This is a genomic window from Actinomadura sp. J1-007, assembly GCF_009793335.1.
GTDB classification, from domain to species: domain Bacteria; phylum Actinomycetota; class Actinomycetes; order Streptosporangiales; family Streptosporangiaceae; genus Spirillospora; species Spirillospora yumaensis.
This window is the reverse complement of sequence record NZ_WING01000002.1, coordinates 1362609-1418745: the sequence shown is the minus strand read 5'-3', so window position 1 is coordinate 1418745 and position 56137 is coordinate 1362609. Positions and strand designations below refer to the sequence as shown.

Sequence of the window (56137 nt, the reverse complement as noted above, 5' to 3'; positions counted from 1 at the left end):
CGAGGACGCCGGTCTCGACGCGGGCCGTCCGGTCGTGGAACGGCGTGAACGCCAGGTCCACCAGGCCCGAGGCGGGCGCGCGGACCGTCCACGGCGCGAGCGGCTCGGCCAGGTCGTAGGTCCACTCCAGCTCCTCGCCGACCTTGGTGAGGCGGCCGTCCACGCACAGCGCGTTCTCGGTGGAGCCCGTGCCGTCCGTCCACTTGCCGCCGAGCTGGAGCCCGACCGTGCGGCCGCCGGTGCGGCCGGACGCGGCGCCCCAGTTCCACGTGACGTCGCGCGGCCACCGGCCGCGACCGTGGTCGAGGACGGCCCACGCGTCGTCGCCGAAGCCGTACTCCTCGCCGCCGACCCGGACGGCGCCGGACGCGGGGCGCGCGGTGTGCTTGGAGGTGTACTGGAACCGCTGACCGCTCCACGGGACGACCACGCCGAGCGTCTCGTGCCCCTCGGGCATCGCGGCCAGCAGGTCCACCTCGACCGGGAGGCCGTCGGGCGACACGCACCGCGCCCGCAGGCGGGTGCCGCCGGTGGCGTCGTCCTTGAGGATCTCGATGCGGACCTTGCCGCCGGTCGGGCGTTCGGGGCCGACGCGCACGTCGTGGCCGCCCGCTCCGGCGATCCGTTCGGGCAGGGCGACGCCCCTGGCGAACGGCGCGACGGCGGCGCGCTCGAACTCGCGCCCGCCCTCGCCGTACTCCAGGAAGTAGACCGAGTCGAGCGCGAGGAAGTCCAGGTCGCTCACCGTCAGCGCGACCAGGTGCCGGGGCGTGGCGACGCACCAGTACTCCCAGCGCTTCGTCCGGCCCCAGCCGCGCAGGTTGGCGCGGTGCAGCGGGGTGCGCGTCCAGCCGACCGCCTCGGGGTCGAGCGAGCCGTCCGGCAGGCACAGGTCGACCGGCTCGGTGATCTCACGCTCCGGCACGGCCCGCCCACCCCCGCTCGTCCAGGCCGCCCGGGATCGGGGCGGACGGGTCGTACGGGGCGCGGGTGAGGACGAACGTGTTGAGGTCCAGGTGGCTCACCGTCCCGTCCGGCCGCCGGACGATCTTCAGCGTCTCGCCGGTGTGGTAGCCGTCCAGGCCCGTCCACGTGCCGTCCGGGCCGGGACGGAACCGTCCGGCCGAGGCGTCCAGCGCCGCCGGGACGAGCGACAGCCACCCGTCGCGCAGCAGCCGCAGCGTGTACGGGGCGGGGCCCCAGTACCAGGCGCCGGTCAGCTCGACCAGCGCCGGATCGGCGTCGGCGAGCGGCGTCCACTCCGGGAGGCGGGGCTCGCGTTCGGCGACCAGGTGCACGAGGTCGGCGGCGACGGCCGCCACCGGGACCGCGGACGTCGCGTTGGCGAGGACGACCGCGCCGGCGCCCTCGTCCGGATCGGTCCAGACCGTCGCGCGGAACCCGGGCATCGACCCGGTGTGCCCGGCGAGCCGCATCCCGCGGTCGCGGCGGAGCTGGAGGCCGAGGCCGTACCCGCTGGTCCAGGCCCCGGCGTCCTCGACGGTCTGGGGCGCGCGCATCTCGGCGAGCGTGTCCGGGGCGAGCACGCCGCCGGTGTCACCGCCGACGAACGCGACCCAGCGGGCGAGGTCGGCGGCCGTGGACCAGAGCTGCCCGGCCGGAGCCATCGCGCGCGCGTCGTGCTCGGGCTCCTCCAGCAGGACGTCGGCCCACGGGTGGACGGCGTAGCCGGTGGCGTGCGGGGCAGCGGGGCGGTGGGTCGTCCGCGCCATCTCCAGCGGCAGCAGGATCTCCTCGCGCAGCGCCTCGTTCCACGGCTTGCCGCGCAGCCCGGCGACGACCTGGCCGAGCAGCCCGAACCCGAGGTTGGTGTAGTGGAACTCCCGGCCGGCCGGGAACCGCGCCTCGTCCGGGCCGAGGCCCGCCGCCAGCTCGGGCCAGTCCTTGCCCGGGGTGCGCTCCCACCACTCCCCCGGCGGCTCGGCCGCGAGGCCGCCCGCGTGCGACAGCAGCCGCCCGATCGTGCGGTCGCCCACCGGCGTCCCGGGCACGTGCTCGTCCAGGGGGTCGTCCAGGCCGAGGAGGCCCTCGTCGCGCAGGCGCATCACGAGCACGCCCACGAACGACTTGGTGATCGACCCGATCCGGTACTGCGTGCCGGGCGTCGGGGGCAGGCCGTCCACCCGGCCGCGCGAACCCGTCCACACCGTGCGCCCGTCGCGCACCACCGCCGCGGCGACCGACGGCGCCCGGCCGTTCGCCTGCGCCTCCGCGAGGCGGCGGAGCAGGGCCCGCTCCGTTCCCGGAAGCAGGGCCTCCGGCGCGCTCTCCGGCGTGGACGGCCCGGGTCCCGGCTCCAACGTCATCGATTCCCCTCTCCGCTCTTACCGATCATGGCACGGCGCGGGACGGGCGCGGGTCCCGCGCCCGTCCCGCCGCGGCGGCGTCAGCGCCAGTACGGGGCGCGCAGCTCGCGCTTGCTGAGCTTGCCCATCGCCGTCCTCGGCAGCTCGGCGACGAAGTCGACCGACTTCGGGCACTTGTAGTGGGTGAGGCGGTCCCGGCAGAACGCGATCAGCGCCTCGCCCGTCAGGTCCGGGTCGCGGGACACGACGATCGCCTTGAGCTGCTCGCCCATCTCCTCGTCCGGGACGCCCACGCAGGCGGCGTCGGCCACGGCGGGGTGCTGGAACAGGACCTTCTCCGCCTCGGCCGGGTAGATGTTGACGCCGCCGGAGACGACCATGTCCGAGAAGCGGTCGGTCACGAACACGTAGCCGTCGGCGTCCACGTAGCCGATCTCGCCGAGGGTGAAGACGCCGGGTTCGAGGTGCGCGGCGGCGGTCTTGCCCGGGTCGTCCTCGTAGAGCACGCCGCGGCCGGTCGGGTCGCGGAAGTACAGGCGGCCCTCGGTGCCGGGCGGGACGGGCCGGCCCTCGTCGTCCACGACGTACGCCTCGAACGGCGGGATCGGCCTGCCGACCGACCCGGGCCGCTCCAGCCACTCCTGCGACCCGATCACGCAGACGCTTCCGGCCTCGCTCGCGCCGTACACCTCGACGAGCACCGGGCCCCACCACTCGATCATCGCGCGCTTCACCCCGACCGGGCAGGACGAGCCGGTGTGCGCGACGACCGCCAGGCTGGAGGTGTCGTACTTCTCCCGGACGGCGGCGGGCAGTTCGAGCAGCCGCACGAAGTGGGTCGGGACCATGACGGACGCGGCGGGTCTCCAGCGGTCGATCGCCCGCAGGACGGCCTCGGGGTCGAAGCGGCCGAGCAGGCCCATCGCGTTCCCGGCGGCGAACGCGCGGACGCCCACCAGCGGGCCCGTGTGGTAGAGCGGGCCGACGGCGAGGTGCGGGCCGAGGGAGGTCAGCGGCTGCTCGCGGAGGGCGGCGATGTGCTCGGCGACGGTCGCTCCGCCCGCGTACATGTTGGGCGGCAGCGGCGTCCCCTTGGGCACGCCGGTCGTCCCGGACGTGTAGAGCAGGTTGGGCTGCGGCGGCAGGTCGGACGGCGGCTCGGCCGGGGACGCCGCCGCCAGCACGTCCTCCCACGACTCAGTGCCCGGCGCGCCGTCCGCGCGCCAGGCGATGACGCGGGGGACCCCTGCCGTCCGCGCGGCCTCGACGGCGCGCTCGGCGTTCTCCGGCCCGGTGAGGACGGCGACGGACCGCGAGTTCTCCAGGATGTAGGCGGTCTCGGGCGCGGTGAGGTGGTAGTTGACCGGGACGACCGACATCCCCGCGAGCAGGCCCGCGACGTGCGCGAGGGCCGCCTCGACGGAGTTGTGCGCGTACACCGCGATCCGCCGCCCGGGGCCGATCTCCAGGAGGGCGTTGACGGCGCGGTTGAGCAGGTCGTCGGCCTCGGCCCAGGTGATCTCGGCGCGCTCGTCGCGGAGGGCGATCTCGCCCGGACGCGACGCGGCGTTGGACGCGGTGGAGACTGCCATGGACGGTCCTCCCAGGGGCGTTCGGCCAGGTCCGACCACTCAAGCACACCCGGCGCCGAAACAGAACGGGATTCGATCCGCGCGCGGCTAGAGTGTGCCCATGGACGCGCTCGCCGATCTTCTCGACGGGCCTCGGGCGCGGGGGCGTTCATGCTCCGGGCGACGCTCGCGCCGCCCTGGGCCGTGCGCATCCGGGACGAGGCGCCGCTCACGCTGCTGGTGATGGTCCGCGACCCGGCCTGGGTGCTGGCGGGCGGCGCCGACCCGGTGCGGGTCGGGCCCGGCGACATCGCCGTGCTGCGCGGCCCCGACCACTACACCGTCGGCGACGACCCCGCGACCCCGCCGCAGATCGTGATCCACCCCGGCCAGCGCTGCACGACGCCCGACGGGGTGAGCCTGTCCGAGGCGATGGACCTCGGCGTCCGCGCCTGGGGCAACGACCCGGACGGCTCGACCGAGATGCTCATCGGCACCTACCAGCAGGGCGGCGCGGTCACCCGGCGGCTCCTCGCCGCCCTCCCCGCGCTGCTCGTCGTGCCCGGCGACGCCCTCGGCACGCCGCTGCCCGAGCTGCTCGGCGCCGAGATCGCCCGGGACGAGCCGGGCCAGGAGGTCGTCCTCGACCGCCTGCTCGACCTGCTGCTCATCGCCGTCCTGCGCGCCTGGTTCGCGCGGCCGGACGCCGAGCGGCCCGGCTGGTACCGGGCGCACGGCGACCCGGTGGTGGGCCCGGCGCTCAAGCTGATCCACACCGACCTCGCCCACCCCTGGACGGTCGCGAAGCTGGCCGCCGAGGCGGGCGTGTCCCGCGCGACGCTCGCCCAGCGGTTCGGGCGGCTGGTCGGCGAGCCGCCGATGGCGTACCTGACCGGCGCGCGGCTCGCGCGCGCCGCCGACCTGCTCCGGGAAACCGACGCCACGCTCGACGCCGTCGCCCGCCGCGTCGGCTACGGCAACGCGTTCGCGCTGAGCGCCGCGTTCAAGCGCGAGCGCGGCCTCAGCCCGCAGGCGTACCGCTCCGGCGCTCCCGCCGACTGACCGCGAGGCGGACCGGTCGGCGGGAGGCGCGAGGCGGGCCGGTACGGGGCGGGCCGGTACGGGGCGGGCCGGTACGGGGCGGGCCGGTACGGCGTCAGCGGCCGATGCGGGCCGCGAGGCTCGCGGTGCCTCCCGTCCTCGCCTCGAACGCCACGGCCAGCACGCCCTTCGCGCCCGGAACGCTGATCGTGCGGAGGCCCGGCCCCCGAAGGCGACCTTCCGCGTGCCGAGGACCCGGCCGTCCCAGACGTGCGCGTACGCCGTGCCGGGCCCGGTGGCGAGCAGCCGGAACGTCGTCGCCGACCCGGACGCGGACGGGCGGCCCGCGAGCCGCGCGGTGGCCCACGGCGGAGCGGCCGGCCCGCCCGCGAGCGGGATCCCCGTCGCCGCGGCCTGGACGATCGACAGCGGCGAGTCCACCGACGCCGCCGCGTCCGTCGGCATCACCGGCGGCGGCGCGGTGGGCGGCGTCCCGGGCGGCGGGACGTGGCCGGGCAGCGTCGCGAGGCCCCACCGGTACGGGTCGCCCTGCACGCCGCCCCACGTCGACCAGCCGATGCGCGTCTGGCCGGTCTTGTCGCGCGTGTCGGAGTCGTACACGAACAGGTCCAGGCCCATCCGCGCGGGGTCGACGGCGGCGGGCAGCACCGTGAACGGGATCTCCGCCTCGACGGTGTAGCCGGTGTACGGCTCGGTCACGGCCGAGGCGACCTTCATTCCCGGCGCGGTCCCGGGGCCGGGCCCCTGGTGGTGGTCGGCGTCGCGCTCGAAGCACGGGCGGCCGTCCGCCATCGCGGGGAAGATCCCGGCCTTGAACGTCGTGGAGGTGTTCTCCGAGCCGCCGCGCGGGTCGATCGCGATCTCGACGGAGTCGGTGCGCCAGTGCCGCTTGCAGTCGGCGGCGGGCAGCACCGTCCCGCGCGCGTCGTCGCGGACGCGCACGAGGACGTGCAGGGCGCGGTCCGTCCAGGTCGCCTTGCCGGTGGCGGAGCAGTCGGCGGCCGAGCCGCACGCCGCGCCCTCCCAGACGCGCGACAGGTCGAGGGCCCTGCCGGGGTACTCGCCGGGGTCCTCCACGCCGTCCGTCTCCGGCGCTTCGGCGGCCTTCGGCAGCTCGGCGACGGGGACGAGCTCCAGCGCGGCCTTCCGCCGGTCGGGCGGGCCCGTGCCGTTCGCCGTGGTGATCGTGTAGTCGTGGTCGCCTCCGGCGCCGCCCTCGTTCGATGTCGGGATCGAGGCGTCGGTGTTGGTCACCGTGAACGCGACCGACCCGGTCCCTCCGGCCTTCAGCTCGTACGGCTTGGACGGCGCGTCGGCGGCGAAGCCGTCCGGCAGGTCGAGCGCGACCGTCCCCTTCTGCGGCGCGCCGGTCGTCTCGGCCAGGTCGATCCTGACGCGGCGCGACTGCCCGGAGCCCAGGGTGAGGACGCGTTTCACCCGGTCCTCCAGGGCCGGGACGCCGGTCCTGGACGCCCACGCGTCGAAGTCCGCCACGCGCTCCAGCGGCTCCTGGACGCCCGTGACCGCCGCCCTCACCTCCACGGGCGACGCGGCCTGCGCGGCCCCGCGCGCGGTGCGGAGCGTCCCCTCCAGCCGGACGCGCCCGAACGGCGCGCCGCGCGGCGGCTCGACGGTGAACGCGGCCGTCCGTGCCCCGTTCCGCACCGTGCCGAGGTCGCCGGAGCCGCCGACCTTCCAGCCGTCCGGCGCGTGCAGCGTGACGCGGGCGTTCGGCAGGGTCCCCGGCGAGCGGACGCGCGCGGTCACCTCGAACGCCCGCCCCGCCGTCACCCCGAACGACCGGGGAGCGAGCGAGAACTCCGTCCCGGACGGGAGCCCGCCGGACGGCGCGACCGCGCCCTCCAGCATCGCGCCCGCGCCCCGGCCGCCGAGCGTGAACGGGACGCGGGAGTGCACCTGCGTGAAGTAGTCGCAGCCGATCCCGCCCGGGTCGGACGGCGCGTCCGGGAACCCGGCCCACCCCTGGCTCGCGTACACCCGCTGCGCCTCGCGCTCGACCTGCGCCCACGTTCTCCCGCCGTTGCGGGCCGACGCCCGGCCGCCCCACACGCCGTACACGACGGCGCTCGGGTCGGCGGGCGTGAACGACGACGCGCACGCGGGACCGTCCGGTCCCGACGCGCCGCCGGTGGCGAACAGCCGTCCGGGCGCCCACGGCCGCACGCCCGGCAGGACGCGCGGGTCGGCGGCGGCGAAGTACGCCTCGGTCGCCAGCCGCGCCGCCTCCTGGTGGTTGCCGTGCTGGCCGGGCAGCGGCGCGGGCTCCATCGTGACGATCACCTTCGGCCTGGTCTCGCGGACGAGCCGCACGACCTTCTCCAGCGTGCTCGCGTGGTCCCACGTCCGGGCGGTCAGCGGCGCGCTGACGGTGTAGAAGAAGTCGACCTCGTCGAGGTAGTGGACGTCCGCCACGCCCGCCTTCGCGACCGCGCGGCGCTCCTCGTCCTCGCGCAGCAGCCCGAGCGGCGGGCCCTCCTCGTCGCCCGCCGCGTTCCCGCCGCCCTCGCCGCGCGTCACGGTGAGGACGCCGATCTTCGCGCCCGCGTCCTCGTTCCACTGCCCGAGGGTGGACAGCGAGCCCGCCTCGTCGTCGGGGTGCGCGCCGACGAACAGCACGTCGAGCCGTCCGGCGGGGGCGTGCGCGGGCGGTCCGGCGGCGCGCGCGGGCGGCGCGGGCGGCGCGGCGAGGAGGCCCGCGAGGACGGCGGCCGCGACGGGCAGGGCGAGGAGGCGCGGCCTACCTCGTGCGTGTCGCTTCATGGGCAGGGCTCCTGTCACTCCTTGATGGCCCCCGACAGCATTCCGGCGATGAAGTGGCGTTGCAGGAACAGGTACACCACCACGACCGGCGCGGCGACGATCAACGCGCCCGCCATCAGCAGCGTGTAGTCGGTCTGGTGCCCGCCCTGGAAGAACGACAGGCCGAGCGGCGCGGTGCGCACCCCGTCGTCGGCGTTGAGGATCACCAGCGGGATGAGGAACTCGTTCCACGTCCACATCGTCGTCAGCACGATCATGGTGAGGATCGCGGGACGGCCCATCGGCACGAGCACCCGCCACAGCGTCGTCCAGCTCGACGCGCCGTCCATCCGCGCCGCCTCCAGCAGCGAGCGCGGCACGCTGCGGAAGTAGGCCCGCATCCAGAACGCGCCGAACGCGACCGACTGCGCGGTCTGCGGGAGGACCACCCCGGCGTAGGTGTTGTCCAGGCCCGCCGACCGCAGGTCGAAGTACAGGGGGATGACGACCGCCTCGGTCGGGATCGACAGGCCCGCGAGCAACAGCAGGAACAGCGCGCCCGCCCCGCGGAACGCCAGCGTCCCGAGCGCGTAGCCCGCCATGATCGACAGCAGCGTCCCGGCGGTCACCGTGGCGGCCGTGACGATGAGGCTGTTGCGCATGTACGTGGCGAAGTGCCCGTCGGTCCAGGCGTCCGCGAACGCGGACACGTCGAGGTCCGGGAGGCTGAGCGCCCGCGCGACCACGCCCACCATCGGGAACAGGGCGATCACCGCGAACACGACCAGGATCGCGTGGTTGGCGAGGCGTTCGCGCGCGGAGATCACGGGCGGGCCTCCCCGCGCCCCTCGGCGAGCCGGCCGACGCCCGCGGTCACCGCGAACACCAGCACCGCGAGCGTGACGCCGATCGCGCACGCCAGCCCGACCTCGCCGGTGTTGAACGCCCGGTTGTAGACCTCGTAGGCGGGGACCTTCGTCGCCTCGCCCGGCCCGCCCTTCGTCGTCACGTACACCAGGTCGAAGTTCCTCAGCGCGGCGACCGCCGTCAGCGTCAGCGCGACGGCCAGCTCGCGCCGCAGGCCGGGCAGCGTGACCGCGAGGAACTCCCGGAACGGCCCCGCGCCGTCGATCCGCGCCGCCTCGTACAGCTCGCGCGGGATCTTCTGCACGCCGGCGAGGAACAGGGTCATCGCGAGCCCGGTCTCCACCCACGTCCCGACGAGGCCCACCGCCGGGAGCGCGAACGAGAAGTCGCCGAGCCAGCCCCGCGACCAGTCCGGGAGGCCGAGCCGGTGCAGGGCCCGCAGCACGCCGTTGACCGGGCCGTCCGCCGAGTACACCCACTGCCAGGCGACCGCCACGGCGACCATCGCGACGACCTGCGGCAGGAACAGCACCGTCCGGAACAGCGCGAGGCCCCGCACCCGCGTCCGCGAGACCACCGCGACCAGGACGAACGCGATCAGGCACGGGATCACCGCGTAGAACACGACCAGGACGAGCGCGTGCCCGAACGAGGCGCGCAGGGACGGGTCCGACAGCGTCTTGGCGTAGTTCGACAGGCCCGCCCACGTGCCCTCGCTGAGGCCGTCCCAGTCGTACAGCGAGAACCAGAAGCCCCGGACCAGCGGCCACAGCAGGAACACCGCGTACACGGCGAGGGCGGGCGCCACATACAGCCAGCCGACGTTGCGGGGCGCGCCCGGCGGCCGTCCGCCGCCGCCCCGCGCCGACCGGTCCCGGGGCGGCCGGCCCCGCGTCGGGAGCGCCCTCACTTCTTCTTCAGGAATTCTTCGTAGTCGCGCTGCGCCGCCGCGGCGGCCTTGGGCGCGGTGGTCTTCCCCGCGATGAGCGCCTGGAGCGGCCCGCCGAACGTGTCGGCCAGGCCGGGCGTCGCGTAGTCCAGGTAGGGGGTGATGCCGTCGGCGGCGCTCAGCGCCTCCCACGCCGCCGCGATGTCCTTGGGCAGCGCGCCCTCGGGACGGGCGGACGCCTTCAGCGCGGGCAGGTTGCCGGTGGCGACCGCGACGTTCATCGCGTCGGGCGAGGTCAGGTAGTCGATGTAGGCCGCCGCGACGTCCGGGTGCCTGGACTTGGACGTGATCGAGAACGGCAGCGACTCGCCGCCCATCGTCACCGGCGGCGCGCCCTCCCGCACGGGCGGCGGCACCATGAACCCGGCCCGGTCGCCCATCTTCGCCTTCAGGTCCGCGGCCCACCAGTTGCCGCCGATCATGAAGACGCCCCGCCCCTTCGCGAAGTCGACGGGGGTGTCGTCCCACTTCACGGCGTTGGCGTCGGCGTTCAGGTAGCCGCGCCGGGCCCAGTCGGCGAGCCGCTGCGCGGCCTGGACGTTCGGGGCGTCGGTCCAGGAGCCGCCGCGGCCGAACACCAGCGACCGCACCGCGTCCTTCCCGGCGAGCCGGTCCTGGATCACGCCGTAGACCTGGATCGCGGGCAGCTTCTCCTGGTTGCCGAACGCGATCGGCAGCTCGCCCCTGCTCTTGGCGGTGCCGAGCGCGTTCTCGAACTCCGCCCACGTCCTCGGCGGCCGGAGGCCGAGTCTCGCGAGCTTGTCGCGGTTGTAGTAGAGGCCGATGATCTCCCCGTTCAGCGACATCCCGTACAGGTCGCCGCCGCCGATCGTCCTCCCGCCGCCGCCGACGCTGTTGAGGGCGAGCAGCCCCTTCGGGTAGCGGGCGCTCCATCGGTACGCCCGGTCGTAGCCGTCCAGCTTGAGGAGCATGCCCGCCTTCACGAACTGCCCCATCGCCGCGTACCCCTGGTTGGCCTGGACGACGTCGGGCGGGTCGCTCCCCGACAGCGCGAGCCGCAGCGTCTTCTGGAGGTCGGTGAACGACCGCGAGACCCGTTCGATCCGCACGTTCGGGTACTTGGCCTGGAACCCGGCGTTGAGCTTCTCGATCTGCTCGCGCTGCCCGCCCTGGACCTCCTGGTCCCAGACGGTCAGCGTCACCTTCCCGGCCTTCGCCACGTCCGTGGAGACCGCGCCGGCCTTCCCGCCCGCGGGCTCGTCGTCCGAGCCCGGCGCGCAGCCGGCGGCCAACGCGACCGCGACCGCGGCGCCGAGGACTCTCCCGAACGGTCCCAGCATCGTCACGGCTCCTTCCGCAGGGGGCTCGCTCGCGGCGACCGCGCGACCGCACAAGCGCTCAGGTGCACGCGTTTCCATCCCCGCGCCCGGTCACACCTCCCCCACCGTCCCGTGATCAGATCTTGTCCGAAGCCGCGCGCGGCCTGGCCCCGCACGGGGACCGGGCCGCTCCGGAGCGGACGGGCGCTACCTGCGCGAGGGGACGTAGAGGCGGACGTCGTCCACCTCCGCCCTGCCCTCGTAGAAGTTGGTGTGCGGGTCGCCGATCATGAAGTGGTCGGGGTAGGCCGACCCGGCGGGCCAGGTGTCCTTGTCGGTGACGGTGCCGCCCGGCCCCGCCACGTCCAGTCGCCGTTGAAGCGGCCGTCGTACTCGCCGGGCCTCTGGTTGTAGTGCCAGATCGGCTCGCCGTCCTGTACGAACCCGCGGGTGTAGCGGTACGTCGCCTTGCCCACGTGCGCGAACTCGCCCGACATCTCCATCGTGTACGCGCCGTCCCGCCGCTCGATCGCGAAGCGGTAGGGCTCCTTCGGGAGCAGCTCGGGCCTCAGGTCCACCTGGGAGACGATCGCGCCGCCCTTCGCGAAGCCGCACTCGCTCGGCATCAGGTACTCGGTGCCGGGCATCGCCGGGTACCGGCGGTCGTCGGTCATGAAGATCGCGTTGACGCCGTTGCCCGTGCCCGCCTGGTACGGCTCGTACCTCCCGGTCGCCGGGTCGCAGTACCTCAGGCCCGTGCCCGCGTACTTGTAGCGGTTGTAGCCGTCCATCGCGACCTTGCGGTGGCCGTGGATGAAGATGTTGTTGTGCGGCGCGGGCCGCCCGTAATCCATGATCGACATGTAGTAGAAGCCGTTGGAGTCGGTGCGGACGTCCGCCCAGGAGCATTCGGGCCGGGAGAAGTCGCCGCCCGAGGCCCAGGGGAAGTTGGTCTTGCAGCCCTCGGGCGAGTAGCCGTTGACCCTCCCGTCCGGGTAGTCCCAGGAGCCGTCGCGCTGCCCGCCGAAGTCCAGGCCGCGCAGGGTCATCTCCACGCGGTACTCGGACGGCAGCGCCCGCGTGGACCGGATCACGACGCCGCCGTGGTGGGACGGCTCGTCCATCCGGGCGACGCCCTTGCCGGAGGTCAGCGTGGGCGCTCCGTCCGGGCGGCCGTCGCCGTCGGCGTCGCGCGCGGCCAGCTCGGCGGTCAGCCACCCCTTGGCCCGAAGGCGAACGACTTGCGGTAGGTCTTCACCGAGGCGAGCTGCCGCCGGAACGCCGGGCCGCCGACCGCGTCGAAGTAGGCCCCGTCGTTGTCGTACATGTCCACGTCGTAGGGGCTGCCGGGACCGTCCCCGTCGGGCCTCCACGCCACCCGGCCGTCGTCGAGCCGCCGGTCGAACGACTCGGCCGCGGCGAGCCGCCAGCCGTCCCTCGCGGGGCCCGCCGCCCCCGGCCCGCCGCCCGGTCCGCCGCCAGGTCCGGCGGCGCTCGCGGGCGCCGTGGTCAGGACCAGTGGCAGCGCCAGCGCCGCCACGCCTCCTGCGATCTTCCTCATCCCGTCCCCCCTCCTGGCCGCGCCCGCGTCGCACGGCCCTCAGCCGACCTGCGGAAACGGTAGATCCGCCGGATTCGGGGCCGCCATGGCAAAGTTCGACAAAGTGGTATTGACCAGTTGCCAGAATGGGACATACTGTGATCCGACGCACGAACGGTGCATAGGGGAGGTGACAGGCGTGCAATCCAGCGGCGAGGCCGGATCGTCCAGCACGAAACGGCAGGCCGTGCGCCGGGAGCTCCTGTCCATGCTCGACGGCCTGGGCGTGGGGGACGCCCTGCCGTCCGAGCGCAGGCTGGCCGAGGAGCTCGGCGTGTCCCGCCCGACGCTGCGAGCGGCGATCGACGGGCTCGTCGCCGACGGGCTGCTCGACCGGCGGCACGGGAGCGGCACCTACGTGGCCGAACCCCGGATCGCGGTGTCGCTGACCATGACCTCGTTCACCGAGGACATGCGGCGCCGCGGGATGCGCGCCGGCGGCCGGGTCCTGTCGTTCCGCACCGAGCCCGCGGGGGCGCGGATCGGCAGGCGGCTGTCCCTCTCCCCCGCCGAAGAGGTATTGACCATTCGGCGGCTCCGGCTGGCGGACGGCGCCACGATGGCGATCGAGACGCTGTACCTGCCGAAGGCGCTGCTCCCCGAGCTGCGCCGGACGGACCTGGAGGGCCGTTCGTTCTACGACCTGCTGCGCGCCGGCGGGATCGTGATCGCCTCGGGCACCGAGACGATCGAGCCGACGGTGACGACCGCCGAGGAGGCCGCCGAGCTCGGCGTCCCGGTGCACATGCCGGCGTTCCTGTTCGAACGGGTGTCCCGCGACGAGCGGGGAAAGCCCCTGGAGTACGTCAGGTCCCTCTACCGGGGGACCGGTACCGCCTGGAGCTGGACCTGCGGCCGCCGCACTGACGCGCCGTTCCACCCCTGCGACCGCTCTCCGGGCGAAGCCCTGGGGCCTGGGGGACCCCCCAGAGCAACTCTGTAACGAGGTGACCGAACCATGGACATCATCAAGGACGTCCTCACCTTCCTGGCCGACAACGTGTTCGGCCAGGTGCCCATCCTGATCGGGCTGATCACGCTCGCCGGGCTGATCCTCCAGCGCAAGCGCTTCGAGGACACCCTGGCGGGCGCGCTGCGCGCCACCATCGGCGTGGTGATCCTGTTCATCGGCGTCGAGGTGTTCAGCGGCGGGCTGACCAGCTTCCAGACCGTGCTGGCCAGCGCGATGGGCACCGAGCCGCCGAAAGCCGACCACACGCTGACCGACTTCCTTACCCGGCAGGGCGGCACGATCGCCCTGGTCATCGCGGTGGCGTTCATCGTGCACGTGCTGATCGTCCGGCTCTTCCCGGCGGCCCGCTACCTGTACCTGACCGGGCACCTGATGTTCTGGATCAGCACCGTCACGGTGGCGTCGCTGGTGACGATCAACCCGCACGCCGACCAGCTCACGCTGGTGCTGTGCGGCGCGGGCTTCGTCGCGGCCTACTGGACGCTCCAGCCGCTGTGGATGCGCCCGCTGATGCGCAGGGTGATGCCGGACGACCGCTTCGGCTTCGCGCACACCAGCTCGCTCACCGCCCTGATCACCGGGTACGCGGCCCGGCCGCTCGGCAGCCGCGACAAGCACGACACCGAGAAGCTGAAGCTGCCGCGCCAGCTCTCGTTCTTCAAGGACGTCAACGTCAGCACCGCGCTGATCATCACCGTGATCATGCTGGCCGCCGTCGCGTTCGCCGACAACGGCGTGGTGACCAAGGCCGCCGCCGAGATGGACGCCAAGCTGTCGCCGTGGGTGTGGGCGATCCTGGTCGGGCTGCGGTTCGCGGGCGGCATCGCGATCCTGCTGTACGGCGTCCGGATGTTCCTCGGCGAGATCGTCCCGGCGTTCAAGGGCTTCAGCGACCGGGTGATCCCGGGCACCCGCCCCGCGCTGGACGCGCCGACGATCTTCCCGACCGCCCCGACCGCCGTCATGGTCGGCTTCGTGGCCTCGACGGGCGTGTTCCTGGTCTGCCTCGCGGTGTTCGCCGGCGCGGGCTGGTTCACGCTGGCCCCGCCCATGATCATGCTGTTCTTCGTGGGCGGCGCGGCCGGGGTGTTCGGCAACGCGGTGGCGGGCTGGCGCGGCGCCCTGCTGGGCGGCGTGATCAGCGGCCTGGTCCTCGCGGTCGGGCAGGCCGTCACCTGGGGCCTGTACGAGAAGACCGCGCCGGAGCTGTCCACCCTCGCCGACCCCGACTGGTACGCGATCGCCTGGCTGCTGAAGGCGGTCGAGCCGGTCGTCGGCGGCAACGCGATCTGGGCGGTCCCCGTCGTGGCGCTCGCCGCGACCGCCGCCACCCTGCTGCTCCTCGGACGCCGCGACAAGACCAAGGCGGCGCGCGAGGGCGACACGGCCGAGGGCGAGCCCGCCGCGGCCCGCTGAGCACCGATCGGAACGTTCCGAGATCCGGCGTTCCGCCCATGACAAGGAGAACGACATGGCACTGGACAGGCCCCTGGAGATCCTCGCCGTCTGCGGCGTGGGCATGGGCACCAGCCTGATGCTGAAGATGACCGCCGAGGACGCCCTGCGCGGGCTCGGCGTGGAGGCCCGGGTGGAGAACACCGACGTGTCCACCGCCCGCGGCATGTCGCCCGACGTGGTGATCGGCCAGGGCATGCACACCAGCGAGATCGGCGACCTCGCGCCCATCGTGATCACGATCAGCGACTTCCTCGACAAGGACGGCCTCCAGGCCCAGCTCCGCGAGCGGCTGGCCGAGAAGGGCTGGCTGTCGTGACCGTGGTGACCGCGGCCGACGGCGTGACCGCGGACGGCTGGCGCGAGGCCGTCGTCCGCGCCGCCGAGGGCCTGGTGGAGGCGGGCGCGGCCGGACCCGGCTACCCCGAGGCGTGCGTGCGCGTCGTCGAGGAGAACGGGCCGTACATCGTGCTCGCCAAGGGCCTCGCCCTCGTGCACGCGCGCCCCGAGGAGGGCGGGCTCGCGGTCGGGGTCGGCGCGACGCGGCTGGCGGCGCCGGTCGAGTTCGGCCACCCCGACAACGACCCGGTCGACCTGCTGCTGGCGTTCTGCACGCCCGACCCCGACGCGCACGTCGGGACCCTGTCCGCCCTGGCCCGCGCGCTGTCGGCCGGCCTCGCCGACCGGCTGCGCGCCGCGTCCGGCCCGGACGGGCTGGAGCACGCGCTGAAGGAGGCCCTGCCCGATGCCTGACGCCACCCGGGAGCAGCTCCCCGGCCGGGTGCGGACCCTGCTCGGCGACCTCGACACCACGTCCGGCGGCGCGATCGGCGAGGCCGCCGCGGTGCTGCTGGACGCGATCGAGGCCGGCGGGATCGTGCACGTCGCCGGGGCGGGGCACTCCCTGGCCATGGTGTGCGAGACGTTCTACCGGGCCGGGGCCTCGCCCCGGTCCGGCCGATCTGGGACCCCCGCGTCCTGCCGCTGGACGACGCGCTGCGCAGCACCCGCGCCGAGCGGGAGGCCGGGGTGGGCCGCGCGGTCGCCGAGGCCGCCGCGCCCGCGCCGCCCGACGTGGCGGTGGTCTTCTCCACCAGCGGCCGCAACCCGTACCCGGTGGAGATCGCGGAGGAGTGCGCGGCCCGGGGCGTCCCGGTGATCGCGGTGACGTCGGCGCGGGCCTCGCGGGGCGCCGCCGCGCGCACCGAGACCAGCCTCGCCGACCACGCCTCGATCGTCCTGGACACCTGCGTGCCGCCCGGCGACGTCGTGCACCCGGCGGGCGAGCCCCGCACGGCGGCGGTCTCCACGATCCTCGCCGCGTACGCGTGGGCGCGCGTGCTGGCCGACCTGGACGACCTCGCCGCCGCGCGCGGCGTAGAGCTGCCCCGCTGGACGAGCGCCAACGTGCCCGGCGGCGACGCGGTCAACCGGGAGCTGCTGGCCCGCTACCGGCACCGCGTGCCGGAGCTGTCCGCCGGCTCCTGACCCGCCGCGCGGTGCCGGTGCGCCGCATGAGGCGCGCTCGGGCGGGCATGGCGTCGGTATGAGCGAGAACGAGAACGAGTCCCTGGCCCCGGAGCCGTCCGGGCCCCAGGGCCAGAGGATCGACACCGGCGCGGCGGAGGCCGGCTCGTCCGCGGCCGGCAACCCGGCCGAGCGCGAGCCCGGCCTCGGCGGGGCGCTCCCGCCCGGCGACGTCGAACGCGCCGCCGAGCGCCGCGTCGCGTCGGACCGCCGGGCGGAACGCGACGACGACCGCGACCGCGACTCCTCCGCCCGCACCCGCGCGTCGGAGGACGCCGGCGACGCGGACGACCGCGAGGAAGGCCGCGAGCGGCGGGACGGGCGGGACCGCGACGGAGGCCGGATCCGCGGCGAGGATCTGACCACCGGGTTCCCGTCGGCGCCGGTGCCGCAGCGGAAGGCGTCGGGCCAGCACGGCCAGGCCGAGGGCCCCCAGGTGGAGCCCGGCGGGGAGTGAGTCCGGCCATACGCTGACAGGGGCGCGGATATGGCATGATGCGGGCACATTCGCCGCCACGTCTGGGAGTGAGATGACCACCGACCCCGTCAAGGACGACCTTCACACCGTGTTCTCGCGGGCCGACCTCGGCGGTGACGACAGGCTCGACCTGATGGAGTTCACGATGGCCCTGGAGAGCCTCGGGCTGTCGTGGACGCGGGCCGAGACGCAGGACCGGTTCGAGCGCGCCGACCTCAACCGGGACGGGTTCATCTCCTACGCCGAGTTCCGCACGCTGCTGGACGCGCGGGACTGACGCGCCAGGCGGGCCGGTGCGGCCCGGTGCGGCGCGCGCGGGGCCCTTGCCGGGCGCGGTGAACGGGGTTATCGTCCGGGCACCCTCGTGACCCGGAAGGCACGGTGAGCCTCCCATGGCCCTGCTGTCCGCGCGCTGGCTCTCGGCCCTCGTACCGGGCCTCGTCTCGGCCCTCGCCTCGTTCGCCCTGGTCGGAACGGCGCCCGCCGGCGCGGACGTGCGGGCCCCGGCGGCCGAGGTCGCGGTGGAGGTGCTGCCGCAGCACACGCTGTTCCGGCCGAAGGACCTCGGCGGCGTCCGCCATCCCGTCATCGTGTGGGGGAACGGCACGTTCGCGATCCCCCTCGTCTACGCCGGGCTGCTCCACCACTGGGCGAGCCAGGGGTTCATCGTCGCGGCGGCCAACACGCCGATGTCGGGCTCGGCCAAGGAGATGCGCGCGGGCATCGACCTGCTCGCCGCGCGGGACGCCGATCCGAAGAGCCCGTACCACGGGCGGGTCGACCTGCGGCACATCGCCGCGACGGGCCACTCGCAGGGCGGCGCCGGCGCGGTCAACGCGGCGGCCGACCCGCGCGTGACGACGGTCGTGCCGATCGAGCCGGCGGACGCCGATGTGCGGGTCCTGCGGACGCCCGCGCTGTTCCTCGCGGGGCAGGGCGACCACATCGTCCCGCCCGCCGACGTCCGCGCGATGTACGAGGCCGCCGGGCACGTCCCCGCCGTCTACGGCGAGCTGCGCGGCGCCGGGCACCTCACCCCGCTCGGCGACGGCGGCGCCTTCCGCGACGTGGCGACCGCGTGGATGCGGGCGCTGCTGATGGACGACGCGCAGGCCCGCGCGCGGTTCTTCGGCCCGGACTGCGGCTACTGCTCCGACCCCGCGTTCTCGGCCTTCCTGCGCAACCCGCGCACATGACCCCGGACGCGGCCCCGGGCGGACCGTGCCGCGCGGGGCCGGACGCGGTCAGACGGCGCGGCCCCGCAGCTCGCGGTAGCGGCGGACGAGCGCGGCGGTGGACGGGTCGGGCAGCTCCGCCGGGGGCTCCGCGGAGGTGAGGGCGGGCGTCAGGTCGTTCGCCATCACCTTGCCCAGCTCGACGCCCCACTGGTCGAAGGAGTCGATGCCCCAGATGGTGCCCTCGACGAACACGATGTGCTCGTAGAGGGCGACGAGCTGGCCGAGCACCGCCGGGGTGAGCTTGCGCGCGAGGATCGTGCTGGTGGGCCGGTTGCCCGGCATCAGCTTGTGCGGGACGACCGCCGCGGGCGTCCCCTCGGCGGCGATCTCCTCGGCGGTCTTGCCGAACGCCAGCGCGGAGGTCTGCGCGAACAGGTTGGCCGCGAGCAGGTCGTGCATCCCGGGCCCGTCCGCCGCCGCGTCCTCGAACGGCTCGGCGAAGCCGATGAAGTCGCTCGGCACCAGGCGCGTGCCCTGGTGCAGGAGCTGGTAGAAGGCGTGCTGGCCGTTGGTGCCCGGCTCGCCCCAGAAGATCTCGCCGGTCTGCGCGACGACCGGCGCGCCGTCGGCCCGCACCGACTTGCCGTTCGACTCCATCGTGAGCTGCTGGAGGTAGGCGGGGAACCGCGCGAGGCGCTGGCTGTACGGCAGGACGGCCCGGGTCTGCGCGCCGAAGAAGTCGGTGTACCAGACGCCGAGCAGGCCCATCAGCACCGGCATGTTCGCCGCGAACGGCGCGGTGCGGAAGTGCTCGTCGATCTCGCGGAACCCGGCGAGCATCTCCCGGAACCGCTCCCCGCCGATCGCGATCATCAGGGAGAGCCCGATCGCGCCGTCGAAGGAGTAGCGCCCGCCGACCCAGTCCCAGAAGCCGAACATGTTGGCGGTGTCGATGCCGAAGTCCGCGACCCGCCCGGCGTTGGTGGACACCGCGACGAAGTGCCGCGACACCGCGGCCTCGTCGCCGAGCCGCTCGACCAGCCACCGGCGCGCGACCTTGGCGTTGGTCAGCGTCTCCAGCGTCCCGAACGTCTTGGAGCTGATGACGAACAGCGTCCGCGCGGGGTCGAGCCCGGCGAGCGTGCCGGTGATGTCGGCCGGGTCCACGTTGGAGACGAACCGGCACGAGATCCCGGCGTCGGCGTAGTCGCGCAGCGCCTCGTACGCCATGGCGGGCCCGAGGTCCGAGCCGCCGATGCCGATGTTGACGACGGTCCTGATCGGCTCGCCGGTGAAGCCCTTCCACTCGCCCTCGCGGACCCGTTCGGCGAACACGGCCATCCGGTCGAGGACGGCGTGCACGTCGGCGGCGACGTCCTGCCCGTCCACGGTCAGCGCCTCGCCCGGCGGCAGCCGCAGGGCGGTGTGCAGGACGGCGCGGTCCTCGCTGGCGTTGATGTGCTCGCCGGAGAACATCGCGTCGATCCGCTCGCGCAGCCCGGCCCGCTCGGCCAGCGCGACGAGCAGCTCCAGGGTCTCCCCCGTGACGCGGTGCTTGGAGTAGTCGAGGTGGAGCCCCCCGGCGGTCACGGTCATGCGGTCGGCCCGCCCGGGGTCCTCCGCGAACAGGTCCCGCAGGTGCCGCCCCGCCATCGCCGTCTGGTGACCGGCCAGCGCCGCCCACTCGGGCGCCTCGGTGATATCAGCCATTGCCCCTCATACCCCTCATCTCCTCGCCCGCCGCCGCTCGCCGTGCCGCGCGAGCGCCGGCGGCTCCCCCGTCCGCGTTGTCCGTCCGCGTCGTCGTCCGACGACAGGCGATCATAGGCGCGCCGCGGCTTCCTCCACCAAAGCTCCCCGCAGAACGGGAGTGTTCCCGTTCCGGGCCGGGACATCCGGACGGCCCGGGAGCGATCGCGCCGCACGGCCGCGCGCCGGCCCGGACGCCGTGCGGATCCGCGGCCCGCGACGCGGAGTCCCCCTTAGCGCGCCGCGACGGAAATGTTCACCCCATTCGGCAGTGCGGTTGGGATACCGGAACGGAAGGCGCTTCTACCTTTTCCGCCCTTGAAGCTCTCCGAGGACATCGGCGACCATTCTCGTGCGACCCCCGATGAATGGCGGAGGTCCGCACCGGACCACCCCTTCCGTGCGCCTGGCCAGGCACGACCGCACGGTGGTCCGGGCGGTCCCGCGCCGGGAATTCGTGACCGCGAGGCCGGTCCGGACCGGCCGGCGGCATTCCGAACGACTTTCCGCACAAATCCGACAATTCACCGGGAAAGGCGCAGAGCCGCGGCCGCCGGCGTCCACTCGATCCCTTCCGAACGGCGAGGAGAGACATGTCCGAGCAGCAGACCCGCGAGCAGGTCATCACCACCGGCTACCAGCGAGACGTCGCCGCGTGGTGGGACAACCGGAGGAGGGACCGCGTCAACCTCGCCCTCGGCGAGGTCGACGGCCTGTACCACCACCACTACGGGCTCGGCTCGTACGACCCCGCCGTCCTGGAGGGCTCGGGCGCCGCCCGGGACGAGCGGATCATCGCGGAGATGCACCGGCTGGAGACCGCGCAGGCCGACCTCGTCCTCGACGAGCTCGGCGCGGTCGGGGCGGACGACCGGCTGCTCGACGCGGGGTCCGGGCGCGGCGGCACGAGCATCATGGCGGCCGAGCGGTTCGGCTGCGAGGTCGACGGGGTGTCGATCTCGGAGTACCAGGTCGGCTTCGCCAACGAGCGGGCCGCCGAGCGGGGCCGCTCCGACCGGGTCCGGTTCCACTTCCGCAACATGCTCGACACCGGCTTCCCGTCCGCCGCGTTCCAGGGCGTCTGGACGAACGAGACGACGATGTACGTCGACCTGTTCGACCTGTACCGGGAGTTCGCGCGGCTGCTGCGGCCCGGCGGGCGCTACGTGTGCGTCACCGGCTGCTACAACGATGTCACCGGCCGGTCGGAGTCGGTCCGCCGCATCAACGAGCACTACCTGTGCGACATCCACCCGCGCGGCCGCTACTTCGAGGCGCTCGCCGGCAACGGGCTCGTCCCGTCCAAGGTCATCGACCTCACGCCGATGACCATCCCGTACTGGGAGCTGCGCGAGCAGTCCCCCGTCGCGACGGGCATCGAGGGGCCGTTCCTCACCGCCTACCGCGAGGGCAGCTTCCACTACCTGCTGATCGTCGCCGACCGCCCCTAGCCGGAGCGCGCCGCCCCGCGCCGCCCCGCCGTGGCCGTCAGGCGCGGCCGGGGCGGCGCGGGGGCGGGGCGGTGGAGGCGCGGACCACCAGCTCCGGCTCCGGCTCGCTGACGACCTCGTGCGGGGGGCGGTCGCCGCCGAGCTGGCGGAGCAGGGCGGCGACCGAGCGCCGGCCCAGCTCGCGCAGCGGCATGCGGACGACCGTGAGCGGCGGGGTCAGGTGCGGGGCGAAGAACACGTCGTGCACGGCGACGATCGACAGGTCGTCCGGCACGCGCAGGCCCTGCGCGCGGGCGCCGCTCATCGCCCCCACGGCCGCGAGCACGTTGCTGACGACCGCGCCCGTCGCCGAGCCCGGCTCCAGGCCCCGCATCGCCCGCTCGCCGTCGCCGGTGGTGTGGCCGCCGCGCACCTGCGGGCCCTCGGGGAGGCCCGCCTCGGCGAGGGCCCGGCGCCAGCCCCGGGTGCGGGCCGCCGAGCGGGCCTTCGGCGTGCCGAGGTGCAGGTGCGCGATCGCGGTGTGCCCGAGCTCGGCCAGGTGCCGGGTCGCCAGGTAGGTGGCGGCCTCGTCGTCGAGGCCGACGCTGCCGACCTCGCCGCGGGTGCGGTCGTTGACCAGCAGCAGCGGCAGCCGGGTCGAGGCGATCTGGGCGACCGCGGCGTCCGAGCCGCCGGGGCCGCGCTGGAGCATCAGCCCGTCGATCCGGTTGCCGCGCACGAGCCGTTCGAACGTCCGCCCGGTGCGCGCGAGCTCGTCGGCGTCGGCGAGCAGCAGCGCGTACCCGGCCGCGCTCGCCTCGGCCTGCGCCCCGGCGAGGATCTCGCTGTAGACGGGGTTGCTGGTGTCGTGCACGGCCATGCCGAGGATGCCGACCTCGGAGCGGCGCAGCGCGCGGGCGACCTCGTTGGGCGTGTAGCGCAGCTCGGCCGCGACGGCGAGGACGCGCTGGCGGGTCTCCTCGCGGATCCGCAGCTTCTCGTCGCCGCGCAGCAGGCGGGAGACCACCGCCGGGCTGACGCCCGCCTCGCGGGCGACGTCGCTCAGCTTCGCGCGGCCGCGGGCGGGCCGCGCGGGGCCGACGGGTTGACAGGGGTCGGGCATGGCTGCGAGCGTACGGCATCGGTAAATCGTTTTACCGATCTGCGATCCACCTGCCTGCGAGGAGGGCCGATGATGGACTCCGCCGTACCGGACGCGCCCCGTCCGGACGAGCCGCGCCGCACCGCGCCGCGCACGGGACCGGCGGTGGCGAGGTGACCGAGCTGCGGGGAATGGCCTGGGAGCACGCGCGCGGCATCGGCTGCCTGCGCGCGGTGTCGGCCGCGTACACCGAGCGGTTCCCCGGCGTGACGATCACCTGGGACTCGCGGTCGCTCGCGGAGTTCGAGGACGTCCCGGTCGCCGAGCTGGCCGCCCGCTACGACCTGGTCGCGATGGACCACCCGTACGTCGGGCAGGCGCACGCGACGTCCGCGCTGATCCCGCTGGACCGGCTGCTGCCCGCGTCCGTGCTGGCCGCGCAGGGCGCGTCGTCCGCCGGGCCGAGCCACGCCAGCTACACGTGGGCGGGGGCCAGTGGGCGCTGGCGATGGACGCGGCGGCGCAGGTGTCGGCGTACCGGCCCGACCTGCTGGACGAGCTCGGCTGGAACGCCCCGCCGCGTTCGTGGGACGCCGTGGCCGCGCTGATGGAGGAGATGGCGGCCGGAGGGCGGCGGGCGCTCTTCCCGGCGAACCCGACGCACCTGATGTGCTCGCTGCTCACCCTGTGCGCGCAGGAGGCCGGGCCGGACGGCTGGCTCGGGCCGGACGGCCTGGACCGCGACGTGGCCGTTCCGGCGCTCGAACGGCTGCTGCGCCTGCTCGACCTCGCCGACCCGTCCTCGCTGGACGCCGACCCGATCGGCGTCCTGGAGCGGATGGGCGCGCCGGGCGGGGACGCGGGCGGCGGCGCGGGCGCCGCGGTGGCGTACGCGCCGATCGTGTTCGGCTACGTGAACTACGCGCGGGCGGAGCCGGGGCGGCGGGCCGTGCGGTTCGCCGGGATCCCGTCCCCGGACGGCGAGCCCGCCGGGTCGCTGCTGGGCGGGGTCGGCCTCGCGGTGTCGGCGCGGAGCCGGGCGCCGGAGGAGGCGGCGCGGTTCGCCGCGCACGTCGTCGGCGCGGAGGTCCAGCGGGGCGAGTACGTGCGGGCGGGCGGCCAGCCGGGCAACCGCGCCGCGTGGACGGACCCGGACGTGGACGCGGTCAACGGCGGGTTCTTCTCCGCGACGCTGCCGACGGTGGACCGGGCGTACGTCCGGCCGCGCGACCCGGCGTACCCGCTCGTGCACCGGCGGGCCGGGGAGGAGCTGCACCGGCTCGTCCGGAACGGCGCGGGCGCGGCCGAGCTGGCGGCGCGGGCGAGCGAGGTGTGCGCGGCGACGTACGCGGAGCGCGGCCGATGACCGCGCTCGCCGGACTGGTCGCGCGGGCGCACCGGGCGTTCGCGCCGCACCCGGCCGTGCTGGACGGCGCCGGGGGACGGCCGGTGCGCTTCTCGGAGCTGGGCGCGCGGGCCCGTTCGGCGGCGGGCGCGCTCGCGCGGCTCGGGCTGCGGCCGGGCGACCGGGTGCTGATCGCGCTCGACAACCGCGCCGAGACGCTGCCGCTCGAACACGGCGTCTGGCTCGGCGGGTTCGTCCGCGTCGCGGTCGGGTCGCGGCTGCATCCGCGCGAGATCGCCGAGATCGCCGCGGACTGCGCGGCGTCGGTGGTCGTGTGCGAACGGACCGCCGCGGGCGCGCTCCCCGGCGGCGTCCGCGCCGTCACGCCGGGGCCGGAGCTGGACGCCCTGTTCAACGGGCCGGACGAGTACGAACCGCCCGGGGTGTCCCCGGACGATCTGGCCGCGCTGATGTACACCTCGGGCAGCACGGGGCGGCCGAAGGGCGCGAAGGTGACCGGCGGCGCGTGGGTCGCGATGCTCGACGCGATGTGGGCCGCGCTGCCGCCGATCGGGCCCGGCGACGTCGTCCTGCACGCGGCCCCGATGAGCCACTTCGGCGGCTCGGTCGGGTCGGCGTACACCCTGGCGGGGGCCGCCGCGCTGCCGCTGGCCCGGTTCGACGCCGCCGAGGTGCTGGCCGCCGCCGAGCGGCACGCGGTGACGGCGATGCCGATGGTCCCGACGATGCTGGAACGGCTCACCGCCGCCGCCGTCCGCCGTCCGGAGTCGCTGCGCGCCATCGTGTACGGCGCCGCGCCGATCTCCGTCCCGGCGCAGCTCCGGGCGCGCGAGGCGTTCGGCGACGTGCTCCACCAGTTCTACGGCCTCAGCGAGGCGCTCGCCCCGCTCACGGTGCTGTCCCCGGAGGACCACGCGACCGGCGACCCCGCGGTGCTCTCGTCGGCCGGCCGCCCGGTCCCGTCCGTCCAGATCACGGTCACCGGGACGGACGGCGCGCCGCTGCCCGCCGGGGAGGTCGGCGAGATCACGGTCCGCGGGCCGCAGGTCATGCCGGGCTACTGGGCGGACGGGCCCGCGACGGCCGCGGCGCTGACCGGGGACGGCGCGTTCCGCACCGGCGACCTCGGGAGCCTCGACCGCGACGGCCGCCTGCGCCTCGCCGGGCGGCGCTCGGAGGTGGTCGTCACCGGCGGCTACAACGTCCATCCGGCCGAGGTCGAGCAGGCCATCGCGGCGCTGGAGGGCGTCGCGGAGGTCGCGGTGCTGGGCGTCCCGGACGCGGCGTGGGGCGAGACCGTCGCGGCCGTCGTGGTGCGGAGGCCGGGCGCGCCGGGCGGGCCGGTGACGGAGGACGACATCGTCCGGGCCTGCGCGGCGCGGCTCGCCGGCTACAAGAAGCCCCGCCGGATCGTGTTCGCGGACGAGCTGCCGCGCAACAGCACGGGCAAGGTCGCGAAGCGCGCGCTGCGCGACCTGTTCTGAACGGCGCGCGGGGGAACCCGCGCGCCGTGACGCACATGCCGAGACACACATGCCGAACGAGAAGGAGACGACCGTGCCGATGGCACTGGAGGGTGTGCGCATCCTCGACTTCACGCAGATGATGCTGGGCCCGTACGGCACCCAGCTCCTCGCCGACCTGGGCGCCGACGTGATCAAGGTGGAGCGGCTGGACGGCGAGTGGGAGCGGGGGCTGAACCTCCAGGGCGGCCTGGTCGGCGGCGAGCGGGGCGGCGGCGGCGACTCGGCCGCGTTCCTCGCGATGAACCGCAACAAGCGGTCGGTGGCGGTGGACCTGCGCTCGCCGGACGTCCGCGACGCACTGCTCGAACTCGCGCGGACGTGCGACGTGGTGGTGGAGAACTTCCGGCCGGGCGTGCTCGCCAAGCGCGGCCTCGGCTACGACGACTTCCGCGCCGTACGGCCCGACATCGTCTACTGCTCGGGGTCGGGCTGGGGCCAGGACACCCGGTACGCCAGGGAGAACCGGCCCGGCCAGGACCTGCTGATCCAGGCGATGTCGGGGCTGGCGGCGAACGGCGGCCGGGCCGGCGACCCGCCGACCCCGGCCGGGACCGCGGTCGTGGACGCCGCGACGGCGCTGACCCTCGCCAACGGCATCCTCGCCGCGCTCGTCGCGCGCGAGCGGCACGGCGTCGGGCAGCGCGTCGAGGTGGACCTGTTCTCCACCGCGATCTCGCTCCAGTGCCAGGAGATCTCCTCCATGGTCAACCAGGGCAGGGAGTTCTCGCGGTCGGAGGAGGGCGTCGGGCAGGCGTGGCTGGACGCGCCGTTCGGGATCTACCGCACGGCCGACGGCTGGCTGGCGGTCGCGATGGCGCCGCTGGACCTCGTCGGCCCGCTGTTCGGCGCGCCCGAGGTCGCGGAGCTGGACGCCTGGACGGACCGGGACGAGGTCAAGCGGCTGCTGGAGGCCCGTTCCGCGGCCGAGCCGACGCGGCACTGGCTGGACACGCTGCTGCCCGCCGGGGTGTGGTGCGCGCGGGTCCGCGACACCAAGGAGGCCGTGGACGAACTGCGCGCGGACGGCTCGGACCTGATCGTCAAGGCACGGCACTCGGTGGCCGGGGAGATCGAGCTGATCGGCTGCCCGATCCGGATGTCGGAGACGCCGTGGCGGATGCGGTACGCGCCGCCCGCCGTCGGCGAGCACACCGGCGAGGTGCTCGGCGAGCTGCTGCCCGCCGAGCGGATCGAGCGGCTGCGCGCGGACGGGGTGATCAGGTGACCGGCGGGACCCGCGTGCACGAGAACCTGGTCGAGACCAGGCACGACGGCGGCGTGGCCGTCCTGCGGATCGACCGCGAGAGCGCGCTCGGGGCGCTGTCGCGCGGCATGGTGGAGGCGCTCGGGGCGTACCTGGCGCGGCTGCGGGCCGACGACGGCGTGCGCGTGCTCGTCCTCACCGGGACGGGGCGCGGCTTCATCGCGGGCGCCGACGTCAACGAGTACTCGGGCGTCACCCGGACCGCGTTCGACGACTACCAGCGGCTGTCGCGGGGCGTGTTCGACGCGCTGGCGGCGCTGCCGCAGCCGACCGTCGCGGCGGTGAACGGGTACGCGCTCGGCGGCGGGTTCGAGGTCGCGCTCTGCTGCGACCTCGTCGTCGCCTCGACGGCGGCGCGGTTCGGGCTGCCGGAGATCTCGCTCGGCCTGGTGCCGGGCGGGGGCGGCACCGTCCGGCTGGCCCGCGCCGTCGGGGCGCGGGTGACGAAGGAGCTGATCCTGACCGGGCGGCGGATCAGGCCGGACGAGGCACGCGCCCTCGGCCTGCTCGCGGCCGTCACCGAGCCGGACGACCTGCTCCCCCGCGCGCTCGACCTCGCCGGGACGATCGCCCGGCAGGCGCCGCTCGCCGCGCGGGAGGGCAAGCGGCTCGTCGACGACGGCCTGGAGACGGGGCTGGCCGCCGCGCTGACCCGCGAGCAGCAGGCGCTGTCGTGGCTGTCCACGACCGAGGACGCGCGGGAGGGCGTCGCGGCGTTCCTGGAGAAGCGGGAGCCGGTGTTCCGCGGCCGCTGACGCCGCGCCGCGACCGTCCCCCGCGCGGGGAGGCGGACGGCGTGGGAACGGCGGGACCCGCCGGGCGGGGCCGTAGGGTTCGGTGGTCGGCGCGAGAGGACGGGAGCCTGAGGTGGACGAACGGCGGTTCTGGGTGGGCACGTACACCCGCGAGATGGGCGGGTCCGGGCGGGGCGTCTACCTGGTGGAGCGCGGCGCCGACGGGACGCTCGGGCGCCCCGTGCTCGCGGCGGAGGCCACCACCCCCTCCTACCTGGCCGCGCCGCCCGGCGGGAACGTGCTGTACGCGGTGGACGAGCACGGCGACGAGGTCGTGGCGTTCCGGGTCGGCGAGGGCGGCGCGCTGCGCCGGATCGGCGGTCGCCCGGTGCCCGGCTGGCCGTGCCACCTCGCCCTCCGCCCGGGGGGCGGGCGGCTGCTCGCCGCGTGCTACCGGGACGGCGCGCTCGCGGACCTGCGGCTCGGCCCGGACGGCTCGTTCGACGGCGAGCCCGAGGTGCACCAGGGCGAGGGGTCCGGGCCCGACCCGAACGGCAGGAGGGCCCGCACGTCCACGCGGCGGCGTTCGCCCCGGACGGCACGGTCCTCGCCACGGACCTCGGCGCGGACGTGCTGCGGGCGTTCCGGGACCCGGGCGGGGACGGCGCGCTGGAGCTCGTCGCCGAGGTCCCGCTCCCGCCGGGGTGCGGGCCGCGGCACCTGGTCGTCCACCCGGCGGGGCAGGTGCACGTGCTGACCGAGCTGGCCGGCACGGTGATCACGCTGCGGCCGGGCGCCGGCGGCCACGCCGACCTGTCGATCGTCGGGAGGCCCCGGCCACGGCCGGATCCGCGCAGAGCGGGTCGATGGGCGCGGCGATCAAGCTGGGCGCGGACGGCCGGCACCTCTACACCTCCACGCGCGGCGCGGACGTCGTCACGACGCACCTGGTGCTGGACGGCGGGGCGGGGACGCGGCCGGTCGCGGACGTGGCGTCGGGCGGGGAGTGGCCGCGCGACCTGCACGTGGACGGCGCGTGGATGCACGTGGCCAACCAGAACTCCGGGGTCGTCGCCACGTTCCGGCTGGGCGGGGACGGCGTGCCCGTGCCCGCCGGGACGCCCGCCGAGATCCCGTCGCCCGTCTGCGTCATCCCCGCGTAGCGGCTTCCGGCCGGTCGCCCGGCCCGGCTTATCGGCCGGGTCGCGGGCTGGTTTCCGGTCTCTCCCGATGGGCACGACCCGGAGGAGCGGGCGGACACCGAGGGAGTAAACGGACATGCCAATCGCGACGACGAATCCCGCGACCGGGAAGGTGGAGCGGACCTTCGACGCGCTGTCCGAGGAGGAGATCGACCGGCGCCTCGAACTGGCGGCCACCGCGTTCGGCTCGTACCGCCTGACCGGCCTCGACGAGCGCGCCGGCTGGATGCGGGCGGCGGCCGACCTGCTGGACGGCGACGCCGACCGGATCGCGGCCGTGATGACCACCGAGATGGGCAAGACGATCACCGCCGCGCGGGCCGAGGCGCACAAGTGCGCCAAGGCGCTGCGCTACTACGCCGAGCACGCCGCGGGGTTCCTCGCCGACCGGCCCGCGGACGCGGAGGCGGTCGGCGCGCGCCGGGCGTACGTCCGCTACCAGCCGCTCGGGCCGGTGCTCGCCGTCATGCCGTGGAACTTCCCGCTCTGGCAGGTGGTCAGGTTCGCGGCGCCCGGCCTGATGGCGGGCAACGTCGGGCTCCTCAAGCACGCCTCGAACGTGCCGCAGACCGCCCTGTACCTCCAGGAGCTGTTCGAGCGCGCGGGGTTCCCCGAGGGCGCGTTCCAGACGCTGCTGATCCGTTCGGGCGAGGTCGAGCGGGTGCTGCGCGACCCGCGCGTGCGCGCGGCGACGCTGACCGGCAGCGAGCCCGCGGGGCGCTCGGTCGCGGCGATCGCGGGCGACGAGGTCAAGCCGACCGTGCTGGAGCTCGGCGGCAGCGACCCGTTCGTGGTGATGCCGTCCGCCGACGTCGAGGCCGCCGCCGAGGCCGCCGCGACGTCCCGCTGCCTCAACAACGGGCAGAGCTGCATCTCCGCGAAGCGGTTCATCGTGGACGAGGCCGTGGCCGACGCGTTCGAGGAGCGGTTCGTCGCCTGCATGGCGGGCCGCCGCGTCGGCGACCCGATGGACGAGGCGACCGACGTCGGGCCGCTGGCGAGCGAGCAGGGCCGCGCGGACGTCGAGGAGTTCGTGGCGGACGCGCTCGGGCGCGGCGCGCGGCTGCTGTGCGGCGGCGAGCGCCCGCCCGGCGACGGCTGGTACTACCCGCCGACGGTCGTCGCGGACGTGACGCCGGAGATGAAGATGTTCAACCAGGAGGTGTTCGGGCCGGTCGCGTCGCTGTTCCGGGTGCGCGGCGTCTCGGCGGCGGTCGAGCTCGCCAACGCGACCGGGTTCGGGCTCGGCTCGAACGCCTGGACCGAGGACCCCGGCGAGCGCGAGCGCTTCGCCCGCGAGCTGGACGCGGGCCAGGTCTTCATCAACGGCATGACGACGTCGTTCCCGGAGCTGCCGTTCGGCGGCGTCAAGCGGTCCGGCTACGGCCGGGAGCTGTCGGAGCAGGGCATCCACGCCTTCTGCAACGCCAAGACCGTCTGGGAGTCCTGAGAGGCCCTCGCGGGCGCCGCGGCCGGGCTCGGGCCCCGGGCCGAGCACTCGTCTCACCAAGGCAGCGGCCGGGGCACGGCTGGGGGCGGCGGGCGGTGGGGCTAGCCGTCGCCGGGCGGGTGGGCGGGGAGCCGGGTGAGGAGGTAGAGCCGGAGGCGGCCGCAGCGGGCGGCTGCCCACGGCCCGACCCGCGCGGCCTCGCCGGTCTCGCACGCGCGCACGTCCTCCAGGGCGAGGTCGCGGAGCAGGACTCCGGTGACGTGCCGCGCCGAACGGGACACGATGACGCGGCCCTGGGCGTTCAGCAGGACGGCGCCGGGCGGCAGCAGCGGCAGGACCGCCTTCTCGATGCGGCGCACGTAGAGGTCGGCGCCGGCGACGCCGAGGAACGCGGGCGGGCCGGCGGACGCGTCGAGCGCGGGCGCCGACATCGTGAGGATGTACTGGTCGGTGCCGTGGAAGTCGACGTACGGCCCGTGCACGTACGGCCCGCCCGTCTCGGCCGGGACCCGGAACCACGGGTGCCGCGTGTAGTCGTAGAAGCCGGTGCTGGACGGGTCGAGGTCGAGGACGAGCGGGCGCGGCTCGCGGCTGTCGGCGACGTGCCACCAGTCCAGACTGAGCGGCGCGTCGGCGAGCAGGCCGGGCGCGCCGACGAAGCCGGAGCCGGTCACCAGGTCGGCGTGCGCGGCGAGGACGCCGAGCGCGCCGTCGCGCAGCGGGGCGAGGTCGGCGTGCGAAGGGGCGGCGCCGCGCAGCGACGGCGCCCGGACGACCCGTACGGCACGGGCGCTGAACGCCTCCAGCGAGCGCAGCACAGCGTCGAAGACGCGGCCGACCTCGGTGCCCGCGGACGCGGCCTGGGCGATCTGTCCGTTCACTGTCTCACCGTCGTCCATCTCGGGCCGTCGCGGCGGGGCCGTCGCCGGAGCCCGCCCGCGGGGGGCGCGGGCCGCGGGCCCGGCCGCGTTCTCATGGCCGGACGAGCCCGAGGTGCAGCTCGATGAGCCGCTCGAAGGACTCGCCCACGTGCAGCCGGGCGAGCCGCGCGGCCTCGCCGCCGTCCTGCTCCGCGATCGCCCGGACCAGGTCCCCGTGCTGCTTCAGCAGCCGCCTCCGGATCTCCGAGTCGGCGCCGGGAAGCCACAGTAGCGGGCCGATCTCCGTCTGCAAGCGGATCTCCTCGCGGGTGAGCCGGGCCGACTGCGCGGCGGCGGCGACCTCGACGTGGAACCAGCCGTCCGCGCGGTGCTGGGCCTCGCGGTCGGGGCGGCGCAGGCCCGGGTGAACGCCCGGCCGGCCTCCTCCAGCCGGCCGAGGTCCTCGGGGGCCGCGCGCTCGGCGGCGAGCAGGGCGGCGCCGGCGGCGAGCGAGGAGTAGTGGTCGCCGAGGTCGCGCAGGTCCTCCACCGACAGCTCGCGCAGCCGCCGCCGCAGGTGCCCGGTGATCTCGCCGGGCGTGGGGGCCCGCACGAAGCTGCCGCCGCCGCGGCCGCGGCGGGTGACGATCAGGCCCTGCCGGCGCAGCTCGCCGAGCGCCTCGCGGACGGTGACGGTCGCGACGCCGAGCTGCCCGGCGAGGTCGGGCTCGCTCGGGAGCTGCTCGCCGTCGCCGAGCAGGCCGAGGGAGATGGCGTCGGCGAGCCGCCGGACGATCGTCTCGGCCCGGCCGAGGCTGTCCAGGGGCGCGAACACCGCCAGCCTGGTGACCGCCGAGGCGTCCCGCGCCGGCATCCGGTCTCCCTTCCCGCGCTTTCCGGAAGATCTTGGGGCAGGACCCTTGCGATGAAAAATCTGGGACCATATCTTTTCGCCCAGGGTACCCGGACCACCGCAGTTCACCCCCTCGACCCCCTGAACCTCCGATCTCGGCTCACACCCCCCGTTCGTCCCCTCCCGCCCCTCCCGACCGACGTCCCTCCGGCAAAGGGAGCCCTTCGTGTCCCCTGCACACGAACCCACGGCGCACGGCGGCCCCGCGTCCGCGGCGGACGCCGGCACGGACACGGACACCGCGCGGCTCGCCGCCCTCGGGTACGAGTCCCACTACAAGCGGGACATGAGCCCGTGGGCCAACTTCTCGCTCGGCTTCACCTACCTGTCGCCGGTCGTGGGCGTCTACGCCCTGTTCGGCTTCTCGCTCGCCACCGGCGGGCCGCCGATGATCTGGAGCCTGGTCGTCGCCGGGCTCGGGCAGCTCCTGGTCGCCCTGGTCTTCGGCGAGATCGTCTCCCAGTTCCCGGTCAGCGGCGGCATCTACCCCTGGGCGCGGCGCCTGTGGGGCCGCCGCTGGGCCTGGCTGAGCGGCTGGGTCTACCTGGTCGCGCTGCTGGTCACCATCGCCAGCGTCACCTACGGCGCCGGGCCGTACGCCGCGTCGCTGCTCGGCGTCGAGCCCACCGTGAACAACACGATCGCGTGCGCGCTGGCCATCCTGCTCATAGCGACGCTGATCAACCTGTCCGGCACCAGGAACCTCGCGCGGGCCGCCATCATCGGCTTCGCCGCCGAGCTGCTCGGCGCGCTCGCGGTCGGGATCTGGCTGCTCGCGACCGAGCGGCACCACGGCGTCGGCGCGCTCTTCGACGACTTCGGGACGGGCGGGGGCGGCTCGTACGCGGGCGCGTTCCTGGCCGCGAGCCTCATCGGCATCTTCCAGTACTACGGCTTCGAGGCGTGCGGCGACGTCGCCGAGGAGGTCCGCGACCCGGGCCGCCGCATCCCGAGGGCGATGCGCATGACGATCTACGTGGGCGGCGCCGCGGCGATGTTCGTGACGTTCGCGCTGGTCTCCTCGGTCGCCGACATCGGCGCGGTGGTCTCCGGGGCGGACGCCGACCCGGTCACGACCGTGCTGACCGCCGCGTTCGGCTCCGTCGCGGTCAAGGTGATCCTCGGGATCGTGCTGGTCTCGTTCGTGTCGTGCGCGATGAGCCTCCAGGCCGCCGCGAGCCGCCTCGCCTACTCCTACGCCCGCGACGACATGATCGCGGGCAGCCGGGCGCTCGCGCGGTTCTCCGCGGCGCGCGCGGTCCCGCCGTACGCGCTGCTGCTCGCCGCGGTGGTCCCGGCGCTGGTGGTGGTCGGCTCGAAGGTCTCCGCGGACGCCCTCACCAAGATCATCTCGTTCGCCTCGCTGGGCATCTACCTCGGCTTCCAGATGGTCGTGCTCGCCGCGCTGCGCGCCCGCGCGAAGGGCTGGCGCCCGGCGGGGCCGTTCAGCCTCGGCCGCTGGGGCCTGCCGGTGAACGCGGCGGCGCTCGCCTACGGGGTCGGCGCGATGGTCAACATGTCGTGGCCGCGCACACCGGAGGCCCCCTGGTACGACGACTGCATCGTCCCGCTGTCCGGGGCGGTCGTGGTCGGGGCGGGGCTGCTCTACATGGCCCTGACCCGGCACCACGGCCGCGGCGGCGCCCGGCGGGCGACGCGATCCCCGGCGCCGCGGCGGACCCCGCTCCCCCGGCTCCCCCCGTGAAGGAGGAGGTATGACCCCGAGCCCGGCCACGCCCACGGCGGGCGTCCCCTATTTCGACATCTCCGACCCCGCGTTCTCCGTGCGGTCCGAGGAGGTGCGGCGCGCCCGGGAGGAGGGCTGGTACGCCAGGACCAACTACGGCCTCGCGGTGCTGCGCTACGACGAGGTCGGCAGGCTGCTCAAGCATCCGAAGCTGGCGCAGGGCAGCGCCCGCTGGCCCGCGCACCACGGCATCACCGGCGGGCCGTTCGCGGCGTGGTGGGCGAACTGGGTGCTCAACAAGGAGGGCGACGACCACCACCGGCTGCGCCGCCTGCTGAACCCGGCGTTCTCCCGCCGCATGATCGCGCCGCTGGTGCCGCGCTTCCAGGCGCTCGCGGGCGAACTGGTGGACGGGTTCCGCGAGCCGGACCGCTGCGAGTTCGTGGCCGAGTTCGCCGAGCCGTACGCCGCGCGCGTCATCGCGATCATGCTGGGGCTGCCCGAGGAGCACTGGCGGGAGATCGCGCGGGACTCGGCGACGATCGGCCTGGCGATGGGCGTCACGATCCGCGCGGACCTGCCGAGGATCGAGGCGGCGCTGGACCGGCTGTACGGCTACGTGGACGAGGCCGTCCGCGACCGGCGCCGCGAGCCCCGCGACGACTTCGTCACCCGGCTCGCCCAGGCGCAGAGCGAGGACGACCGGCTCAGCCCCGAGGAGCTGCGCGACTCGCTCGTGCTGCTGGTGTTCGGCGGGTTCGACACGACCCGCAACCAGCTCGGGCTCGGGATGCGGACGTTCCTCGACCACCCCGGCCAGTGGCGGCTGCTCGCCGAGCGGCCCGACCTCGGCGGCGCCGCCGTCGAGGAGGTCATGCGGGTCGCGCCGACCACCACGTGGGTGACCCGCGAGGCCCGCGAGGACTTCACGTTCGAGGGGCTCGACATCGCCGCCGGGACGACCGTGCACCTGTTCACCGAGTCCGCCGGGACGGACCCGCGCGCCGTGCCGGACGGCTCGTTCGACATCACCGCCGAACGGCCGCCGCACTTCGGGTTCGGCGGCGGCGCCCACCACTGCCTCGGCCACTTCGTCGCCCGCGGCGACATGAGCGTGGCGCTCCCGCTGCTCGCCCGCCGGATGCGCGACCCGCGCCCGGGCGGGCAGGCGCGGTGGCTGCCGTTCAGCGGCAACACCGGGCCGGTCGAACTGCCCGTCTCCTTCACACCGGACCAGGGGGTTTCCGCATGAGGGTCGTCGTCGACCTCGCGACGTGCCAGGACCACGGGCAGTGCGCCATCGCCGCGCCCGAGGCGTTCCGGATCAACGACGCCGGCGCGCTGGAGTACGACGGCTCGCCGGGCGAGGAGCACCGCGAGCACGTCGAGGAGGCGGCGGACGTGTGCCCGGTCCAGGCCATCACGATCGAGGACTGAGCCGTGACGGCCATGACGGGACGTTCGGCGGGCGGGCACGTCGTGATCGCGGGCGCCGGGATGGCGGGGCTGCGCGCGGCCGAGCGGCTCCGCGCCGCCGGCTGGGACGGCGCGGTCACCGTGTTCGGCGCCGAGCCGCACCTGCCCTACAACCGGCCGCCGCTGTCCAAGGAGCTCCTCGCCGGGGCGGTGGGGGCGGGCGGCGTCCGCGAGGCGCACGCCGCGACCGCGTTCCGCCGCCGCGCCAACATCGACGACGTGGTGTGGGAGCCGGGCGCGCGGATCGTCCGCGCCTGCCTCGCCGCGGGGACGGTCACGCTGGAGGACGGCCGCGAGGTCGGCTGCGACGGGCTGGTCGTGGCAACCGGGCTGCGGCCCCGCCGCCTCCGCGCGCCCGGGACGCATCCGGCGCGGCACGTGCTGCGGACCGTCGAGGACGCGGTGGCGCTGCGCGACCGGCTGCGCCCCGGCGCGCGGGCGGTGGTCGTCGGCGGCGGGTTCGTCGGCTGCGAGGTCGCCGCGACCGCGCGCGGCGCGGGCTGCGAGGTCACCGTGGTCGAGCCGATGCCCGAGCCGATGGGCCTGGTCCTCGGGCCCGAGCTCGGCCGGTCGCTGCGCCGCCACCACGAGGAGCGCGGCGTGCGGTTCCGGGTCGGCCGCACGGTCACCGAGCTGGCGCCCGACGCGGTCGTCCTGGACGACGGGAGCGAGGAGCCCGCCGACCTCGTCGTCGAGTCGATCGGGTCGCTGCCGAACGTGGAGTGGCTCGACGGCAACGGGCTCGACCTGTCCGACGGCGTGCTGTGCGACGGGCTGCTGCGCGCCGAGGGCCGCCCCGGCGTGGTCGCGGTCGGGGACGTGGCGCGCTTCCCCAACCCCCGCTACGACGGCGTCCCGCGCCGGGTCGAGCACTGGTGCGTGCCCGCCGACACCGCGCGGCGGGCCGCCGCCACCCTCGCCGCGCAGCTGCGCGGCGAGGACCCGGCCGCGGCGGGGGACGCGCCGTTCGCGCCGGTGCCGTCGTTCTGGAGCGACCAGTTCGGGCTGCGGGTGCAGAGCTTCGGCGCGCCCGGCCTCGGCGACCGGTGCGAGCTGGTCGAGGGCGACCTGCGGCGCGCGGCGTCCGGGATCGCGATGGTCTACCACCGCGACGGCCGCCCGGTCGGCGTCGTCCTCGCCGGGATCCCCGCCTCGCGGCACCGCCCGTACCGCGACCTCGTGGCGGGCGCGCCCGCCCCCGTCTGACCGCCCGTGCCGGCCTGCCTCCAACGGAAGGACCCCCGATGCCCCCATCACCGAGCCGCCGTCCGGCACGACCGCGCTGGACGAGCACCGCGACCGCAACGCCGACGCGGGCGCGCTGCACGACCTGCGCGCCCGCATCCAGGAGTCGCGCGTCGAGTTCGTCTACTACCAGGCGGTGTCGCTGTCCGGGCGCGTCGTCGGCAAGGTCGTGCCCGCCCGGCACCTCGCCCGCAACCTCGAACGCGGCGTCAACCTGCACCGCACCGCGATGTGCGACCTCCAGACCGACCGGTCCGGGGCGCTGCTCGGCGGCGGCGCGGAGGCCGCCGAGTTCACCGCGATGCCCGACCCCGACACCTTCGCCGTCCTGCCGTGGGACACCACCGTCGCGCGGTTCCTGTGCCGGGTGTACGAGCCCGCGCACCTGCCCGGCGTCGGGGGCCGCCCGCTCGCGACCGACGCGCGCTCCAACCTCACGCGCGCGCACGCCGCGTTCACCCGCGACACCGGGCTGGAGCTGCGCACGGGCTGCGAGCCGGAGATGACGTGGACGGGGCCCGGCCTGGAGGTGAGCTTCCGGCCCGGCTCCAGCCCGTCCTACCACGCCGACGCCCTCGAACGGATGCGGCCGGTCTACCAGCGCGTCATCCGGTACGGGCAGGCGCTCGGCCTCGACATGATCGAGGGCGACTACGAGGACCCCGGGCAGCTGGAGCTGAACTGGGGCTTCGACCGCGCCGACCGCACCGCCGACCGGCTGGTCGCCTACCGGCAGATCTGCCGCCAGGTCGCCCGCGAGCTGGGCGTCACGGCGAGCTTCATGCCGAAGCCGACCGTCGGCGCGATGGGCAACGGCTGCCACCACAACCTCAGCCTGTGGCGCGGCGAGGAGAACGTGCTCGCCGACCCGTCCGTCCGCGAGCTGCACCTCACAGAGACCGGCCGGCACGCCGTCGGCGGCATCCTCAGCCACGCCGCCGGGGCGATGGCGGTCATGGGCTCGACGGTGAACTCCTACAAGCGGTACTGGGACGCCGGGCAGTTCGCCCCCGCGCAGATCAACTGGGGCATGGACAACAAGACCTGCACGGTGCGGCTCTCGGCGAACGGGCGGCTGGAGTTCAAGCTGCCCGACGCGATGGTGAACCCGTACCTGTCGCACGCCGTGCTGCTCGCCGCCATCAAGGACGGCCTCGACCACGCCACCGACCCCGGCGACCCGCAGCGCGGCAGCAGCTACGAGGGGCCGCCCTCGCCGTTCCAGCCGCTCCCCCTCACGCTCGGTGAGGCGCTCGACGCGTTCGCCGCCGACAAGGTCGTGCGGGGCGCGATGCCGGAGGAGATGGCCGACCTGTACCTGGAGCTGAAGCACGACGAGTGGGCGCGCTTCTGCGGCGCGGTCACCGACTGGGAGCGCGAGATGTACACGGAGGCGATCCCGTGACCCCGCCGCTGCGGCTGGCGTGCATCAACGCCGACGCGCCCCCGCTGTTCGACCGCGCCGAGCCCGGCCGCCCCCGCACCGGGTACGAGCCGGACGCCGCCGCGCTCGTCGCCGCGGAGCTGGGCCGTCCCCTGGAATGGGTGTACGTCCCGTGGGCGCAGTTCGTCCCGGCGCTCGACGCCCACGCGGTGGACGCCGTCTGGTGCGGGCAGGGCATCACCGAGGCGCGCCGGGAACGGGTCGGCTTCACCCGCCCGTACGCGGTGTTCAACGAGTCGGTGCTCGTACGGCGCGCCGCGGCGGTGACGTGCCCGGAGGACCTGCGCGGACTGCGGGTCGCCGCCATCGCGGGCAGCACCAACATGGCGCTCGCCGAGACGTTCGACGGGGCGGTGACCGTGCCGTTCGGAGGCGACGGCGAGGACGTGTTCGGGGACATGCTCGCCGCGCTGCGGTCCGGGCGGGTCGACGCCGTCGTGGACGACGACGTGGTGTTCGTCCCGCTGGACGCCGATCCCGCCTTCTCCGTGGCGTTCACCGTCCCGACGGGAAACCGGTGGGGCGTCGCGGTCGCCAAGGACCGGCCTGAGACACTCCAGGCGATCGACTCCGCGCTGGCCGCCGTCGTCTCCGACGGCCGACTCAGAAAGGCATGGCAGAGCTGGATGCCGAACCTCCCCTACCCGTTCGCATGAGCGCGCGCCCCCTGATCGGGGTGGCGGGCATGCGCTCCCCGAAGATCCACGGCCTGCGGCTGAACGGCGTCGTCGCCGCCGCGAAGATCCTGGAGGCCGTCTACCGGGCGGGCGGCGAGCCCGTCACCGTCTACCACGGCGAGACCGCCGACCTGCCGTCCCGCCTGGCGCGCTTCGACGGCGTCGTGCTGCCCGGCGGCGGCGACCTGCATCCCCGGACGTACGGCGCGGACCTCGACGACCGCACCGTCGACCCGGACCCCGTCCAGGACGACGCCGACCTCATGGTCGTCCGCGCGGTGCTGGCGCAGCGCATCCCGCTGCTCGCGATCTGCCGCGGCATGCAGGCGCTGAACGTGGCGTGCGGCGGGACGCTCCTCCAGCACCTGGAGGGCGGCCTGGACCACCGCGCGTACCACGAGGTGAAGATCGAGCCGAGGTCGCGCCTGTCCGGGGTGCTGGACGCCGACACCGTGTCGGTCTCCTCGTACCACCACCAGGGCGTGGACACCGTCGGGCACGCGCTGCGCGTCGTCGCCCGCGCCCCCGACGGCTGCGCCGAGGCCCTCGAACACGACGACGCGCCCGTCCTCGCCGTGCAGTGGCACCCCGAGGACGACGCGGCCGAGACCCCGTACGAGCAAGCGCTGTTCGACGCCCACGTGGCGGATTCCAGGAGGCGACATGGCTGAGCAGGCCGCCGCGGCGATCGCGGTCCCCGACATCGACCTGCGCACCGAGCTGTTCGTGGACGGCGCGTTCCGCCCCGCGGCGAGCGGCCGGACGTTCGACCGGGTGTCGCCGCGCGACGGCCGCGTCATCGCCGCGGTCGCGGAGGCGGACGCCGAGGACGTCGACCGGGCCGTCGCCGCCGCCCGCGCCGCGTTCGAGGACGGCCGCTGGCGCGACCTGCACCCGCGCGAGCGCCGCGCCGTGCTGCGCCGCCTGTCCGAGCTGATCGACGCGCACGCCGAGGAGCTGGCGCTCACCGAGAGCCTCGACATGGGCAAGCCCGTCTCCGACGCCCGCGCGGTCGACCTGCGCGTCACGGTGCAGACGTTCGACTTCTTCGCCGAGGCCGTCGACAAGACCTACGACCAGGTCGCGCCGACCGGGCCGCGCACGCTCGCGACCATCACCCGCGAGCCGCTCGGCGTCGTCGCCGCGATCGTGCCGTGGAACTTCCCGCTGATGCTCGCCGCGTGGAAGGTCGCGCCCGCCCTCGCGACGGGCAACTCGGTCGTGCTGAAGCCCGCCGAGCAGTCGCCGCTGACCGCGCTGCGGCTCGCCGAGCTGGCCGCCGAGGCGGGCGTCCCGCCCGGCGTGCTGAACGTCGTGCCCGGCTTCGGCCCGACGGCCGGCGCCGCGCTCGGCCGCCACCCGGACGTGGACGCGGTGACGTTCACCGGCTCGGGCGAGGTCGGGCGGATGTTCATGCACTACGCCGCCGAGTCCAACCTGAAGCAGGTGTCCCTGGAGCTCGGCGGGAAGAGCCCGCAGGTCGTCCTCGCGGACGCGCCCGACACCGCCACGGTCGCCGAGGCCGTCGCGGGCGGGATCTTCTTCAACCAGGGCGAGGTGTGCTCGGCGGGGTCGCGGCTCCTGGTGCACCACTCCCGCAAGGACGAGCTGGTGGACGCCGTCGTCCGCGCGTCCGAGGCGCTGCGGCCGGGCGACCCGCTGGACCCGTCCACCACCCTCGGCGCGCTGGTCGAACGCGTCCACCTCGAACGGGTCCTCGGGCACCTCGACGCCGCCCGCGCCGACGGCGCCGACATCCTGACCGGCGGGAACCGGGCGCTGGAGGAGACCGGCGGGTTCTACGTCGAGCCGACCGTCATCGACGGCGTCGCCCCGGACATGCGGATCGCGCAGGAGGAGGTCTTCGGGCCGGTGCTGGCCGTCCTGCCGTTCGACGACGAGGAGGAGGCGGTCGCGCTGGCCAACGGCACCCCGTACGGCCTCGCCGCCTCCGTCTGGACGCGGGACCTGTCCAAGGCGCACCTGATGTCGCGCGCGATCCGCGCCGGGACGGTCTGGGTCAACTGCTTCGACGCCAGCGACATCACCGTGCCGTTCGGCGGCTACGCCCAGTCGGGCTTCGGCCGCGACAAGTCGCTGCACGCGCTCGACAAGTACACCCAGCTCAAGACCACCTGGATCCAGCTGTATTGATTGAAGCCCCGGCCCAGTCCGCTCGCCTAAAGGCTCGCTCCCTGACCGTTGCTTTGCGAGTGCTGCATCGCTTCGCGATCTGTCCGGGGGAGGCTCGCCTTCGGCCTCGCCTCCCCCGGACAGTTAACGCACTCGCGTGACGGCTGGGGTTGCTGTGCAGCAGCCTGCCTAGCCTTTTTTACAACCATACGGTTGTGCAAAGGCTTGGTTGTGAGTACGGTTCCCTGGCATGGCAGTCGTCGAAGACGAGTTGAGCCTGGTGTTCTCGGCGCTCGCCGACCCGACCAGGCGCGCGATCCTGGAGCGCCTGGCCCGCGGCGACGCGACGGTCAACCAGCTCGCCGAGCCGTTCGCGATGACGCAGCAGGCGGTGTCCAAGCACCTGAAGGTGCTGGAGCGCGCCCGGCTCATCTCGCGGACCCGGACCGCGCAGTCGCGGCCCTGCGTCCTGGAGACCGTGCGCCTGGACGAGGCCGCCGGATGGATCGAGCGGCACCGGAGGATCTGGGCGGGGCGGCACGACCGCCTCGAAGGCCATCTGGCCGCGCTGCTCGCCGAGCAGGACGACGAGGGGACGGCATGACCGAGACGGGCGAGTTCACCTACCGGCGCGTGCACCGGGCGCCGCCGGAGCTGCTGTTCGACTGCATGACCACGCCCGAGCACCTGGCCCGGTTCTGGGGCCCGGAGGGGACGACCACGCCGGTCGGGAACATCGTGGTCGACCTGCGTCCCGGCGGGGCGTTCGAGACGACCATGGTCGGCGCGGACGGCTCCACCCACACGATGCGCGCCGTGTACGCCGAGGTCGACCGCCCGCACCGGCTGGTGTGGATCGAGCCCGGCGTCGGGGGCGGCATGCGCACCACCGTGACGTTCACGGACCTGGGCGACGGGCGCACCGAGGTGGTCACCCACCAGACGAACGTGCCCGCCGCGTACCGGAGCGCCGAGGCCAGGGCGGGGTTCGCCACCAGCCTCGACCGCTTCGACGCCTACCTGGCCGACCTCCAGGCCGATCGGGAACTCCACTGACAGGGAGAACGACATGCAGGCAGTCACTTCGGCCGACGGCACCGCGATCGCCTACGAGCGGTCCGGGACCGGGCCCGCGCTCGTCCTCGTGGACGGCGCGATGTGCCACCGCGCCGCCGGGCCGATGCGGCCCCTCGCCGCCCTGCTGCGCGACGCGTTCACCGTCTACGCCTACGACCGCCGCGGCCGGGGCGAGAGCGGCGACACCGGGCCGTACGCGGTCGCCCGCGAGGTCGAGGACCTGCGGGCCGTCATCGCGGAGACGGGCGGCGAGGCGTACGTCTACGGGATCTCGTCCGGCGCCGCGCTCGCCCTGACGGCCGCCGGGTCGGGAACGGGGATCGCGAAGCTGGCGTGCTTCGAGCCGCCGTTCACGGGCGAGTCCGAGGACGCGGCGCGGCTCAAGGAGTACACCGCGCGGCTCAACGAGCTGCTGGCCGCCGGACGGCGGGGCGACGCCGTCGAGCTGTTCATGACGACCGTCGGCGTTCCCCCGCAGGCCGTGGCCGGTATGCGGTCGCAGCCCGGCTGGGCCGCCATGGAGGCCATCGCCCCGACCCTCGCGTACGACGACGAGATCCTCGGCGACGGCCGCGTTCCGCGCGAACTGGCGGCGCGGATCGGCGTTCCGGCGCTGGTCCTCTCGGGCGGCGCGAGCCCCGAGCCCCTCCAGCGAGCGGCACGGACGACCGCCGACGCGATCCCCACCGCCCGGCACCGGACCCTGGACGGCCAGACCCACGACGTGTCCCCCGACGCGCTGGCCCCCGCCCTCACCGAGTTCTTCACCACCTGACGCCACCGCCCCGGCTCACGCCCCAGGCGGGAAGGGCGTGGCGTTCGGTCTCAAGGTCCTTCATGGTCGAACGACTGTCGCGGGGCCGCGTCAGCGGCGGGGCGTGAGGCTGGTGGCGTCGGCGGCGCGGGCGTCCAGGAGGTCCAGTTCGGCCTGCTGCCAGGCGGCGAGGGCGTCGTGGTGGGGGCCCGCGGGGACGCGGCGGCGGGCGAGGCGGCGGCCCCGCCTGCTGAGCATGAACTTGACCTCGCTGGACGGCGCCTCCCCCGCCGCGAACTGGGCGCTGAGGACGCGCCGCGCCCGCGCGCGGTAGGCGCGCCGCAGGGCCAGGTAGACGATCGCCGCGACGAGGAAGTCGACCGCCGTCTTGACGAGCGTGCCGCTGCCGGGCGGCAGGACGGGCGCGTCGAAGAACCAGTGCATCCCGTACGCGCACAGGAACAGGAACACGGCGTGCCGCGCGCCCCACACACCCGCGCGACGAGGTAGCCGATGCCCGCCCCGGCGACGGCGGTCATGGTCCAGTGCGAGCCGGGCCCGGTGACGCCGACCCGCAGCAGCGAGGTGCGGACGACCGACAGGCCGGGCTCGACGCCGCCGGACTGGATGATGGAGTTGGCCCCGTAGATGACGTTCTCGGTCACCTGGAAGCCGAGGCCGGTCAGCGCGCCGAGCATCATGCCGTCCACGGGCCCGCGCAGGGCGTACGGGGCGGCGAGCGCGAGCATCACGATCCCGGCGGCCTTCAGCGTCTCCTCGTTCACCGGGGCGGTCAGCGCGGCGCCCCACTCGTCGGCGAAGCCGGTCCCGCCGGTCTTGGACCAGACGGCCATCAGGCCGCCGTTGGCGGGCAGCGCGCACCCGGCGGCGGCGGTCGCGCCCCACGCGAGGCTCGCCCCGGACGGGCCCCACGGCGGCGGGTGGATCGGCCGGAGCCGCCGCAGCAGCCCGAACCCGGCCAGCGCGACGACCGCCTCGATGAGCACCGCGAGGAGCAGGTCGCCGGGGAACTCGGCCGCGACGCCCTTGAGGTTCTCGGCGAGCAGGAACAGGCCCGCCGCGGCGCCCGCCCAGAGGAGCGTCCGCGCGGCCCTCTCCTGCCTGGACGCGCGCGGGGGCGCGAGGACCCGCCGCGGCGCGGCGGTCCCGCTCATGTCCCGAACACGATCGAGGCGACCACGCGGCGGGCGGCGGCCCGTGCCGCGGCGTCCCCGCCGACCGCGAGGGCCTCCACGGCCACCGACCCGTCCGGCGCGGGGAGGACGGTCGCCTGCCCCCTGCGGCCCTTGCGGACGAGCGTCCCGGTGAGCCCGGACGCGCCGTGCGCGGTGCCCGCGGGGCGGGCGGCGCCGAGCCTTGCGCCCGGGTCGCCGACCCGCAGGACCCGGCCGAGGCCCTCCCACAGCTCGGCGGCCGTGGGGCCGCCGGGCGGGGTCACGTAGTCGACCCGCAGGTCGAGGCCGCCGCGCGCGAGCGCGTACCCGCGGGTGCGGCCGCTGGACGAGCGGTCCAGCGTCCAGCCGGCGCCGACCGTCAGGCTGGCGGTCGCGGCCACGCCGCCGAGGGTCAGGATCCGCCCGGCGGGGAGCGGCTCCCGGCCTGGCCCCGCGCCGAGCGCGGCGTTCGCCAGCGGCCAGCCGGCCGCCAGCGCCGCCACGGTCCCGGCGGCGCCGGCCAGCACCCGGGAGCGCACCCGCAACTCCCCCAAAAGCGGACGAGTTTCCATTCTCGGAGTTTTTCCGACTCCGGGACACGGCACACCCATGGGCCGACCAAGCGATGCCCACCCCGCGCCAGGGTCAGGTGACGCGCTGGGGGACGTTCCAGGGGTTGGCGTCGCGGAGCGGGGGCGGCAGGAGCTCCTGCGGCCACCCCTGGAACGCGACGGGCCGCAGGAACCGCTCGATCGCCGCCGTCCCCACCGACGTGGTGGCCGGGGCGGTCGTCGCGGGGAACGGGCCGCCGTGCTGCATCGCGGACGTGACGGAGACGCCGGTCGGCCACTGGTTCCACAGGACGCGCCCGCTGCGGCCGGCGAGGACGCGCGCGAGGGCGGCGAGGCCGCCGGCCTCCTCCGGCTCGGCGTGCAGGGACGCGGTGAGCTGGCCGGGCAGCGCCGCGACGACGCCCGCGACGCGCGCGAGGTCGTCGTAGGCGACGACGAGCCCGAGCGGGCCGAAGCACTCCCGCGCGGCGTCGGCGCGGTCGGCGTCGAACGCGTCGAGGTCCATGGCGAGCAGCCGCGGGACGGGCGCGGACGGGTCGTCCGGCCAGACCACGCGGCGGACGCCGGGCCGTGCCCCGAGCGCGCCCGCGACCTCCAGGTAGCCGCGCTGGATGCGGTCGTTCAGCATCGGGGCCGGCGCGGCGGCGCGGACGGCGTCGGCGACCGGGCCGAGCAGCCCGGCGGGCGCGAACAGCAGGCCGGGGTTGGTGCAGAACTGGCCCGCGCCGAGGGTGAGGGACGCCGCGTACCCCTGGGCGATCTCGGCGGCGCGGGCCTCGGCCGCGCGTGGCGTGACGACCGCCGGGTTGACGCTGCCGAGCTCGCCGAAGAACGGGATCGGCACGGGCCGTTCGGCGGCGATCCTCGCCAGGGCGAGCCCGCCGCGCTCGGACCCGGTGAACGCGGCGGCGGCGAGCGCGGGGTGGCGCAGCGCCGCCACGCCGTCCGCCTCCCCCTCGACCAGCCCGAAGACGCCCTCGGGGACGGCCCCGGCGATGATCTCGGCCGTGCGGCGGGACAGCCGCGGGTGGCCGGGGTGGGCCTTGACGACGACCGGGCAGCCCGCCGCCCACGCCGACGCGGTGTCGCCGCCCGCGACGCTGAACGCGAACGGGAAGTTGCTCGCGGCGAACACCAGCACCGGCCCGGCCGGTGCCCGGTAGCGGCGCAGGTCGGGACGGGGGCCGGTCGGCCAGTCCGGGTCGGGGCGGTCGATCCGCGCGTCGAGGTACGCGCCGTCCAGCACGTGGTCGGCGAACAGCCGGAGCTGGAACGCGGTGCGCGTCAGCTCGCCGTTCAGCCGGGCCTCGCCGAGGCGGGTCTCGGCGTCGGCGAGCGCCACCAGCTCGGGGCGGGCGCCCTCCAGGGCGTCGGCGACGGCGGTGAGCGCCGCGGCGCGGGCCGCGGGTGGCGCGGTGCCCCACGCCTCGGCGGCGGACGCGGCGGCGGCGACCGCCTGGTCCGGGGTCTGCACGGGGTTCACGGGGTGCTCCCTTCGTCGGTGCGGGCGGCGTTCTCGGCGGAGTTGCGGTAGCCGTAGAACGCGTAGAAGACCATGCCGATGAGCATCCACCCGGCGAACCGGACCCAGGTGATCCAGTCGAGGTTCGCGATCAGCCAGACCGAGAACCCGATCCCGACCAGCGGGACGACCGGGACCCACGGCGTGCGGAACGAGCGCGGCAGGTCGGGCCGGGTCCGGCGCATCACCACGACCGCGGCGGCGACCACGATGAACGCCATCAGGATGCCGATGTTGGTGAGGTCGGCGGCCTCCCGGATCGGCAGGAACCCGGCGATCAGCGCCGACCCGGCGCCGACCGGCCAGATCACGCGGGTCGGGACGGCGCGGCGCGGGTGGTTCCTGGAGAAGTACCTCGGCAGCAGCCCGTCGCGGCTCATCGAGTACCACACGCGGGTCACCGCCATCATGTTGGCGAGCGCGGACGTGGCGATGCCGAGGACGGCGCCGACCGCGACGATCGTCCCGAGCCAGGCGAGCCCGACCGACGACAGCGCGCTGGAGAACGGGCTCTTGACGTCGATGTCGCGGTAGTCCTGCATGCCGAGCAGGACGAGGCAGACCAGCAGGTAGATGACGGCGGCGATGCCGAGCGACACCACGATGGCCTTCGGCAGCACCTTCTTCGCCTCGGCGCTCTCCTCCGCCGCCGCGCTCATCGCGTCGTAGCCGTACACCGCGAAGAACGTGGTGGCGGCGCCGGTGACCGCGCCGCCGACGCCGAACGGCAGGAACGGCGAGTAGTTGCCGCCGGAGATGTGGAAGGCGCCGGCGACGACCACGAGCGCGACGATGCCGAGCTTGACCACGACGAGGACGGTCTCGAACCGCGCGGACTCCTTCGTCCCGCGCGACAGGACGAACGCCAGCAGCAGGCACAGCAGCGCCGCGAACAGGTCCACCTTGTGGCCGGACCCGGTGCCGGGCGCGCCGAGCATCCAGGACGGCAGGTCCAGGCCCGCCTGCCCGGCCAGGTACGACAGGTAGCCGCTGATCGCGATGGCGACGACCGCGACGATCGCGGTGTACTCCAGCAGCAGGTCCCAGCCGATCGCCCACCCGACGACCTCGCCGAGCGTGGCGTAGGAGTAGGTGTAGGCGGACCCGGCCTTCGGGATCATGCCGGCGAACTCGGCGTAGCAGAGCGCGGCGGCGCCGCTCGCGACGATCGCGATGAGGAACGAGATCATGACGCCGGGCCCGGCGTCCTCGTGCGCGACGACGCCGGCGAGCGAGAACACGCCCGCGCCGACGAGGCCGCCGAGGCTGAGCGCGACGAGCTGCCAGAGGCCCATCGTGCGGCGCAGGCCGCCCGCGGTCTCCTCCTCCGAGGTGTCGACGGGCTTCAGCCGGAACAGGCCCGACGACGAGAACGGACGGGGCGGGGGCGGCGCCGGCGGTCCGGCTTGGGGCATGACTCGGGACATGGAGGTCCCTCCGGGGGTGTGCGGGGGTGACGGCGCGGTGCGCCGGGCCTCGGCGCGCCGCGGCGGGAGCGGCGCTTCGAACGGGGGCACGCCGAGGCTCGGCGGTGGAGTGCGGGGGGCTGCGAGAGGCCGCGAGAGGCCGCGGCCCGGGGGTCAGAGCTTGAAGCCCTCGGGGAACGGGTCGTGCGGGTCCAGCAGGTAGTTGGCCGTCCCGGTGATCCACGCCCGGCCCTCGAACTCGGGGACCACCGCCGGGACGCCGCCGACGGTGGCGGTGCCGGTGAGGCGGCCGGTGAAGCTCGTCCCGATGAACGACTCGTTCACGAAGTCGGTGTGCAGGGGCAGCTCGCCGCGGGCGTGGAGCTGGGCCATCCGCGCGGACGTGCCCGTGCCGCACGGCGACCGGTCGAACCAGCCGGGGTGGATCGCCATCGCGTTGCGCGAGCGCTTCGCGTCGGATCCGGGCGCGAGGAACTGGACGTGCTTGCAGCCCGCGATCCCCGGGTCCTCCGGGTGGACGGGCCGGTCGGCCTCGTTGATCGCGGCCATGATGTCCAGGCCGGCGCGCAGGATGTCGTCCTTGCGGGCCCGGTCGAACGGCAGCCCGACCGACGCCAGGTCGACGATCGCGTAGAAGTTGCCGCCGTACGCCATGTCGTAGCGGACCTCGCCGAGGCCGGGCACGGTGACGGCGGCGTCCAGGGCGGTGGCGAACGAGGCGACGTTGCGCAGCGTCACCCGTTCGGCGCGGCCGTCGCGGACGGCGACGCGCGCCTCGACCGGACCGGCGGGCACGTCCAGCCGCACGACCGTCTCCGGCTCGGTGACCTCGACCATCCCCGTCTCCACGAGGACGGTCGCGACGCCGATGGTGCCGTGCCCGCACATGGGCAGGAACCCGCTGGCCTCGACGTAGACCACGCCCCAGTCGGCGCCGGGGTCCGCGGGCGGCTGGAGCAGCGCGCCGCTCATCGCGGCGTGCCCGCGCGGCTCGTCCATCAGGAAGCGGCGCAGGCCGTCGAGGTGCTCGATCGCGTACCGGCGCCGGTCGGCCATCGTCGCGCCCGGGATCGGCGCGACGCCGCCGGTGACGACCCGCGTCGGCATCCCCTCGGTGTGCGAGTCGACCGCGGAGATCGTCCGGACCGAGCGCATCAGGCGGCCCTGCGCGCGTCGAGGGCGGCGAGGGCGCGGTCCATGTCGGCGGTGACGGCCGCGCGGTGCTCGGCGGTGAGGGGGCCGCGCGGCGGGCGGCACGGGCCGCCGTACCGGCCGACGCGCTCCATCCCGAGCTTGATCGCCTGGACGAACTCGGTGCGCGAGTCCCAGCGGAACGCGGCGACGAGCGGCTCGTACAATGCCCGCGCCTCCTCCAGCCGCCCGGCCGCCGCCAGCTCGTACAGGCGGGCGGACTCGGCGGGGAAGATGTTGGGGAAGCCCGCGAACCAGCCGGTGGCGCCCATCAGCAGCGCTTCGAGGGCGACGTCGTCGGCGCCCGCGACCACCTCCAGGCCCGGGGCCTTCTCGCGGATCTCCAGGACGCGGCGGACGTCGCCGGAGAACTCCTTCACCGCCACCACGTTGTCGATCTGGGCGATCTCGGCGAGCAGGTCCGGGGTCAGGTCGACCTTGGTGTCGATCGGGTTGTTGTACGCCATGACCGGCAGGCCCGCGGAGGCGACGGCCTCGTAGTGCGCGATGATCTCGCCGGGGTTCGCCCGGTACATCGTCGGGGGCAGGCACAGCACGCCGTCCGCGCCGTCCTCGGCGGCCAGCTCCGCCCAGTGCCGCGCCTGGTGCGCGCCGGGGCCGTGCACGCCGACGACGACCACGCCGTCCCCGCCGCCGCCCCGCCCGACCGCCTCGACCGCGGTGCGGGCGACGCGGCGGCGCTCCTCGTCGGTGAGGGAGGAGTACTCGCCGAGCGAGCCGTTCGGGCCGACGCCCCGGCAGCCGCGGGCGACCACCCACCGGCAGTGCTCGGCGAACGCGTCGTAGTCCACCGCGAGCCCGGCGGGCGCGGAGGCGTCCTCCCGGTACGGCAGCGCGGTGGCCACGATGACGCCGCCGAGCCCGGTGGCGCCGGCGGTGCCGCCGGCGGGACCGGTGCCGGTAGCGGTGCCGTTCTTCTCGCCGCTCATGTCTGTCTCACTCGCTTTCTCTCGGGGGTTCGGCCAGCTCGCCGAGCCGGATCGGCTGGGCGACGGGCCGGTGATGCGGGGTGGCGGGCGCGAGCCCTTCGGCGGGACGGCCCGGCGCCCCGGCGGCGCGCCGCCGGAGCAGCTCGGCGACCGTCGGGCCGCAGATCCTGGCCTGGCAGGGGCCGAGGCCCGCGCGGGTGCCGAGCTTGACGGCGCGGGCCGCCGCGCCGCCCGCCGCGTCGTCCGCGGCGCGGCAGAGGGCGGCGTAGTCGGTCTCCTCGCAGCGGCACACGACCGTGCCGGGGCGGAGCCAGCCGGGCCAGGCCGCGCCGACCGGGTGGGCGGCGGCGAGCCGGGCGGCGAACGCGCGGCCCTGGTCGCGGCGCGCGCGGAGCCGCCGCAGCTCCGGCGCGGACGGCGCGCCGCCGCCCGCGAGCCAGCCGGCGAGCAGGCCCTCGGCGCGGGCGGCGGGCGCCCCGGCGATCCCGGTGACCTCGCCCGCCGCGTACACGCCCGGCGCGGTGGTGAGCTGGTCGGCGTCCACCTCGACGAACGGCTCCTCGGGCGTGGCCCCGGCGCGGAGCGCGCAGCCCGCGGCGACGGGGAGTTCGAGCTGGGGGCTGAAGCCGTGCGTCACGCAGACCGCGTCGGCGGTGACGGTCCGCTCGGTGCCGGGGACCACGGACCAGTCGGCGCGCAGCCGCGCGGTCACGGCCTCCTCGACCCGTCCGTCGCCGCGGGCCTCGATCACGGCGCGGCCCGTCCGGTACGGGACGCGGTGGCGGGCGAGCAGCGCGGCGTACCCGGCCAGCTCGCCGGCCTTGCCCGCCTGCGACGCCAGCTCCCACGGGCGCCGGCCCCAGCCGCGCGCCACGGCGGCGGCGGTCCCGGCCTCCAGCACCTCGGCGACCGACGCGCCCGCCTCCAGCAGCGACGCGGCGACCGGCAGCAGGAACGGCCCGGCGCCGCCGACCACGACGCGGTCGCCGACAACGACGCGTTCGCCCTTCGCCAGGGCCTGCGCCGCGCCCGCGGTGAAGACGCCCGGCAGGTCCCAGCCGGGGAACGGCAGGGCGCGGTCGTGCGCGCCGGGCGCGAGGACGAGCGCCTCGGGTTCGAGGACGCGGCGCTCGCGGCCGGAGCCGTCGGCCGGACCGCGCAGCACGTGGACGCGCGGCGGGCGCGGCTCACCGGGGGCGGAGCGTTCCAGCATCCAGACGGAGGTCTCGGGCCACCAGGCGCAGCGGGGGTGCCCGGTGACGCGGCGGCGCAGCCGGTCGAACGCGTCCCAGCCGTGGTGGAGCCGTCCGGGGCGGGCCGCGCGGTAGGCGTCGGGGAGCATCCGGTGGTACTGGCCGCCGGGATGCTCGGCCGAGTCGACGAGGGTCACGCGCGCCCCGGCCCGCAGCGCTGCGGCGGCGGCCCCGAGGCCCGCGGGCCCCGCGCCGACGACCACGACGTGCCGGGTCATCGCTCGCCGCCGTCCGTGCCCGCCGGGTCCGCCGAGTCCGCCGCGCGGGACTGCGTGGTGACGGCGTCGCCGTCGGCGGCGCGGCGGCGGCAGGCGCGCACGTCGCGGTCGCCGTTGACGGTGACGAGGCAGTCGAAGCAGGCGCCGATGCCGCAGAACACGCCGCGCGGCGCGCCGGACGGACCGTTGCGCCACGACCGGCGCCCGGCGGCGAGCAGCACGCCCGCGATGGTCTGGCCCGCCGCGCCGTTGTACGGCACGCCGTCCACGGTGATGCGCAGCGGGACGTCCGGGCGGCGGCCGGCGGCGTCGGCGGACGCCGGGACGAGTCTCGGGCTCACGGGTTCGCTCCCTGGGAAGGCTCGGGCGGTTCGGCGGGCGCCGCGGTTCCGGACGCGGCGGCGGGGTCCAGCGGGACGGCGGGGCGGTCCGCGCGGAACGGCTCGGCGTCGATCTCCGGCTCGCGGCCGAGGATCAGGTCCGCGAGGATCCGGGCGGTGCCGACCGACAGGCCGATGCCCGCGCCCTCGTGCCCGGTCGCGTGCCACAGGCCGGGCAGGCGCGGGTCGGCGCCGATCACGGGCAGGTGGTCGGGGACGTACGGGCGGAACCCGCCGTAGGCGCGCATGACGGGCACGCCCGCGAGGGACGGGAACAGCCGCAGCGCCTTCGCCGCGATCACCGCCAGCACGTCCGGGCGGATCCGCTCGTCGAACCCGACGCGGCGGCGCGAGGAGCCCAGCAGGATCGTCCCGGCGCGGGTGGACTCGACGACGGCGGACGCCTGGAGGTCGCCCGCGCCGCTGCCGACCGCGCCCACGTAGTCGGCGTCGTACACCTTGTGGAACACGGTCGGCGGCATCGGCGCGGTCACGAGGACCTCGCCGCGGCGGGGCCGGACGTCCACGGGCGCGCCGAGCCGCCGGGACGTCTCGCCCGCCCAGGGGCCGGCGGCGTTGACGACGGCGTCGGCGCCGATCGTCCCGGTGGAGGTGCGCACGCCGGTGATCCGGCCGCCGGCGGTCTCGGCGCCGAGCACCTCGCAGCCGGTGCGCAGCACGGCGCCCGCGCGCAGCGCGTCGGCGAGCAGCGCGGCCGCCGCGCCGGACGGCTGGACCTGCGCGTCCTGCGGGTAGCGGACGGCGAGGGCGAAGTCGCGGGTGGCGTACGGCTCGGCGGCGGCGAGCGCGGCGGCGTCGAGGGTCTCGGTGGCGACGCCCTGGGCGCGCTGGGCCGCGGCGAACCGTTCCAGCTCGCGGGCGCCGTCGCCGGTGGTGGCGACCACGATGCCGCCCTTCGGGTCCCACTCCACCGCGGCCACCGGATCGGCGGTACGACCGGTGGTGCGGGTGGTGGTGCGGGTGGTGGTGCGGGTGGCGGCGCGGGGGGCGGCCGGGCGGGCGCGGTCGGCGATCTCGGCGAGCACCTCGGGCCACAGGCGCCGCGACAGCTTGGCCAGCTCCAGCTCGGGTCCGGGCTCCTTGTCGGAGACCAGGACGTTGCCCTCGCCGTGCGCGGTGGTGCCGGCCGCGGGCGCGCCGCGTTCGGCGACGGTCACCGCGAACCCGGCGAGGGCCAGCTCGCGGGCGCACGCCGCGCCGATGATCCCGGCGCCCAGCACCACGATCCGCGTCGCGTCCATCGGGCCGTCCCCCCTCCATCGTGTTCGATATACCGAACGTTTCGGAGACTACGACTCGCGGCGCGGCGCTGTCAACGCCCGATCGTGATCGGGCTCACCCCTCGCCGGGCGCGGAGGGAGCGTGCGGCCGGGAGGAGTGAAGCCGCTGGTCAGAGCGGTACTGGAGGAGCAGCACGGAGCGCACGACGCCCTCCAGCGCGGTGTAGCGGTGCGGGAGGCGGGCGTCGAAGCCGACGTAGTCGCCCGGCCCGAGCTCCACCTCCCGGTCGTCGACCCGAACGCCGAGCCGGCCCGCCTGGACGATCGTGTGCTCGGTCCCGACGTGCCCGAGCGAGTCCTGCCGGGCGCCGGCCCTGACCTGCTGGTCGTACACCTCGAAGATCGCGTCGCCGGACTCCAGCCCGCGCAGCGGGCGCAGGTCGACGCCCTCGCCGCGCAGCACCTCGACGCCCGCGCCGCGGACCACGGTGAGCCCGGCCGGGCGGCGCTGGTCGAGCAGGTCGGAGATCGGCACCTCCAGGGCGCGCGACAGGCTGAACACCGTCTCGATCGTCGGGTTGCCCGCGCCCGACTCCAGCTGGGACAGCGTGGCCTTGCCGATCCTGGACCGGCGGGACAGCTCCGACAGCGACAGGCCGAGCTCGCTCCGGGCCCGCCTCAGGTTGGCGGCCAGCATGTCCCGGATCGACTCGCCCGCCGCCTCGCCGCCCTCCCGCACCGACTCGCCTGACGCGACCACGCCCGTCCCCTCGTCCCGTCTCGCCCGCCGAACCCGGCCGGACGGCCGACGTTCGCTTTACCGAACGAGTATAGGTCCGCCCGCAATCCCGGCCCGCTCACTTGACTTCCGGGTTTCCCTACCGGAATTATCGGAAATATCCCCCGGCGCGTTCCGCCGGGGCGCTCGGACCTCCTCGAAGGGCGCATCACCATGCCGACACCCCGACCTCGACCACGCGTCGCGGCCCGCCCCGCGGCGGCCGCGCTGGCCGCCGCGCTGCTCTGCCTCACCGCCGCCTGCGGCGGGTCGGCGACGGCGGGCGGCGCGGGCGGCGGCCCCGGCGCCGCGGTGATCAGGCTGAAGGACCCCGGCAACGCGGGCGTGCTCGCCTACGCCAAACGGGAGGGCATCCTGGAGCGGCGGCTGAGGGCGGCCGGGGCCCGGGTCGAGTGGGGCGGGTCGTACGCCTCGTTCACCGCGACGATCGACGCGGTGCGCTCGGGCTCGGTGAACGTGCTGGAGGGCGCGGTCTCCCCCGCGCTCGGCTACCTGGCCAACGGCCGCGACATCAAGATCTTCGCGTTCACCGACCCCGTGGCCGACCGGGCCGCGCCCTACGAGGACGGCCTGGTCGTGCCCGCGGACAGCCCCGCGCGGTCCGTCCGCGACCTGGTCGGCAAGCAGGTCGCGGTCAACAAGGGCGGGCGCGGCGAGTACCTGCTGCTGCTCGCGCTCAAGCAGGCCGGGATCCCCGCCGACCGGGTGAAGCGGGTCTACCTCAACCCGATCCAGGGCGCGTCGGCGTTCGCGACGGGCAAGGTGGACGCCTGGTGGGCCATCGTGGACGCCTACCCGCAGGTCGTCGCGAAGGGCGCGCGGGTGCTCGTGCACGGCCGCGACCTCCCGGACCGGGACGTCAACATCTGGGCGGCCCGCACCGAGCTGCTCGACCGGCACCCGCGCGCGGTGTCGGCGTTCCTCGACGTGCTGGGCGAGCTGACGCGGCAGGAGAAGCAGGACCCGGGCAGGTTCCAGAACGTCTTCCTGAAGAAAGGCCCCTCGGCGGTGTCGGGCGCGCGCCTCGACGACGACCTCGCCAAGGCCCGCTACCAGAACGTCCCGCGCCCGGCGGGGAAGGGCGACGCCGCGTACGTCCGGTCCGTGAACGACGTGTTCCGCGCCTACGGCGTGCTGCCCGCCGACATCCGCCCGCAGGACGTCATCTTCGACCTGCGCGGGAACGGCGCCGCGCCGCCGTCCCCGGCGTCCTCCTCGCCGTCGGGAGGGCCGTCGTGACGCTGGAGAAGTCCCCTGCCTCCCCGTCCGTACCGGCCGTCGCCGCGAGCGACGACGGCGCCGCGGACCTGCGTCCTCCCGAACGGCTCGGGTCGCGGCCCCGCCGCCCCGGCGTCTCCCTCGCCGTCCGCGCGGCGGTGCCGCTGCTGCTGGTCGCCGCCTGGTGGTACGGCTCGTCCAGCGGCCGGATCCCCGAGGACGTGCTCGCCGGGCCGGGCGCGGTGGCCGGCGCGCTGCGGGAGCTGGCCTCGACCGGGCAGCTCGGCGACTTCCTGCTCGCCTCCGGCCGCCGCGCGGCGCTCGGCGTGCTGATCGGCGCGGGCGCCGGGCTGGTCCTCGGCGTCGCGGCGGGCCTGTCGGCGCTCGGCGAGGAGCTGGTGGACCCGGTGATGCAGATGAAGCGGGCCGTGCCGTTCCTCGCGCTGGTGCCGCTGTTCATCTCCTGGTTCGGGGTCGGCGAGACGTTCAAGGTGCTGCTCATCGCCGTGGCGGCGGTCGCGCCGATGTACGCCTACACCTACCTCGGCGTGCGCGGCGTGGACCGCAAGGTGGTGGAGGCGGCGCGCGGGTTCGGGCTGCGCGGGCCGAGGCTCGCGGCGGCGGTGATCGTGCCGAGCGCGCTGCCGAGCATCCTGATGGCGCTGCGGATCAGCCTGTCGGTGTCGCTCACCGGGCTGATCGCCGCCGAGCAGGTCGGCGCGACGGAGGGCATCGGCTACCTGGTCACCCTCGCCCAGCAGTACTACCGCAACGACTACATGGTGCTGTGCATCCTCGTCTACGCGCTGATCGGGCTGCTCATCGACCTGGTGATCCGCGGGGCGGAACGGCTCGCGATGCCGTGGCGCGGGGCGGTGACGGCCCGATGACCGAGACCGGGGTCGGAACCGAAGCCGGAACCGGGACCGGCGGCGCCGTCCCGGCGGTGCGGATCGAGGGGCTGCGCAAGGCGTTCGGCGCGAAGACCGTCCTGGACGGCGTCGACCTGGAGATCGGGCGCGGCGAGTTCTTCGCCCTGCTCGGCCCGAGCGGCACCGGAAAGACGACGCTGCTGCGCGTGCTCGCCGGGCTGGAACGGCCCGACGCGGGCACCGTGCTCGCCGCCCCGCGCCGCACGACCGTCTACCAGGAGCCGCGGCTCGTCCAGTCGCGCCGCGTCCTCGCGAACGTGACGCTCGGCCTGCCCCGCTCGGCGCGGCAGGCGGGGCGGCGCGCGCTCGCGGAGGTCGGCCTGGAGGGGTACGAGCGGGCGTGGCCCGCGACGCTGTCGGGCGGCGAGGCGCAGCGCGTCGCGCTCGCCCGCGCGCTGGTCCGCGAGCCGCAGGTGCTGCTGCTGGACGAGCCGTTCGCCGCGCTCGACGCGCTCACCCGGATGCGGACGCAGGACCTGGTCGCCGAGCTGTGCGCGCGGCACCGCCCGGCGGTGGTGCTCGTCACCCACGACGTGGACGAGGCGCTGCGGCTCGCCGACCGCGTCGCGGTGCTGCGCGACGGCGCGTTCGCCGCCGACCGGCGGATCGGCCTGCCGAGGCCGCGCGACCGCGACGACCCCGCCGCCGCCGGATACCGGCGCTCGTTCCTGTCCCACCTCGGAGTAGGAGAACCGTGACCTCGACGGAGCAAGGCAAGCAACACAGGCAAGACAGGCAAGACGACCTCGGCAGGATCTGGTTCACCCGCTGCCCGGTGCCGACCGCGAGCGGGCTCGCGCACCGCCTCGGCCGGCTGGACGAGGCGTTCGCCCGGGAGGGCCTGGACGTCGGGGTGCTCCAGGACGCGGGTCCGGAGCTGGCCCGGCACCACTTCGACCACGGCCTGCTGGGGCTGTTCCGCGAGGGCGGCAACGTGCCCGCGCTCGCGGCCCGCTCGGCGGGCGCCCCGACGCGGCTGATCGGCCTCACCTGGATCGAGGAGTGGCAGTCGATCCTGGTCCGCCCCGGCTCGGGCATCGGGGACGCCGCGGGCCTGCGCGGCGCGCGGGTCGCGCTGCCCGGCTGGGCCGGGACGCGGACGCGGAGCTTCCCGCGCGCGATGGCGCTGCACGGCGTGAAGGGC

Annotated in this window: 54 protein-coding genes and 3 pseudogenes (2 of these 57 only partly in view); 33 read left to right on the top strand and 24 right to left on the bottom strand. The window is 75.4% G+C overall.

The window, feature by feature from the left end:
• The 3 genes from GEV43_RS40465 to GEV43_RS40455 form a co-directional block, all read right to left on the bottom strand.
• Nucleotides 1-925 carry the 5' portion of a DUF2804 domain-containing protein gene (locus GEV43_RS40465; protein WP_160825879.1) on the bottom strand. The gene continues 119 nt to the left of window position 1, outside the view, so 925 of the gene's 1044 nt are visible here — the first part of the coding sequence; it begins with the start codon at nt 923-925; the stop codon falls past the left edge of the window.
• Nucleotides 912-2327: a serine hydrolase domain-containing protein gene (locus GEV43_RS40460; RefSeq protein ID WP_160825878.1), complete on the bottom strand. Its 1416-nt coding sequence runs from the start codon at nt 2325-2327 to the stop codon at nt 912-914. The genes GEV43_RS40465 and GEV43_RS40460 overlap by 14 nt, the downstream gene beginning before the upstream one ends.
• Before the next feature lie 80 nt (nt 2328-2407).
• Nucleotides 2408-3919, bottom strand: a complete 1512-nt coding sequence (locus GEV43_RS40455) for an AMP-binding protein (RefSeq protein ID WP_160825877.1) — start codon at nt 3917-3919, stop codon at nt 2408-2410.
• Between the two features lie 150 nt (nt 3920-4069).
• Here GEV43_RS40455 and GEV43_RS48655 point away from each other — a divergent pair, with 150 nt between their 5' ends.
• Complete coding sequence (locus GEV43_RS48655; protein ID WP_309240251.1) at nt 4070-4960, top strand: AraC family transcriptional regulator; 891 nt, start codon at nt 4070-4072, stop codon at nt 4958-4960.
• Between the two features lie 552 nt (nt 4961-5512).
• On the opposite strand, the pseudogene GEV43_RS52440 reads toward GEV43_RS48655, so the two are convergent.
• From GEV43_RS52440 to GEV43_RS52430, 6 genes and pseudogenes are all read right to left on the bottom strand, one after another.
• Nucleotides 5513-7741 (bottom strand): annotated as a pseudogene (locus GEV43_RS52440) (sugar-binding protein); the annotation flags it as partial.
• A gap of 14 nt (nt 7742-7755) precedes the next feature.
• Nucleotides 7756-8547 (bottom strand): carbohydrate ABC transporter permease, encoded by a 792-nt coding sequence (locus tag GEV43_RS40445; RefSeq protein ID WP_160825875.1) that lies wholly within the window; start codon nt 8545-8547, stop codon nt 7756-7758.
• A complete protein-coding gene (locus tag GEV43_RS40440; protein ID WP_160825874.1) occupies nt 8544-9497 on the bottom strand; it encodes a carbohydrate ABC transporter permease in 954 nt (317 codons plus the stop codon). The genes GEV43_RS40445 and GEV43_RS40440 overlap by 4 nt, the downstream gene beginning before the upstream one ends.
• On the bottom strand, nt 9494-10837 hold the full coding sequence (locus GEV43_RS40435; RefSeq protein WP_160825873.1) for an extracellular solute-binding protein: 1344 nt from the start codon (nt 10835-10837) through the stop codon (nt 9494-9496). The genes GEV43_RS40440 and GEV43_RS40435 overlap by 4 nt, the downstream gene beginning before the upstream one ends.
• 266 nt (nt 10838-11103) lie before the next feature.
• Complete coding sequence (locus tag GEV43_RS52435; protein ID WP_241684221.1) at nt 11104-11940, bottom strand: hypothetical protein; 837 nt, start codon at nt 11938-11940, stop codon at nt 11104-11106.
• 86 nt (nt 11941-12026) lie between these two features.
• The gene (locus tag GEV43_RS52430) at nt 12027-12377 is read right to left on the bottom strand and encodes a hypothetical protein (protein ID WP_241684220.1); all 351 of its coding nucleotides are present in this window, start codon (nt 12375-12377) and stop codon (nt 12027-12029) included.
• Nucleotides 12378-12555: 178 nt separating this feature from the next.
• On the opposite strand from GEV43_RS52430, the gene GEV43_RS40425 reads away from it, so the two are divergent.
• The 8 genes from GEV43_RS40425 to GEV43_RS40390 all read left to right on the top strand — a co-directional run bounded on the left by GEV43_RS40425 (nt 12556) and on the right by GEV43_RS40390 (nt 18045).
• Nucleotides 12556-13359 (top strand): GntR family transcriptional regulator, encoded by an 804-nt coding sequence (locus GEV43_RS40425; RefSeq protein ID WP_206681600.1) that lies wholly within the window; start codon nt 12556-12558, stop codon nt 13357-13359.
• 15 nt (nt 13360-13374) lie between these two features.
• A complete protein-coding gene (locus tag GEV43_RS40420; RefSeq protein ID WP_160825872.1) occupies nt 13375-14805 on the top strand; it encodes a PTS ascorbate transporter subunit IIC in 1431 nt (476 codons plus the stop codon).
• A gap of 55 nt (nt 14806-14860) precedes the next feature.
• Entirely contained in the window at nt 14861-15163 is a 303-nt protein-coding gene (locus GEV43_RS40415) for a PTS sugar transporter subunit IIB (RefSeq protein ID WP_164717263.1), read from the top strand.
• Nucleotides 15160-15597, top strand: coding sequence for a PTS sugar transporter subunit IIA (locus tag GEV43_RS40410; RefSeq protein WP_160825871.1), 438 nt, complete (start codon nt 15160-15162; stop codon nt 15595-15597). Before GEV43_RS40415 ends, GEV43_RS40410 begins: the two co-directional genes overlap by 4 nt.
• 162 nt (nt 15598-15759) lie before the next feature.
• Nucleotides 15760-16332, top strand: a complete 573-nt coding sequence (locus GEV43_RS40405; RefSeq protein ID WP_206681599.1) for a sugar isomerase domain-containing protein — start codon at nt 15760-15762, stop codon at nt 16330-16332.
• Between the two features lie 58 nt (nt 16333-16390).
• Nucleotides 16391-16828 (top strand): hypothetical protein, encoded by a 438-nt coding sequence (locus tag GEV43_RS40400; protein ID WP_160825870.1) that lies wholly within the window; start codon nt 16391-16393, stop codon nt 16826-16828.
• A gap of 73 nt (nt 16829-16901) precedes the next feature.
• Entirely contained in the window at nt 16902-17126 is a 225-nt protein-coding gene (locus GEV43_RS40395; protein WP_160825869.1) for an EF-hand domain-containing protein, read from the top strand.
• Nucleotides 17127-17241: 115 nt separating this feature from the next.
• Nucleotides 17242-18045, top strand: a complete 804-nt coding sequence (locus tag GEV43_RS40390) for an alpha/beta fold hydrolase (protein WP_160825868.1) — start codon at nt 17242-17244, stop codon at nt 18043-18045.
• A gap of 48 nt (nt 18046-18093) precedes the next feature.
• Here the strand turns inward: GEV43_RS40390 and pgi are convergent, their stop codons facing one another.
• The gene (pgi, locus tag GEV43_RS40385) at nt 18094-19737 is read right to left on the bottom strand and encodes a glucose-6-phosphate isomerase (protein ID WP_160825867.1); all 1644 of its coding nucleotides are present in this window, start codon (nt 19735-19737) and stop codon (nt 18094-18096) included.
• Nucleotides 19738-20369: 632 nt separating this feature from the next.
• On the opposite strand from pgi, the gene GEV43_RS40380 reads away from it, so the two are divergent.
• Nucleotides 20370-21227, top strand: a complete 858-nt coding sequence (locus GEV43_RS40380; RefSeq protein WP_160825866.1) for a geranyl diphosphate 2-C-methyltransferase — start codon at nt 20370-20372, stop codon at nt 21225-21227.
• 37 nt (nt 21228-21264) lie between these two features.
• Here GEV43_RS40380 and GEV43_RS40375 read toward each other — a convergent pair whose 3' ends face one another.
• Complete coding sequence (locus GEV43_RS40375) at nt 21265-22329, bottom strand: LacI family DNA-binding transcriptional regulator (RefSeq protein ID WP_160825865.1); 1065 nt, start codon at nt 22327-22329, stop codon at nt 21265-21267.
• 152 nt (nt 22330-22481) lie between these two features.
• On the opposite strand from GEV43_RS40375, the gene GEV43_RS40370 reads away from it, so the two are divergent.
• The 8 genes and pseudogenes from GEV43_RS40370 to GEV43_RS40340 all read left to right on the top strand — a co-directional run bounded on the left by GEV43_RS40370 (nt 22482) and on the right by GEV43_RS40340 (nt 29850).
• Nucleotides 22482-22916, top strand: a complete 435-nt coding sequence (locus GEV43_RS40370; RefSeq protein ID WP_160825864.1) for a hypothetical protein — start codon at nt 22482-22484, stop codon at nt 22914-22916.
• Complete coding sequence (locus GEV43_RS40365; RefSeq protein ID WP_160825863.1) at nt 22817-23674, top strand: extracellular solute-binding protein; 858 nt, start codon at nt 22817-22819, stop codon at nt 23672-23674. The genes GEV43_RS40370 and GEV43_RS40365 overlap by 100 nt, the downstream gene beginning before the upstream one ends.
• Complete coding sequence (locus GEV43_RS40360) at nt 23671-25158, top strand: class I adenylate-forming enzyme family protein (RefSeq protein ID WP_160825862.1); 1488 nt, start codon at nt 23671-23673, stop codon at nt 25156-25158. The genes GEV43_RS40365 and GEV43_RS40360 overlap by 4 nt, the downstream gene beginning before the upstream one ends.
• 49 nt (nt 25159-25207) lie before the next feature.
• A complete protein-coding gene (locus GEV43_RS40355; protein ID WP_160825861.1) occupies nt 25208-26425 on the top strand; it encodes a CaiB/BaiF CoA-transferase family protein in 1218 nt (405 codons plus the stop codon).
• Nucleotides 26422-27219 carry an enoyl-CoA hydratase/isomerase family protein gene (locus GEV43_RS40350; protein ID WP_160825860.1) on the top strand — a complete coding sequence of 266 codons (798 nt, stop codon included), beginning with the start codon at nt 26422-26424 and terminating at the stop codon, nt 27217-27219. The genes GEV43_RS40355 and GEV43_RS40350 overlap by 4 nt, the downstream gene beginning before the upstream one ends.
• Before the next feature lie 154 nt (nt 27220-27373).
• Nucleotides 27374-27927: pseudogene (locus GEV43_RS56715) on the top strand (lactonase family protein); the annotation flags it as partial.
• A 137-nt stretch (nt 27928-28064) separates the two neighbouring features.
• Nucleotides 28065-28361, top strand: a complete 297-nt coding sequence (locus GEV43_RS52415) for a beta-propeller fold lactonase family protein (RefSeq protein WP_241684219.1) — start codon at nt 28065-28067, stop codon at nt 28359-28361.
• A 115-nt stretch (nt 28362-28476) separates the two neighbouring features.
• Nucleotides 28477-29850, top strand: coding sequence for an NADP-dependent succinic semialdehyde dehydrogenase (locus GEV43_RS40340; RefSeq protein ID WP_160825859.1), 1374 nt, complete (start codon nt 28477-28479; stop codon nt 29848-29850).
• Between the two features lie 101 nt (nt 29851-29951).
• Here the strand turns inward: GEV43_RS40340 and GEV43_RS40335 are convergent, their stop codons facing one another.
• From GEV43_RS40335 to GEV43_RS52405, 3 genes and pseudogenes are all read right to left on the bottom strand, one after another.
• The gene (locus GEV43_RS40335) at nt 29952-30731 is read right to left on the bottom strand and encodes a cache domain-containing protein (RefSeq protein WP_160825858.1); all 780 of its coding nucleotides are present in this window, start codon (nt 30729-30731) and stop codon (nt 29952-29954) included.
• Between the two features lie 91 nt (nt 30732-30822).
• Complete coding sequence (locus GEV43_RS52410; protein ID WP_241684421.1) at nt 30823-31128, bottom strand: FCD domain-containing protein; 306 nt, start codon at nt 31126-31128, stop codon at nt 30823-30825.
• A gap of 266 nt (nt 31129-31394) precedes the next feature.
• Nucleotides 31395-31583, bottom strand: a pseudogene (locus GEV43_RS52405) (GntR family transcriptional regulator); the annotation flags it as partial.
• A 205-nt stretch (nt 31584-31788) separates the two neighbouring features.
• Here GEV43_RS52405 and GEV43_RS40325 point away from each other — a divergent pair.
• From GEV43_RS40325 to GEV43_RS40275, 11 genes are all read left to right on the top strand, one after another.
• A complete protein-coding gene (locus tag GEV43_RS40325) occupies nt 31789-33327 on the top strand; it encodes an amino acid permease (RefSeq protein WP_309240206.1) in 1539 nt (512 codons plus the stop codon).
• Nucleotides 33328-33337: 10 nt separating this feature from the next.
• Nucleotides 33338-34561: a cytochrome P450 gene (locus GEV43_RS40320; RefSeq protein ID WP_160825857.1), complete on the top strand. Its 1224-nt coding sequence runs from the start codon at nt 33338-33340 to the stop codon at nt 34559-34561.
• Entirely contained in the window at nt 34558-34746 is a 189-nt protein-coding gene (locus GEV43_RS40315; protein WP_160825856.1) for a ferredoxin, read from the top strand. The genes GEV43_RS40320 and GEV43_RS40315 overlap by 4 nt, the downstream gene beginning before the upstream one ends.
• A 12-nt stretch (nt 34747-34758) precedes the next feature.
• Nucleotides 34759-35991 carry an NAD(P)/FAD-dependent oxidoreductase gene (locus tag GEV43_RS40310; protein ID WP_160826147.1) on the top strand — a complete coding sequence of 411 codons (1233 nt, stop codon included), beginning with the start codon at nt 34759-34761 and terminating at the stop codon, nt 35989-35991.
• A 175-nt stretch (nt 35992-36166) separates the two neighbouring features.
• Nucleotides 36167-37435, top strand: coding sequence for a glutamine synthetase family protein (locus GEV43_RS40305; RefSeq protein WP_309240205.1), 1269 nt, complete (start codon nt 36167-36169; stop codon nt 37433-37435).
• A complete protein-coding gene (locus tag GEV43_RS40300) occupies nt 37432-38130 on the top strand; it encodes an ABC transporter substrate-binding protein (RefSeq protein ID WP_160825855.1) in 699 nt (232 codons plus the stop codon). Before GEV43_RS40305 ends, GEV43_RS40300 begins: the two co-directional genes overlap by 4 nt.
• On the top strand, nt 38127-38822 hold the full coding sequence (locus GEV43_RS40295; protein WP_160825854.1) for a gamma-glutamyl-gamma-aminobutyrate hydrolase family protein: 696 nt from the start codon (nt 38127-38129) through the stop codon (nt 38820-38822). Before GEV43_RS40300 ends, GEV43_RS40295 begins: the two co-directional genes overlap by 4 nt.
• A complete protein-coding gene (locus GEV43_RS40290) occupies nt 38815-40305 on the top strand; it encodes an aldehyde dehydrogenase (RefSeq protein WP_160825853.1) in 1491 nt (496 codons plus the stop codon). The genes GEV43_RS40295 and GEV43_RS40290 overlap by 8 nt, the downstream gene beginning before the upstream one ends.
• 229 nt (nt 40306-40534) lie before the next feature.
• Nucleotides 40535-40888 (top strand): helix-turn-helix transcriptional regulator, encoded by a 354-nt coding sequence (locus tag GEV43_RS40285; RefSeq protein WP_160825852.1) that lies wholly within the window; start codon nt 40535-40537, stop codon nt 40886-40888.
• On the top strand, nt 40885-41340 hold the full coding sequence (locus GEV43_RS40280; protein WP_160825851.1) for an SRPBCC domain-containing protein: 456 nt from the start codon (nt 40885-40887) through the stop codon (nt 41338-41340). The genes GEV43_RS40285 and GEV43_RS40280 overlap by 4 nt, the downstream gene beginning before the upstream one ends.
• 13 nt (nt 41341-41353) lie before the next feature.
• Nucleotides 41354-42136: an alpha/beta fold hydrolase gene (locus GEV43_RS40275; RefSeq protein ID WP_160825850.1), complete on the top strand. Its 783-nt coding sequence runs from the start codon at nt 41354-41356 to the stop codon at nt 42134-42136.
• 50 nt (nt 42137-42186) lie between these two features.
• Here the strand turns inward: GEV43_RS40275 and GEV43_RS40270 are convergent, their stop codons facing one another.
• The 10 genes from GEV43_RS40270 to GEV43_RS40225 form a co-directional block, all read right to left on the bottom strand.
• Nucleotides 42187-43290 carry a PrsW family intramembrane metalloprotease gene (locus GEV43_RS40270; protein ID WP_160825849.1) on the bottom strand — a complete coding sequence of 368 codons (1104 nt, stop codon included), beginning with the start codon at nt 43288-43290 and terminating at the stop codon, nt 42187-42189.
• Complete coding sequence (locus GEV43_RS40265; protein ID WP_160825848.1) at nt 43287-43829, bottom strand: hypothetical protein; 543 nt, start codon at nt 43827-43829, stop codon at nt 43287-43289. Before GEV43_RS40265 ends, GEV43_RS40270 begins: the two co-directional genes overlap by 4 nt.
• 106 nt (nt 43830-43935) lie before the next feature.
• Nucleotides 43936-45345 carry an aldehyde dehydrogenase (NADP(+)) gene (locus GEV43_RS40260; protein ID WP_160825847.1) on the bottom strand — a complete coding sequence of 470 codons (1410 nt, stop codon included), beginning with the start codon at nt 45343-45345 and terminating at the stop codon, nt 43936-43938.
• Nucleotides 45342-46811, bottom strand: a complete 1470-nt coding sequence (locus GEV43_RS40255) for an amino acid permease (protein ID WP_241684218.1) — start codon at nt 46809-46811, stop codon at nt 45342-45344. Before GEV43_RS40255 ends, GEV43_RS40260 begins: the two co-directional genes overlap by 4 nt.
• A gap of 153 nt (nt 46812-46964) precedes the next feature.
• Nucleotides 46965-47966 (bottom strand): proline racemase family protein, encoded by a 1002-nt coding sequence (locus GEV43_RS40250; RefSeq protein WP_160825846.1) that lies wholly within the window; start codon nt 47964-47966, stop codon nt 46965-46967.
• Entirely contained in the window at nt 47966-48952 is a 987-nt protein-coding gene (locus GEV43_RS40245; RefSeq protein ID WP_160825845.1) for a dihydrodipicolinate synthase family protein, read from the bottom strand. Before GEV43_RS40245 ends, GEV43_RS40250 begins: the two co-directional genes overlap by 1 nt.
• Nucleotides 48953-48959: 7 nt before the next feature.
• Nucleotides 48960-50423, bottom strand: a complete 1464-nt coding sequence (locus GEV43_RS40240; RefSeq protein ID WP_160825844.1) for an FAD-dependent oxidoreductase — start codon at nt 50421-50423, stop codon at nt 48960-48962.
• Nucleotides 50420-50764, bottom strand: coding sequence for a (2Fe-2S)-binding protein (locus tag GEV43_RS40235; RefSeq protein WP_160825843.1), 345 nt, complete (start codon nt 50762-50764; stop codon nt 50420-50422). The genes GEV43_RS40240 and GEV43_RS40235 overlap by 4 nt, the downstream gene beginning before the upstream one ends.
• Complete coding sequence (locus GEV43_RS40230; RefSeq protein ID WP_160825842.1) at nt 50761-52065, bottom strand: FAD-binding oxidoreductase; 1305 nt, start codon at nt 52063-52065, stop codon at nt 50761-50763. Before GEV43_RS40230 ends, GEV43_RS40235 begins: the two co-directional genes overlap by 4 nt.
• A gap of 94 nt (nt 52066-52159) precedes the next feature.
• On the bottom strand, nt 52160-52804 hold the full coding sequence (locus GEV43_RS40225) for an XRE family transcriptional regulator (RefSeq protein ID WP_309240204.1): 645 nt from the start codon (nt 52802-52804) through the stop codon (nt 52160-52162).
• A 192-nt stretch (nt 52805-52996) separates the two neighbouring features.
• Between GEV43_RS40225 and GEV43_RS40220 the strand changes: the two genes are divergently transcribed.
• The 4 genes in view from GEV43_RS40220 to GEV43_RS40205 are tightly spaced (each overlapping or abutting the next) and all read left to right on the top strand, a layout consistent with a single transcriptional unit that may run on beyond the window.
• On the top strand, nt 52997-54082 hold the full coding sequence (locus tag GEV43_RS40220; protein ID WP_160825841.1) for an ABC transporter substrate-binding protein: 1086 nt from the start codon (nt 52997-52999) through the stop codon (nt 54080-54082).
• Complete coding sequence (locus GEV43_RS40215) at nt 54079-54951, top strand: ABC transporter permease (RefSeq protein ID WP_309240203.1); 873 nt, start codon at nt 54079-54081, stop codon at nt 54949-54951. Before GEV43_RS40220 ends, GEV43_RS40215 begins: the two co-directional genes overlap by 4 nt.
• On the top strand, nt 54948-55691 hold the full coding sequence (locus GEV43_RS40210; RefSeq protein ID WP_160825840.1) for an ABC transporter ATP-binding protein: 744 nt from the start codon (nt 54948-54950) through the stop codon (nt 55689-55691). Before GEV43_RS40215 ends, GEV43_RS40210 begins: the two co-directional genes overlap by 4 nt.
• A protein-coding gene (locus GEV43_RS40205) for an ABC transporter substrate-binding protein (RefSeq protein ID WP_206681598.1) crosses the window boundary here: on the top strand, nt 55688-56137 show its 5' end (the start). The gene runs 618 nt beyond the window's last position; 450 of the gene's 1068 nt are visible here — the first part of the coding sequence; the start codon lies at nt 55688-55690; the stop codon falls past the right edge of the window. Before GEV43_RS40210 ends, GEV43_RS40205 begins: the two co-directional genes overlap by 4 nt.

Excerpts from the sequence above, each read along its gene's own strand:
- GEV43_RS40435 (WP_160825873.1), bottom strand. The coding sequence starts at position 10,837 with ATGCTGGGACCGTTCGGGAGAGTCCTCGGCGCCGCGGTCGCGGTCGCG.
- GEV43_RS40395 (WP_160825869.1), top strand. The coding sequence starts at position 16,902 with ATGACCACCGACCCCGTCAAGGACGACCTTCACACCGTGTTCTCGCGG.
- GEV43_RS40390 (WP_160825868.1), top strand. The coding sequence starts at position 17,242 with ATGGCCCTGCTGTCCGCGCGCTGGCTCTCGGCCCTCGTACCGGGCCTC.
- GEV43_RS40290 (WP_160825853.1), top strand. The coding sequence starts at position 38,815 with ATGGCTGAGCAGGCCGCCGCGGCGATCGCGGTCCCCGACATCGACCTG.
- GEV43_RS40420 (WP_160825872.1), top strand. The coding sequence starts at position 13,375 with ATGGACATCATCAAGGACGTCCTCACCTTCCTGGCCGACAACGTGTTC.
- GEV43_RS40245 (WP_160825845.1), bottom strand. The coding sequence starts at position 48,952 with ATGAGCGGCGAGAAGAACGGCACCGCTACCGGCACCGGTCCCGCCGGC.
- GEV43_RS52415 (WP_241684219.1), top strand. The coding sequence starts at position 28,065 with ATGGGCGCGGCGATCAAGCTGGGCGCGGACGGCCGGCACCTCTACACC.
- GEV43_RS40270 (WP_160825849.1), bottom strand. The coding sequence starts at position 43,290 with ATGAGCGGGACCGCCGCGCCGCGGCGGGTCCTCGCGCCCCCGCGCGCG.
- GEV43_RS40460 (WP_160825878.1), bottom strand. The coding sequence starts at position 2,327 with ATGACGTTGGAGCCGGGACCCGGGCCGTCCACGCCGGAGAGCGCGCCG.
- GEV43_RS40220 (WP_160825841.1), top strand. The coding sequence starts at position 52,997 with ATGCCGACACCCCGACCTCGACCACGCGTCGCGGCCCGCCCCGCGGCG.
- GEV43_RS40375 (WP_160825865.1), bottom strand. The coding sequence starts at position 22,329 with ATGCCCGACCCCTGTCAACCCGTCGGCCCCGCGCGGCCCGCCCGCGGC.
- GEV43_RS40355 (WP_160825861.1), top strand. The coding sequence starts at position 25,208 with ATGCCGAACGAGAAGGAGACGACCGTGCCGATGGCACTGGAGGGTGTG.
- GEV43_RS40455 (WP_160825877.1), bottom strand. The coding sequence starts at position 3,919 with ATGGCAGTCTCCACCGCGTCCAACGCCGCGTCGCGTCCGGGCGAGATC.
- GEV43_RS40400 (WP_160825870.1), top strand. The coding sequence starts at position 16,391 with ATGAGCGAGAACGAGAACGAGTCCCTGGCCCCGGAGCCGTCCGGGCCC.
- GEV43_RS40280 (WP_160825851.1), top strand. The coding sequence starts at position 40,885 with ATGACCGAGACGGGCGAGTTCACCTACCGGCGCGTGCACCGGGCGCCG.
- pgi (WP_160825867.1), bottom strand. The coding sequence starts at position 19,737 with ATGGCTGATATCACCGAGGCGCCCGAGTGGGCGGCGCTGGCCGGTCAC.
- GEV43_RS40255 (WP_241684218.1), bottom strand. The coding sequence starts at position 46,811 with ATGTCCCGAGTCATGCCCCAAGCCGGACCGCCGGCGCCGCCCCCGCCC.
- GEV43_RS52430 (WP_241684220.1), bottom strand. The coding sequence starts at position 12,377 with ATGAGGAAGATCGCAGGAGGCGTGGCGGCGCTGGCGCTGCCACTGGTC.
- GEV43_RS40340 (WP_160825859.1), top strand. The coding sequence starts at position 28,477 with ATGCCAATCGCGACGACGAATCCCGCGACCGGGAAGGTGGAGCGGACC.
- GEV43_RS48655 (WP_309240251.1), top strand. The coding sequence starts at position 4,070 with ATGCTCCGGGCGACGCTCGCGCCGCCCTGGGCCGTGCGCATCCGGGAC.
- GEV43_RS52435 (WP_241684221.1), bottom strand. The coding sequence starts at position 11,940 with ATGGACGAGCCGTCCCACCACGGCGGCGTCGTGATCCGGTCCACGCGG.
- GEV43_RS40365 (WP_160825863.1), top strand. The coding sequence starts at position 22,817 with ATGGACGCGGCGGCGCAGGTGTCGGCGTACCGGCCCGACCTGCTGGAC.
- GEV43_RS40210 (WP_160825840.1), top strand. The coding sequence starts at position 54,948 with ATGACCGAGACCGGGGTCGGAACCGAAGCCGGAACCGGGACCGGCGGC.
- GEV43_RS40310 (WP_160826147.1), top strand. The coding sequence starts at position 34,759 with ATGACGGGACGTTCGGCGGGCGGGCACGTCGTGATCGCGGGCGCCGGG.
- GEV43_RS40360 (WP_160825862.1), top strand. The coding sequence starts at position 23,671 with ATGACCGCGCTCGCCGGACTGGTCGCGCGGGCGCACCGGGCGTTCGCG.
- GEV43_RS40240 (WP_160825844.1), bottom strand. The coding sequence starts at position 50,423 with ATGACCCGGCACGTCGTGGTCGTCGGCGCGGGGCCCGCGGGCCTCGGG.
- GEV43_RS40230 (WP_160825842.1), bottom strand. The coding sequence starts at position 52,065 with ATGGACGCGACGCGGATCGTGGTGCTGGGCGCCGGGATCATCGGCGCG.
- GEV43_RS40275 (WP_160825850.1), top strand. The coding sequence starts at position 41,354 with ATGCAGGCAGTCACTTCGGCCGACGGCACCGCGATCGCCTACGAGCGG.
- GEV43_RS40415 (WP_164717263.1), top strand. The coding sequence starts at position 14,861 with ATGGCACTGGACAGGCCCCTGGAGATCCTCGCCGTCTGCGGCGTGGGC.
- GEV43_RS40320 (WP_160825857.1), top strand. The coding sequence starts at position 33,338 with ATGACCCCGAGCCCGGCCACGCCCACGGCGGGCGTCCCCTATTTCGAC.
- GEV43_RS40295 (WP_160825854.1), top strand. The coding sequence starts at position 38,127 with ATGAGCGCGCGCCCCCTGATCGGGGTGGCGGGCATGCGCTCCCCGAAG.
- GEV43_RS40315 (WP_160825856.1), top strand. The coding sequence starts at position 34,558 with ATGAGGGTCGTCGTCGACCTCGCGACGTGCCAGGACCACGGGCAGTGC.
- GEV43_RS40380 (WP_160825866.1), top strand. The coding sequence starts at position 20,370 with ATGTCCGAGCAGCAGACCCGCGAGCAGGTCATCACCACCGGCTACCAG.
- GEV43_RS40250 (WP_160825846.1), bottom strand. The coding sequence starts at position 47,966 with ATGCGCTCGGTCCGGACGATCTCCGCGGTCGACTCGCACACCGAGGGG.
- GEV43_RS40285 (WP_160825852.1), top strand. The coding sequence starts at position 40,535 with ATGGCAGTCGTCGAAGACGAGTTGAGCCTGGTGTTCTCGGCGCTCGCC.